Genomic DNA, 57,671 nt, shown 5'->3' with positions numbered 1-57,671 from the left:
AATTTTTTTCATAATGAATTTTTAACCCTGCTTGACCTAAGCAAAATTTATTTGTCTGGTAATAGATTTGATGATGCAAAAAAGATGCTGAATCAGGCCCGTACGATCAGCGATAAGTATCTGGATGTTAGGGAAAGCCAAATGGCTGGTTTAGAGGCTGCCTTCGCTTCTTACTTTCAAAAGACTGGTAACTGGGAAAAGGCCTTCGAACATCAACGTAGAAGTGTCGAATACAGAGAAAATGAATTTAGAAATTATCGAAATGGAGCAGAAGAAGGAATCATATCCCTACTGGAAAATGAAAGAAAAGAAGTAGAACTCAAAGCAAAGAATACTGAACTAGCCTTGCGCGGAGAAAATTTAAAAATGCAGCAGAGACTAAACTTGGTAACAGGTTTGGTCCTCTTTTTAACCGTTATTGCCGTGGTGTTTTTCTTTAAGCAATTCAAAAGGTTTAAACGAACCAGCGAGGTCAATGCAGAACTTGTCCTGGAGCAAAGTCACCGAATAAAGAATAACTTACAGTCAGTATCCAGCCTCCTAAGCCTACAGCGATATCGACTTTCTGATCCCGCTGCTATTAAGGCGATGGAGGAGAGCCTTTTAAGGGTTGAAGCGATGTCGTTGGTTCACAAACAACTCTATCAGGGAAATAGCCTGGTGAGGGTGGAATTAAAAGCGTATATTCCGGATGTGGTGGAAAGTGTTCTGAGAAGTTACGATCAGGGAGCAGTACAGGTGTTCTATGATTTGCAGGATTTGTGGTTACCTGCAAGCAAAGCAATTTCATTGGGGCTCATTGTAAACGAGCTAACTACAAATGCCTGTAAATATGCATTTTTCAACAACCTGGAGCCTTCGCTCAAAGTAGCTTGTCATGAGTTATCCGGACACATTATTTTTACATTTTCTGATAATGGCCCTGGATTCACCAAGAATAAAGAATGCAATTCCTTTGGATTAAAGTTGGTAGACTTGATGGTCACAAACCTTAGTGGAGAAGAGCTTTTTGATACCAGTAATGGAACCGTCTTTAGGTTGTCGTTTTGTGATGTTGGAAAGCTGGGTTCCAATGGGGAGAAAAATCACTTTACAAAATATTATGTTTAATTTCTGGATATGAACCCTGCGACAAAAATATTGATCGTCGAAGATGATGCCCTAATGGCTGAAAATGTGATGCAAAGCCTGACCAGGGAGGGATACATCATTAGTGGAGTTGCCCGCAACCTATTGAGTGCCGTTGAGGTTATGAAGAAAAATCCTGCTGATATAGCATTGATAGATATTACCCTTGATGGGCCGGAAGATGGTGTTCTTACTGCCCGTGAACTTACCAAGATCAAGTGGATACCAATTATTTATGTTACGGGAGACGAGCACATGGCCGCTGTTGAGCGAAGTATGGATACGAATCCCGCTGCATTTCTGAAAAAGCCATTAAGAATGAAAGAACTGATTGTTCAGATTGATCTGGCGCTGCATAATTTTAATAAGGGGAACTTTTCTAACCCATCCAAATTACGATCAGGTCATGTTCTCTTACGTACTTTTTCAGGGCAAATTAATGTAAAGCAGGACGAAATCGTGTACATACAGGCGGAGAGGAGTAATTCGAGGCTTTTTTTAACAAAGGGAGGTTTTAGCAGAATATATCAGCTCAAGCCCTATCAGTATGTTTCTCTGACAGAAAATATGGGGTTTGTTTACGGCCAATTATCATTTAACTTTCACAGATTGTCGCGTTCGCTGGTGATTAATCTTGATCTTATTGATAGAATTGATACCAGTGAGCTTGTAATTGCTGGTCATGTTATTACAATTCCGGATGGGGCCAAGCGAGCGCTGCTTAATCGTTTGGGCGGAAATTAATTATTGTTGGATCATAATGAAGCAGAATACTTATTTTTTAGCAAAGAAGCTTTGATAATGACACTATTTGGTCGGTTTGAGCTTTCGAGCCGCTACGGTCAGAGGTCTTTCATTTTAGGTTATTTATAATCAATTGGTTGAAAGATGTTTTAACGGGAGATAAAATGTTGGCCTTTTTGATTTAATCAGAGTTTTTGATCCGAATAAATAGTATGCAATAGATAGTTGACACTCTCCTGATAGTTCGGAAAATTAAATTGATCCAAGTCAATCAGTATTATAGAGTTATTGATTGCTTTTTTAAGAAATTTAGTTTTTTTATGTCGGTTGTTCGTATGAGAAACATTCTTTTGCTTTTTGTAAGTATTTTCATTGCATTGGGCAGCTTTGCTCAAAAAGCAGAGCTATGCCAGGGAGCCTATTTTACTGAGGCGGAAGGCAAAGCATTTCTGGATAGTCATGTGCCCGCTTCCAAACTGGCGTGGGAAGCAAGAGCTCAAAAAATTAAAGCACAAATTCGAGCGGGAATGGAATTGGAAACGATTCCTGCCAAGCCAAATTCCATACCGATTATTCATAGCAAACGCACCTTGGATGGTTACACCATCGAAAATGTTGCGTTTGAAAGTCTGCCTGGTGTGTACGTGACGGGGAATTTATATCGCCCGACTAAAAAACAAAAATCGTACGCCGGAATTCTTTGTCCGCACGGGCATGGGGAAAATCCGCACGGACGTTTCCGTGAGCAGACTCAGAAACGTTGTGCGACTTTGGCTCGTATGGGTGCTGTGGTTTTTGTGCTGGATATGGTTGGTCAGGGTGATGCGAAACAAACGGAACATAAGTTTTCCAAAGCTTTAAAGCTTAACACAATTGACAATATTCGTGCGCTGGACTTTCTGATTTCACAGCCAGGTGTTGATCCTCAACGTATTGGGGTAACCGGTGAATCGGGTGGGGGAACACAGACTTTTTTGTTGGCCGCCCTGGATTCGCGTGTAAAAGTTTCCGCTCCCACGGTCATGGTTTCTGCACATTTCTTTGGAGGCTGTGTTTGTGAAAGTGGTATGCCGATTCACAAAAAAGGAGATTTTCAAACAAATAATGTTGAAATAGCTGCTCTTACCGCTCCAAGACCTATGCTGTTGACTTCGGACGGTGGTGATTGGACAAAAAATACACCGGAAGTAGAATTTCCGTTTATTCAGAAAATTTATTCCCTTTACGGGAAAAAGAGCGAAGTTGAAAATGTTCATTTGGCAGATGAAAAACATGATTACGGCCCAAGCAAGCGTAAGGCTATGTATATCTTTATGGCGAAACATTTAAGTCTGGATATTAAATCAGTTTCTGACGCACAGGGAAATATTGATGAAAACCCGTCAAAAGTACTTGATCAAAAAGATTTGGAAGTTTTTAATGCGGCGCATCCAAGACCTGCCAATGCCGTAATGGGTGATGAAGCTGTTTTAAAACTTTTATAATAATCAGATTCGGAAGTTATCGAAATCTGCCAAACTGAGCGTATGATCATTGTTATCGTTTTACTTGCCATTGTTTTTATAGTTTTAAGTTCGACGGTTTTAAAGATGCACCCGCTGGCAGGATTACTTCTCGCTGCGTTGGGGGTTGGGATTTTTGCAGGATTACCCATTGATAAACTTGCCGAAACAATTGGTAAAGGTTTTGGCGAACTGATGTCAAAAATCGGTTTAATGGTCATTCTCGGTTGTGTAATCGGTGCAATTCTGGATCAGTCAGGTGCGGCTATTAAAGTAGCCGATGTGATTTTGAAGTTGTTTGGAGAAAAACGGCCAGCTTTTGCTATGTCAGTAATCGGTGCTATCGTTGGAATTCCTGTTTTTTGTGATTCAGGTTATATTATTTTACATAAGCTGAACCAGATTGTTGCCAAAAGAACAAACAAGCCGTTAGCTGTTATTTCACTTTCGCTATCCGGCGGTCTTTTTGCAACACATACCTTAGTCCCGCCAACACCAGGACCTCTTTCGGCAGCAGGAAATCTGGGCATTGCTGATTCGGTAGGCTTGGTAATTTTGATTGGCTTGATCGTCTCGGTTCCAAGTCTTTTCCTTTCAACCTGGTTTGCTGCAAAATATGCAAAGAATGTCAAAATCATTGAAGAAATAAACCCAATAGCTGCTGTAATTGAAGATAGAAAATTACCGGTTGCATGGAAAGCTTTCATGCCGATCTTACTTCCAATTCTTTTGATCACGCTCGCCTCCTTTGCTAAAATCTTACACTTTCCGGAAAATGTGATGCGCTGGACAAGCTTTTTTGGCAGTCCTTTGGTTTCGTTTTTATTGGCAATATTTTTCAGCTATTCGCTATTCCCGGATAAAGCAACAGAGAAAATGATTTCCTGTTTCAAAAGCGGAATCGAACATTGCGGAACGACGCTTGTTTTGGTAGGAGCGGGAGGTGCTTTTGGTGCCGTTTTAAAAGAAACGCCTTTGAAAGAAATGGTGAGCGAATGGCTGACAAGGAATGAAATGTCGGGTGTTTTTCTGTTGATAATAACTTTTTTCATTGCTGCATTTTTCAAAACTGCGCAAGGTTCTACAACGTCTGCAATGGTTTTGACGACGAGTATTATTGCTCCTTTGCTGGCAACGCTTGGATTTGTTACACCATTACAAATTACCTTTCTGGTCATGGCCACAGGAAGTGGAGCCATGATTGTGTCGCACACCAATGATGCCTGGTTTTGGGTAGTTTCTCAGTTTACAGGCATTTCAGCGAAAGATACCTACCGAACGCATACGATTTTGACAGGATTGCAGGGTATTGTCAGTTTTCTGACTACGTTGGTTTTGTATTTGATATTGGTTTGATAAGTAGATTCGGGGAAGAACTATTGCAGTGCTCTGCGCCTTTGACCTTTGGGATTTTTCAGCTTCGTTTCTACAAATATTTCAGTGCTCTGCACCTTTTTTTGGGGGATGTTCTAGCTTCATTTTCTACAAATATTTGCGGTGCTCTGCATCTTTTAAACATATACTTCATTCGGAAAAGGTGCGGAGCACCAAAATATTTGTAGAAGCCAAAAGTGACCGGCTATCTGAAAGGTGCGGCGCACCGAAATAATTACATGACAATTAATTAATGAGACCAACAACAAAAAAGGACGACCTCGCGATCGCCCTTTTTCAATATTATTCAAAAAGAATTAAGCATTCAACTGAGCCAAAACTTCTGAAACTTTCGCAGCAGCTTCTTTAAATTCAATCGCAGACTGAACTTTCAAACCTGATTCGTTAATAATACGTGCTCCTTCTTCAGCATTTGTTCCTTGCAGACGGACGATGATTGGAACAGGAATTTCGCCGATCGCTTTGTATGCTTCAACAACACCTGCCGCAACACGGTCGCAACGAACGATACCACCAAAGATATTGATAAGGATAGCCTTAACATTAGGATCTTTAAGGATGATACGGAAACCTGCTTCTACGGTACGCGCGTTCGCTCCACCCCCAACATCCAGGAAGTTAGCCGGCTCGCCGCCTGAAAGCTTGATAAGGTCCATAGTAGCCATCGCAAGACCGGCACCATTTACCATACAACCTACGTTTCCATCCAGTTTTACATAGTTCAGGTTGTTTGCACCTGCTTCTACTTCCAAAGGATCTTCTTCGTTGGTATCACGCATCTCTGCAAGTTCAGGGTGACGGAACAACGCGTTGTCATCCAGATCCACTTTTGCATCAACTGCAAGAATTTTATTATCTGATGTTTTTAAAACCGGGTTGATTTCAAACATCGCGGCATCGCTCTCAATGTACGCTTTGTAAAGAGAACCGATAAATTTCACCATTTCTTTGAAAGCATCGCCTTCCAAACCAAGAGCAAAAGCAACTTTACGCGCCTGGAAAGGTTGTAATCCAACTTTTGGATCAATCCATTCTTTCATGATTTTTTCAGGAGAATGCTCGGCAACCTCCTCGATATCCATACCACCTTCTGTACTTGCCATGATGACATTACAGTTTCTGCCTCTGTCAAGCAGAATAGACAGATAGTACTCTTTCGGTTCACTGATACCCGGATAGTAAACATCCTCGGCAATCAAAACCTTGTTCACTCGCTTACCTTCAGGGCCGGTCTGGTGCGTAACAAGTACTTTTCCCAGAATGTTATTTGCTATTGTACGCACATCTTCAACAGATTTTGCCAAAGCAACGCCGCGTTGTTCGCTGCCAACAATTCTGCCTTTACCACGCCCACCCGCGTGAATCTGTGACTTAACCACATACCATTTGGTACCTGTCTGCTGGCTAATCTCACGGGCGACTTCCACCGCCTTGTCGGGGGTGTCGGCAACAAGTCCTTCCTGAATACGTACGCCGTATTTTTTAAGGACACTTTTGCCTTGATATTCGTGAATATTCATGAGTATAAAAGTAAATTGGTATTTTCACGGCAAATTAAGGAATTAATCAAAACGGGGGTAGCTTTTTCCCTAATTATCTTTTCATAATATGAATTTACTTCGGGCAAATGGAATAAAGCGCACATATGGCGCCTTGCAGGTTCTAAAAGGAATAGATATTGAGGTCAACAGCGGAGAGGTTGTAGCGATTGTCGGAGCATCGGGAGCAGGGAAGAGTACACTGCTGCATATACTGGGAACGCTGGATCGGCCTGATGAAGGACAGGTATTTATCGGAGATACAAATGTTTCTTCTTTAGGAGATAAAGATCTTGCCCGGTTCAGAAATGAAAAGATCGGTTTTATCTTTCAATTCCATAATCTTCTTGCTGAATTTACGGCTTTGGAAAATGTGTGCATGCCCGGTTATATCAATGCCGGACTTACTGAAAAAGAAATAAAAAGAAGAGGAGAGGAGTTATTGGGACTATTAGGATTATCGGATCGGATCAATCATTTACCTTCCCAGCTTTCCGGTGGTGAGCAGCAAAGAGTGGCCGTTGCACGTGCTTTACTGAACAAACCTGCCATCGTTTTGGCTGACGAACCAAGCGGAAACCTTGACTCGCAAAACGCATTAGACTTGCATAAATTATTTTTTAAATTGAGAGATGAACTTGGTCACACATTCATCATAGTCACTCATAATGAGGATTTAGCAGAGATGGCAGACAGGCGGGTTGTCATGCAGGATGGAAAAATGTTACTATAAAATACAGATAAGTAAACAAATTGTTATTTTTTTTTGTTTCAACAGTGACTTGCCTGATATGACCACGTCATAATGGGGAAGTTTTTCATAACGTTGAGTAAAGTAAATAGCCGTTCGGATTTTCCGGACGGCCATTTTTTTTGTTTAAAATGATCATGAAAAAATAATTTGAAATATTTTCAATTGTATTGTGACTTAGTTTAAACCAGACCGTCTAATATTTAAATTTCCTTAGGGTTGGAGATTTTCATAACGTTGAGTAAAGCAAATAGCCGTCCGGAATTTCCGGACGGCTATTTTTTGCCTAATCTATATGACTAAGGGATGATTACATCATTCCACCCATTCCACCGCCGTGTCCGCCACCCATTGGTGCAGCACTTTCTTCCGGATCGTCAGCAATTACACATTCTGTTGTTAACAACAAACCTGCGATAGACGCTGCGTTTTCCAAAGCAAGACGGGAAACTTTCTTAGGATCGATGATACCAGCTTCTAACAAGTCTGTGTAAACATTGTCTTTAGCATTGTAACCATAAGCACCAGTTCCTTCTTTCACTTTTGCCACAACAACAGATGGTTCCTGACCAGAGTTAGAAACGATTGTTCTCAATGGAGCTTCAAGCGCTACACGGATGATGTTGATACCTGTATTTTCGTCGTCGTTGTTTCCAACAAGTCCGTCAAGAGCAGCAGTTGCGCGGATATAAGCAACACCACCACCAGCTACGATACCTTCTTCAACAGCAGCACGGGTTGCATGCAATGCATCGTCAACACGGTCTTTTTTCTCTTTCATTTCAACTTCTGTCACTGCACCAATGTACAAGATGGCAACACCACCTGACAATTTAGCAAGACGTTCCTGAAGTTTTTCACGATCGTAATCAGAAGTTGTATTTTCGATCTGAGCTTTGATCTGGTTAACACGGCTCTGGATATCTTCAGAGTTACCTGCACCATTAACCAAAGTTGTGTTGTCTTTGTCGATAATTGCTTTTTCGCAAGTACCAAGGTAATCCAAAGTAACGCTTTCCAATTTGAAACCGCGTTCTTCTGAAATTACAGTACCACCCGTGATGATCGCGATGTCTTCAAGCATAGCTTTACGACGGTCACCAAAACCAGGAGCTTTAACAGCAGCAACTTTCAAAGCGCCACGGATTTTGTTAACTACCAATGTAGCCAACGCTTCTCCGTCAACATCTTCTGCCAAAATAAGCAAAGGACGGCCAGTTTGAGCAACTGCTTCCAAAACCGGAAGAAGTTCTTTCATTGAAGAAACTTTCTTCTCAGAAATAAGAATGAATGGACGCTCAAGATCAGCTTCCATTTTCTCAGTGTTTGTAACAAAATATGGAGAAAGGTATCCACGGTCAAACTGCATACCTTCAACAGTTTTAACTTCTGTTTCAGTACCACGAGCTTCTTCAACAGTGATAACACCTTCTTTACCTACTTTTTCCATCGCTTCGGCAATCATATTACCGATTTCTTCGTCATGGTTAGCTGAAATAGTAGCAACCTGAGCGATTTCTTTTGAAGTAGAGATATCTTTTTTCTGAGCTTCAAGATTTTTAACAACAGCAGCAACCGCTTTTTCGATACCGCGTTTCAAATCCATCGGATTAGCACCAGCAGCTACGTTTTTCACTCCGATAGAGTAGATAGCCTGAGCCAAAACCGTTGCAGTTGTAGTACCATCACCCGCTGAATCAGCAGTTTTAGAAGCTACTTCTTTAACCAATTGAGCACCCATGTTTTCGAAAGGATCTTTCAAATCGATTTCTTTCGCAACAGTTACACCATCTTTTGTAATGCTAGGTGAACCGAATTTTTTATCAATAACTACGTTACGACCACGAGGTCCCAAAGTTACCTTTACGGCGTCAGCCAAAGTGTCAACACCCTTTTTTATTTTATCGCGGGCTTCAATGTCAAAAAATATTTTCTTAGCCATTCTAATTTTTGATTTTAATTTTTTAAGATTTTAAATACCGATGGTGTCAGATGACTAGCCAATGATAGCGTAGATATCTGATTCACGCATGATAAGGCAATCTTTGCCTTCATATGCCAATTCAGTACCTGAATATTTTCCGTATAATACGGTGTCTCCTACTTTAACAGTCATAGGCTCATCTTTTTTGCCTGGTCCAACTGCTACTACTGTACCGCGTTGTGGTTTTTCTTTTGCAGTATCAGGAATAATGATACCAAATGCTGTTTTTTCTTCGGCTGGGGCTGGTTCTACAAGAACACGATCAGCCAGAGGTTGTACGTTCACTTGTATTTCTGCTAAAGTTGACATAGATATTAAACGTTTATTTTTAAGTTGTCAGTATTGATATGACTTGCAACCATAAAGCACAATCTATGCCAGCCCGTTTCCTCTGACATTTTTTCAGGGGCGGTATGACAATTTTGTATGTAAACCTGCTTCGATATGAATTTTATAATAATTTATATGTCATGGAAATACATTAATTTGGTATATCGTCAGAATTGACTAAATTTTAGCAGGCATCAAAACAGGCGAATACAATGACGAAGCTTCATAATGATTGGTTGACGGAAGGTATTTTTGATTTTGAATACAAAAAATATGTGCTGATGGCATATCTTCAGCATATCGACGGTGAATTTAATTCTAACCGCCTTTATCCTTATTTACAGGAACTGAAATTACACCTGGATTCCTGCCAGAATTTGCAGGCAAATAAAAATGCGATCCAGGATTCTTTTCCAAAAAAGCTGAAAGGAGTGGACTTGTCCGCTGCGAAGCTGGTATATGAAGATACGCTTCATGATGACGCCTATCTGTCTCAATTAAACTATATCCTGGATTTTGCTATTCCAAGATTTTCAAAATCTGTGGAAGAAGGTTCTGACCGGTTTTCAGAAGTTGGAGAAAATATAAAAATTTCACCGGTTGGTATTGTTCCGCTTCGTACTGAGGAAGGGTATCTTTTTTTTCTAAATAATTACGAAAGGATGATCACCATTTTTCGCTATGAGCTTGCACTATATAATCAAATGCGGGAAAGGAGTTTGAAAACAGTTTATGTAGATTCTGTGCGTACAAGTATTGGAACTACGCTGGAACAGATAAAAATTGATCTGACAAGAAAATTTCAGGCCTGGCCGAATCCTGCTACGTATATGATCGAATCGAAATACGATTATCCTTTGGAAGAAACTTTGTTGCCGGTTGTTCAGCGACTTATTGTGAAGCAAATGAATGTGGCCTGATACGGTTGCCGTCGGCTTTCGGCTGTCGGCAATCAAACTTTGTCTTCGAAAATATTTATTATTAGGCAGTTGTCTTACTAATCCATTTACCAACTTCGGGTGCTACATATTCACTCATCCTGGTTAACAGTTCCTCAATATTATCACTTACCAGCAGCATTTTCTGGTTTACGGGTTTTAGAAAACCTTTGTCTGTCATGACCTGGATTAAAACACTTAATGAATCATAAAAACCGTCAATATTTAAAATTGCAATGGGTTTTTTATGAAGACCAAGTTGTGCCCAGGTCAGCATTTCAAAAAACTCTTCCAATGTTCCAAAACCGCCGGGAAGTGCAATGACACCATCGCACAAGTCGTTCATCCTGGTTTTCCTTTCGTGCATGGTTTCAACCAGAATCAATTCGGTTAATCCTGTATGAGCAATTTCCTTGGATTGAAGAAAATGCGGCAGAACGCCTATTACTTTTCCTCCTTCACTTAAAACACCATCCGCGACTGCGCCCATTAATCCGACATTAGCGCCTCCATAAACCAGTTCAATTTCGTTTTTCGCCAAAGCGTTACCAAGTGCGGTTGCCCGTTCTTTGTAAATGGAATCAGTCCCAAAACTTGATCCGCAAAATACCGTGATCCTTTTCATCTTATTTTATGACAGATTGTATTGTAAAAAAATGCAGCTAATAAAGACAAATCAATCTGTCGATATTAGCTGCACGTAAAAACGTAATGTTTTTTTATTTTGTTGTATCAGCAGGTGCTGCGGGCGTAGTTGCTGCCGGAGCGGTGGCTCCCGGTGCAGGAGCTGTTGGCAATTTTGCGCCAGGAACTACTGTGTTTTGTGCTTTTTCAATGTTTACGCTGTTGATCACACCTGCATCAGAAGCGCCTCCGCTGGCGATAATGTAAGATGCCAGTGAAATAACAATTATTCCCGCTGCCAATCCCCAAGTGATTTGTTCAAGCAAATCAGTGGTCTTTTTAACACCGAACATTTGTGCAGTACCTGCGCCACTAAATTCACTCGAAAGACCTCCTCCTTTTGAATTTTGAACCAATACCACCAGAATCAATAATACTGCGACGATCGCAACCAGAATAATCAAACCCAAATACATGCCTTGTATATAATATAGAATGAATGAATACGCAATTAAAAAGTAAGTAGTAATTAAGATCCGCTGTGAATCAGTTCACTTAATTTTTTCGCAAAGTAATCCTTTTTTTCTGGTTTTTTCAAAATCAATTTTTGATATATGTCAATTGCCTTATCTGTTTTGCCTTGACGGACCAAAATTTTGGCAAATGCTTCTGTCTCAATTCCTCCCCCGAAAGATTCGGAAGAATTGGATTGTGCCACTCTTCCTGTAAGATCCAAAGCCAACGGTTCAGCATTCATATCTTGCTTTATCGCACCCATTCGGGGATTATTTTTGATAAAACCTTCAATAATCTGCTGCTGTTTTTTTTGTAATTCTGATATACTGGATACCGGATTTACCTTTATTTCTTTGGCTTCCAGTACTTCCAGAATATCTTCACTTACTGTTGCCGGCAATTCTTCCGTTAACACATCAACATTGGCGGATGAAATTCCGGAATCATTTGATTTATATTTTCCTTCAACAAGCTGTTGAAGCGCAATCCTGCTCAAAGCATAGGCCGCAGCACGTGGCGTATTATCATTCAATTGATCGGTATCTGCCTGAACCGATGCCTTGGCTAACAAGGAATAAGATATTTGACAATACGGAAAAGCCTTGATTGTAGCTTCAAGCTGTGGAATTACCGATACGTCAAGGTCGTTGGGATATTTTACCAGACGACTAAACGTTTCCTTATCAACGATTGCCATTAAACCGTAATGTTTTGATTTTGAAAAATAATAACTGAATTTAAAACAAAGAGTAACTTCTTACCAGTCCGCAGCAGATTTATTGAATATCTGCTGAACGAGGTTTTCCTGGATCGTAGGTAATAATCTCGATTCGTTCTGGTTAAGCGTTTGATCCTGAGGAAAATCGGCGTAATAAGTAAACGACTGGTCAAAGTTTTTGGTTTCGTCTTTTGCATTTGTAAACCTTACCTGCACCGTTACATTCAGACGGTTAAGCCCGGCCTGGTCATTCGCTGTTGGAGCTGCGGCCAAAACATCATAACCGGTAATGGTTCCTTCCAGAAGAAGGTCGCCTCCATTTTGCTGTAAAGTCAAGCTCGTATTTTTCTGGAAATACTCTTTAACCTGCTCCGTTAATTTTTGTGGAAGATCCGACGGTCCTCCGGCAGTTGCCATGTTGAAATTGATGATCGTAAATGTCTTGATATCAGGAGATAAACTCGTTCCTGTAAAAGAATAAACGCCGCAGCTGGAAACCAGAAAGGAAACATTTAAAATGAAAAACAGCGACATTAATCTCCTGGCGGCCAGAGAGGACGTGGTTATTTTTTTTAATATTTTTCCTGAAAAATTCATTTTTGACATTTCAATTTTCATAACACACTTCTATTCCTCGATATCGTATTGTTTGATTTTCCGATATAACGTACGTTCGGAAATTCCCAATGCACTGGCCGCGTATTTTCGTTTGTTATTATTTTTTCGCAGGGCCTTAATGATCATTTCTTTTTCCTTGTCTTCCAGAGAAAGCGATTCTTCTTCCGCTGCAACGTGCAAAACATCCTCAATTTCTCCGCGTTCGTCAGAATACCGGTCAAGATCAACGGTTCGGGATTGCTGAGGTGGCGTGAGTAATCTTGTAGGTTCAGTCGTTGGCGTGGAAACAACGGGCTCCGGATTGTTTATCGAACTGAACAACTCCTGATGATCTTTCAGAATATCACCACCATATTTTTCATTTTCCAATACGTTACGCACCAGCTTTTTGAGCTCAGTCATATCGCGGCGCATGTCAAACAAAACCTTATACAGCAATTCTCTTTCCGAAAATGAAGTTGAAGAATCATCTCCTTGTCTGAGCGGAATCAGCGCTTTACGGCTCGAGGGCTGTAATGGATTCAGATAATTATTTAATGTCGCTCCATTGATCGGCAAATCCTTATCTGTTTCAAGAATAGTAATCTGCTCGGCAATGTTTTTAAGCTGACGAATATTTCCCGGAAATTCATAACGCATCAACAATTCTCGTGCGTCAACATCCAGTCTGACTGCTTTTGTACGATATCTTTCAGAAAAATCATTGGTAAATTTTCTGAAAAGTAAAAGCACATCCTCGCCACGTTCGCGCAAAGGCGGTACGTAAATTGGGACGGTATTTAAACGGTAATATAAATCTTCACGGAATCTTCCATTATTCACAGCTTCCAGAAGATTCACATTCGTAGCAGCTACTACGCGGACATTGGTTTTCAAAACTTTGGAAGATCCGACACGGATATATTCACCATTTTCCAAAACCCGGAGTAACCTCGATTGTGTACCCAAGGGCATTTCTCCTACTTCATCCAGGAAAATTGTTCCTCCGTTTGTTGTTTCAAAATAACCTTTTCTTGAATCCAGAGCACCGGTAAAAGCACCTTTTTCATGACCGAAAAGTTCTGAGTCAATGGTTCCTTCCGGAATCGCTCCACAGTTAATCGCTATAAAAGGACCGTGTTTTCTGGAACTAATGCTATGTATGATTTTCGAAAATGATTCCTTTCCACTTCCGCTTTCTCCTGTTATCAAAACTGTAAGATCGGTTGCCGCTACCTGAACCGCCACATTAATAGCATGATTCAACGCAGGCGACGTCCCTATAATCCCGAACCGGTTTTTTATTGCTTGTATCTCTGTTGGATTCATTAAGAGCGATTGGCTGCCAGCATGTAGCGGTTAGCCTTTTGTGGTTAATGCAACGGACTATCTTATTTAAGCTAACTGTATTATTTCTTCCTCAACCACAGCTTTTCCACGCAGGGTGGCCGAGGTAGTATCCGTAATTAACACATTAACATAATCACCTTTTTTGAAATTTTCTCTCGGGAAAATAACAACTTTATTCTGGTCACTTCTGCCTGAAAAATCCTGATCTGAGCGTTTTGAAGTGCCTTCAACCAAAACTTTTTGTATTGTCCCGATCAATTTTTTATTTCTTTCGGTAGAAATTCTTTGCTGCACTTCGATAATTTCAGCCAGACGTCTTTGTTTGATATCCGCAGGAATATCATCTGTGAATTTCTTCGCAGCAGGTGTTCCCGGACGTTCGGAATAGGAGAACATATAGCCAAAATCAAACCTCACATATTCCAGTAAAGAAAGTGAATCCTGGTGTTCTTCTTCTGTTTCAGTACAGAACCCGGCGATCATATCGTGGGAAATTCCGCATTCGTCACCCAGAATCCTCCGGATGCTGTCAATTCTTTCCAGATACCATTCGCGGGTATAAGTACGGTTCATGATTTCCAGCACACGGGTATTTCCGCTTTGTGCCGGTAAGTGAATATACTTGCAAATGTTATCGTATTTTTTGATCGTATATAGCACTTCATCCGTAATATCTTTTGGATGTGAGGTACTGAAACGAACGCGAAGTTCAGGACTGATCAGCGCAACTCTTTCCAAAAGTTTTGCAAAAGAAACGATCTCATTTTTATTCTCAGGATTCGCATATTTATAACTATCCACATTTTGTCCGAGCAAGGTCACTTCTTTGTAGCCATTGTCAAACAAATCCTGCGCTTCTTTCAGGATGGATTCCGGATCACGGCTGCGTTCACGTCCTCTTGTATAAGGCACCACGCAAAAGCTGCACATATTATCACAGCCACGCATGATTGAAATAAGCGCTGTAATGCCATTTGAATTCAAACGGACCGGAGAAATATCGGCGTAAGTTTCTTCTCTTGAAAGAAAAACATTAACACCTTTTTGCCCTGTTTCTGCTTCTTCAACCAATCTTGGAAGATCCCGGTAGGCATCAGGGCCGGTTACGATATCAACCATTTTTTCTTCTTCAAGAAGTTTGGCTTTTAGTCGTTCTGCCATGCAGCCCAATACACCGATCAGCATACCCGGTCTTTTTTTCTTATATACATTAAGCTGTTTTAGTCGTGTTCTTACACGTTGCTCGGCGTTATCTCTGATCGCACAGGTGTTCAGGAATACAAGATCTGCGTTTTCTGCATCGGATGTTGTTGCAAAACCTGCTTCCCGCATTACAGAAGCCACAATTTCGCTGTCTGCGAAATTCATCTGGCAGCCGTAACTTTCTATGAATAAACGTTTTTTATTGGTTATAGGCTCATTTTCCAAAAGACGCACGGTTTCACATGCTTCTTTATCTGTTTCAGTCAATATTTTTAAGCTCTGCGCAATTCTGTTCTCCATTTGTCCGTGAAATTGAACGATGTGTATTTCTAAGTTCGGAAGTCTTCTTATAATGATTTGTAATCACGATTTGTTCCGGGGACGAACTACAAAGCTACAAATAAAACGGCATAAACTGACAAACTGGCAGAGAAGTTGGGTGTTAAGATTCGTTAAATTAGTTGAAAGGTGAAAGTGGAGAGCGGCGGCCGCGCGGTTGAAAGTTTGAGGTTAGAAAATGGAGACTTGAATAAAGTTGAGGGTTTAAAAAGGATAACCTACGCCAAGGTTGACGTTTAGGAAGTTTTCTTGTCTTCTGTTAAATAGTTTGCTGAATTCGAGTTTGTCGAGGACGAATTTACTGGTATACGGGTCGTAAATTTTTGTTCCGAAATCGAATCTTAATATAAAAAAAGAAAGGTCATAACGGATACCGAAGCCCGTTCCGACAGCAATTTCTTTTACAAATGTATTCAATTTCAGTTTTTGATCTTCTGGTGCGGCACTGTTTAAACTCCAGACATTTCCAACATCCAAAAACAAAGCGTAGTTAATATCCCCGAAAAATTTTGCCAGATGTCCACGCCATTCAAGATTCCCTTCCAGCAGGAAGTCGCCGGGTGCTTCGATGGATAAGTTATTGGAAGTAATACGCGGAGCCGCGGAACCCGGACCAAGCCGGCGTGGTAGCCATGCTCTTAAACTATTGGAACCTCCTGCAAAAAAATATTTTTCGTAAGGCGGAACTTTGTTGTTTCCATAGCTATATATCGCACCGCTGTTTATTCTGGCAATAAAGGAAGAGCGCCTTCCGGTTGGCCAATAGCGGCGATAATCTACTGTTGCTCTTAAATATTTGTAAAATTGCAGTGTATCTCCAAAAACATTTCTAATCCATTTTTCCTGACCTGGTAAAATATTCAGACTTGTTCCACCGGATTCAACCGACGCCCGAAAATAGTGGGCGTTTTTTTGGGGGCCGATGATTGAGTTTGTATTATGAACGAATGTCAGGTTTAAGTCTGAAACGAAAGATTTGTTGAAACTGTATTTCAGGTTATTTCCCTGCTCGAACAATTCATTAAGCAAATTCTGGAAAGTTGTCTGTAATTTCGTTGTGTTCAAAATGTTAAGGTCAATAAACGATAGTGTCCACATTGTTTTGACCGTCGGCTGCCAGGAATAACTCATGGCAACTTTTACATTTGTACGGGTATATTCCGGCCTTTCAACGTAGTTATATCCCAAACCGATTTGGGTACGTGGATTATATTTAGCTGATGTGTTCCGAAAAGAACGGACGGGAATTAGCAGACGGGGAAAAGTAAGAGAGGTGTTCAAGCCGATTTCCTGACTCTTATAAATTCCACCATTTTCTACAAAACCTGGCACCAGTTCAATACCGGCACGCAAATTCGCCTCAAAGTTTTCAAGACCATGAAATACATTTCGGATTTTATAGGACAGGTTAGCAAATGGCCCCGGGGCGCCCTGAATCTGAATAACATTTAAACCAACATCCGCTGAAACCTGATATTTTTCCAGAGGAATTGCCTGATAATGTACCTTCAGGTTATGTCCTGTTGAGTCAAAACTATAATTTACAAAGCGAAACTGATCAGTTAAAGAAAGTTGCCGCTGTGTGTCTCTTTCGTTTTTCTGGCTATAAAGCTGTCCTGGACGAACAACAATTTTTGTGTCCAGAATTCGTGGTGCAAACTTTTTGTCAGCAAAAATATATTCAATTCCCTGCGAATAAACTGTGTCTTTTTTGAAAAGAGAATCCGGTAATCCCGCAGGTGGTAAAACCTCAAAACGAACGGATTGTATAGTATAAGGGACAGGATTTTTTTCTTTCGCTGGCAAACTTACTTTCACATTTACATCAACTGTTCTGAAAAGGCTGTCGGTTTTGGGTTTGGTAATCGTATCATTAATCAGGAAAGAAACGTTTTGACGTGAGAAACCAAAATATCCCTGGTTACGCAGCAGCGTTTCAATCCTTACTCTTTCTTCTTCAAAAGCATCGCCGTCATATCTTTTTTTACTGATCAGCATAGCATCTTTGGACGAGGATTTTACGAGACTGTCAATCATCTGGTTTCTCACCTGATAATTGATTTTGTCAAGAATCGTAGGACGGTTTTCATTGATAAAATATTTTACCTGAATACGTTTGAAGGTCGTATCATTTTTGAAAGTGACGGTATTTTGAAAAAAACCATTGTTATAAAGATACTTTTGCATCTTTTCCGCATTTTTCACTACTTCACTCTGGATATAATATACCGGCGCTTCCCCCAAAACCCGCATCCAGAAATTGCCTTCATCAACCCGTTTTTGAGCCCGGGCCAGTTTTTTGGCATATCTTCTTTGAATCTTTTCTAATTGTCTGACATTATTTTCGTGTAAACGCGATTCTTTCTGATAATTTTGCGTCACTTCGATAACCTTGCGCTGCTTTTCTTCTTTTTTATAAAAGAGCTGTCCAAATTGGTAAATTCCAACTTTTGGGAAAATAGGCAAACTAAGGAAACGGCTGTTGGGCCTCTGCGGAATAAGTGCATCAAGATCAGAATCACTGATGACTTTATTACCTTTAAAAGTGGAAGTACCCAGAAAGTACTGGCCCGTCGAAGTGCTTGTTTTCCGGGCGCAACCTGTCACTCCCAGGAAGAAAAGGAAGAAATATCCGAAATATGTAACCCTACAACTAATATTCAATGTTGTCTAAAAATTGTGTAAAATATATTAATGCTCTGAAAATCAAGAAGTACCGTCAGCTTCACGAGGCTTTTATCGTTGAAGGTGCTAAAAGTGTACTTGAATTGTTGGCTTCAGAGTTTGAAGTTGAATTCATATTAGCTACTCCGGATTTTCAACAAAAATACTCAAGTATTTTATCTGACCATAAAACTCTTGTCGAAACTGTTACACCAAAAGAACTTGAAGGTCTGGGATTATTTCAAACCAACGATTCTTGTCTGGCTGTGGCAAAGACGAAAGATAACGTTTTTTTAAGCGCAGATATGCAGGAATATGCATTGATTTTAGATGATATTCGTGATCCCGGGAATTTGGGAACCATCATCCGCATTGCAGACTGGTATGGCGTTAAAAAAATAATCTGCTCGCCGGACACGACTGATTTTTACAATCCCAAGGTAATTGCGGCGAGTAAAGGATCTTTTACAAGAGTACAAACATACTATACAAATCTTCCTGAATTTCTTTCCAAACATGCAAAAGGAAGAAATATCCTCGGTGCTTTTTTAAATGGTGATTCCATTTACGAGCACAAATTTTCGGCTGATGGAGGTTATGTAGTGATGGGAAATGAATCCAATGGCGTAGGGCCGGAAGTTGAATCTTTTATCACGCATAGAATTACAATTCCAAGAGTAGGAGAGGCGGAATCATTGAATGTTGGGATCGCAACCGCGGTGATGCTGGATAATATGAGGCGGATTGTTGGGTAAGGATTTTACTATATAAGTAAGAAATTTATTTCTAATTCGGAGTTTTAATACCCGTCGGACGGCTTTTTCTGCCGTCCGACGGGTCGCCCGGTCCTAAGGGTTTTTCGCTGTCAGAACGCTAACAAAGAGAAGTATTTGGAAATAAATGTGATGAAAATGTTACAATCAAAGGCATATGATCACTATAAGTCTTCCAGAAATCAAAGTCGCCAACTACAAAAGTTTCAATTTTTGACATAATATCTTCGGAGGCAAAGCAATAGTCGATGTGATATGGTTTATTCTCATGGCGATACATGTAAAGCGTCGGATGTGCTTCTAATCCTTGTAGCTGTTTATGGTGAACGTGGTAAGTGCTGAGAATCCCTTTTTGTTCTAAAAGATTTACGATGTTTTCATGATTAGTTAACCGGCCTCTTCTGTCCCAAATTTTATTGCTGTTAAAATCGCCTATCAATATTGTCTTTGTATTGATCAATAGTCTGTCATAGTAAGCAATCGCTTTCCAAACTTGCTCAATATAGGCTCCGTCTTTATCCGGCGGATTATTTGCCCAGATTGCAAACATATTAAAATCTATTTCAGGGCTCGTTACCGAAATTGGAATTACATGCCGGAAATTCTCATTCTGGTCTTTTAATGCAGTAAGGTGAAAATCATTGTATGAAAAGATTGCAAGTCCCTTATTGAAATTTTGTCCAAACCATAAAACGTCGGTCGGTTTAGTAACGTCATCCGGGAAAAATAATTTATCCGGATGTTCGCATTCTTGAATGACCAGGATGTCAGGATTATGCTCTAAAATAAAACGAGCCTTTTTCCTGAAAGCCATATTGCAGTTCCAGGTAATAATCTTCATGATCTGTTACAATTTCACTGTGCAACTGAATATGATTTAATCACTTTTAAGACACAACTAACTCCTCACAAAACTTCCCCATCATGCGCAGCATGATGCGCCAGCTCCTCCGCATACTCCTTACCCAAATAGCCGTCAATTAAATAATGTGCGATGTAAAGAATCGGCGTCAGTAAAATTGCTACGGAACCTTTGTATAGATAATTGATACTTCCCACAGACAAAATCTGTTTCATATCCCAATTCCCAAAAACGTAAAAGGCAATTGTCAAAACGACAAAGCTGTCTACAAGCTGGGAAAACATGGTTGAACCCGTTGCGCGTAGCCAGATATGTTTGCTGCCCGTTCTTTTTCTTAACCAGGAAAAAATAAAAATATCCAGAATTTGACCCAAAAGAAATGCCACGATCGAACCGATCATAATCCCTAATCCCTGATTGAAAATCTTGTTAAAGGCGTCGTTTATATTGAAATGATTTCCATGACTATCCGTGCTGTTTACATCCAGCCAGAACTGTGCAGGAGGTAATTTGGTAGCAAAAAAGATGGTCACGAAAGTGTAAACAATAAAGATCGCCGTCAGATAAGAAATTCTTTTAACACCTTTTGTTCCAAAATATTCATTGATAATATCAGAAGTAATAAAAACGACCGGCCAGTTTACTACGCCGGCTGTCATATTGAAATCCAGTTTGGTACCGCCGATTGGTATCTGGGCGGGATTTATACCTAAAAGTGTTTCAACAGAAAATATTTTTGTGCCGATAATTTCGGCGATAAGCGCATTGGTCAGGAAAATTCCACAAAGCAGGAGAAAAAGGCGTTGTCTTTTTTGCTCTGCTACTGATTGCTGGATCATGGAATGAAGAGTGGGTTAGGTAGTAGGTTATGAAAAAGCTAAGCGGAAAAATACAAAAGCTTTCGGCAGTTGGCTATCGGCATTCAGTTTTAAGCGACTTAATAATTTTCGCCCGAATCTGACGGTCGATAGCCGAGTGCCGAAAGCCTAATTTCCTATTACTTCTTCCACTGTCCGTGTTGATAATACACGTCTTGTTTCAAGGAAATATTCCAGTTTATCCATTGCCTGGTTTAATTCATCCAGCGTTGGGAGGAAAACGATCCTGAAATGGTCATCAGTAATATAATTGAAACCTGTACCGGCTACTACCAGAACTTTTTGTTCACTTAGGAGATCGTACACGAATTTTTCATCATTTTCCAGACCGAATTTTTTAAGATCGATTTTTGGAAAAACATATAAAGAACCTTTTGGTTTTACGCAGGTAATTCCTGGAATAGCCACCAGTCTGTCATAAATCAGATTCATCTGTTTGTGTAATCTTCCGGTTGGGACTACAAGTTCCTTTATACTTTGATAGCCGCCGAGTGCAGTTTGGATCGCATACTGCGTAGGAACATTGGCGCAAAGACGCATGCTTGCCAAAAGCAATAATCCTTCAACATAGGATTTCGCTTTTTGCTTGGCCCCGCTCAAAATCATCCAGCCGCCACGGAAACCTGCCGACCGGTAATTTTTGGAAAGTCCGCCGTAGGAAACACAAAGCGTGTCATTGACCATGGTTCCCATTGGATAATGAACGGCTCCGTCATATAATATTTTGTCATAAATCTCATCAGAAAAAATAATGAGCTTATGTTCTTCTGCCATTTTAGCGATGCGCATCAGCACATCTTTTTCATACACTGCGCCGGTAGGATTGTTTGGATTGATGAGTACAATTCCTTTGGTACGGGAAGTGATTTTACTTTCCATATCTTCCAGATCCGGATTCCAGTCGGCTTCTTCATCACATACATAATGCACAGGTTTGCCGCCGCTCAAAGCGATTGCAGCTGTCCATAACGGATAATCAGGAGAAGGAACGAGAATTTCGTCACCGGGATTCAGCAGCGCCTGCATCGAAAGCAGAATCAGTTCACTAACCCCGTTTCCAATAAAAATATCATTGATTTCAACATCCTGAATTCCGATGGTCTGGGTATAATGCATGACCGCTTTGCGTGCTGAAAATAACCCGCGTGAATCAGAATACCCTTGCGCATTACGGATATTCATAATGATATCGTGCACAATTTCATCAGGAGAATCGAAACCGAATGGCGCGGGATTCCCAATGTTCAGATTATGAATTTTGAAGCCAAGGCTTTCCAGCTCCAGTGCTTTTTCATAAGTAGCCCCACGAATTTCATATTTGAGATTGTTAAGGCGCTGACTTTTTAAGAATTCCATGCGATTTTATTAGAAAGTATAGGGTTCAAATATATAAAAAAACGGGCAAAATTTAATTTTGCCCGTTTCAATTATTGTAAGATATGCTTTCGATTATAATTTATCCCACCACAATTTGGTAGAAGGAAGGTCACCGCCGATCGCCGTTCCGGCGGCCGACCAGCTTCCTGGGTTAAGCGTTTGTTCGTTGATCGGATAGATAATTCTAAGAGGAATAGCTAAACCAGCAGGAGCATTTCCACCTGTTGGAGGAGACAATTTTGGGAAATCCAATCTTCTCCATTCAACCCATGCTTCGTATCCTCTGTTATAAAGAGCAATCCATTTCTGAGTACCGATTTTTTGTTTCCAGTCACCTGTTGCTGTTGTATAAGCAACTGCTGGCTGAGCAAGATATGCAGCGGCATCAGCAGGACCTGTTGTCAAGCTGCCTTGACTAGCCCAATATGTGATAGATGCAGTAATCGCTGCATTGTAGTGAGCTTCCGCACTTCCAGTGATAAATCCTCTTTCAACAGCTTCCGCTAAATCAAATTCAACTTCACTGTAGTCCATGAACAAACCTTCCAAAGTTGGATCAATGATTTTAGTCCCTGGGTGAGAGAAATCAGAATAACTGTTAAGAAATCCGTAAGCACCACCTACGTAAGTGTCAGGAGCTGTTGGAGTAAAGTAAACAGGTCTTCTTGGATCTTTCAACGTATTAAGCTTATCAGCGAAAACAGAAGAAATTACATAATCCTGACGGCTTGAGAACAAGATGTTCAGGTTTTGAGCTACCGGATTATAATTCGGAGGCGTACTTACATAAGCAAAAGCAGCTTTGTCAGCATTGGAAGTAAAAACGTTTGGCGCAGCAGCAGCAGCAAGTGCTTTTGCTTTTGTTGCGTCACTATCAGCGATAACAAGAGCTAATTTCAATTTAAGGGAGTTACCAAACTTTTTCCATTTAGTCATATCTCCTTTGTAGATCAGGTCACCAGCACCGAAACCAGTTCCAGTTGAATTGATCGTTACAAGAGAAGCATCTAGTCTGTCTAATAGACTATAATAAACAGTTTTTGCATCGTCATATACAGGTAGCGGATTGGTTGGATCCATTGCCTGAGTGTAAGGAATATTACCAAAAGTATTAACAAGGATTGACCATGCATAAACCTCAGTAATTTCCAATTGTGCCAACTGGTTTGCTTTTGATTCAGCTGAAACAAGGGTATTTAAGTTCAAAATACGTCTTGATTCTTTAATATCCGCAATTACGTCACGGTAAATTGCCTGCCAGAAAGACTGGGGAATTGTACGTGCAGTTAAATTATAACGAGGTTCGTCCAGATACTGAGTCGTTGACCATTGCTGAACATATAACCTGAAATTGTTTGTGTTCACACTAGGTGTCGTAACATCGTCGATCAGCCCTTTTAATGCATTGGAAAACAAAGTTACCTCAGGAACAGCCGTAGCTTTCTTTGTATCCACATTGTAGTCGTCCAGACTGTCAACACAAGCAGTTAACATAAAGATGGACGCAACAAGAATTGATAATTTTTTCATATTTATTTCTTAGAAACGGAATTTAACATTGAAACCATAACTTCTAACAGCTGAATAAGCACCACTTTGGTATCCACCTGCTCCATTATTTGTACCTGAGCTCAGCCCATCTTCAGGATCTGAATATTTCATGTTTTTGTGAATGATCCAAAGGTTACGGCCGATAAGGGCAACGTTGATTTCTTTGAACGCACGCAGTTTGGAAACGATACCACTAGGAAGTGAATAGTTAATAGAAGCTTCTCTCAATTTTACATAACTACCATCATAGATATAAGCGGCACGAGGACCGTTAGCAGCGTAACCATAAGCAGTTGCACCGTTACCATCGATGTTTTGAGCTCTTACTGTGTTTGGAGTTCCATCAGCTTGTACACCTGGGAACAATACACCACCACCTTGTGAAACAGGATCTCTTTTAGGATTTCCAAGTTCGTTCAAACCGGCCGTTACAGGATAAAGACCAGTTCCTTCTCCGTACCACTGATCGAGTGACCAGATGTCGCCACCTTTACGCACGTCAACAAGGAAGCTAAGCGCAAGAGATTTGTATCTCAATGTGTTAGAAACACCACCTAGCCAATCCGGATTTGGATTACCAATAATCTTGTTGGAAGCCGAAGTTGGTTTGTAAACACCGTTCGTGCCTACAATTTTTTGTCCGTCAGCAGTATAGCTAAAATCTGTACCTCTGATTACACCGTAAGGATATCCTCCGCCTGTTGGCTTATTATTTTCATCCACTTTAAGAGCAGCATTAATTGTAACACCACCTTGGAAAGAGTTAATCTGTACGTTTGTTACATCTCCATAAAGACTTAAAACTTCGTTACGGTTTCTTGTAAAGTTAACGTTCATTTTCCATGAGAAATTCGAAGTCTGGATCGGTGTTATGAAAGCAGAGATTTCAACACCTTTGTTCTGTATCTCTCCTGAGTTAACATATCTTGCAGTGTAACCTGTTGCAGATGAAATTGTTACCGGGATGATTTGATCAAGCGTGTTTGTTTTGTAAAGTGTCAAATCGAAACCGATACGATCCTGAAGGAAAGAAGCTTCTAAACCAACTTCATAACTTTTAGATCTTTCAGATTTAAGCGCAGCGTTGTTTTTTGTGTTTGGAAGAGAGAAATAAGGTACAGAACCAATACCAGTCGGCTTGTCATATACGTCGTAAATACTCAAAGGAGGAGCATCATTACCAACTTCCGCATAGTTAGCACGGATCTTACCAGCTGACAACCAAGTGCTTGTTTTAAGGAAGCTTAGGTTTGAGAAGTTAAAGTTAGCACCAACCGATGGATAGAAATACGTATTGTTCGATTTTGGAAGCGTAGTCGATTTATCTTGTCTTGCAGCAAGTTCAAGGTTGATCAAGCTTTTGTAGTCAAATGCAGCATTGGCAAAAATACCATCCACACCGATTTTCTGAACAATTTCTTCTGGTGCCTGAATAGCACTAATAGAGTTTGACAAAGAATAAAGTTTTGGAACTACAAGACCACCATTGGTAGCAGCACGGATAGAAGACATTTTTGATCTTCTCATGTTTGAACCCAAGGCTCCTGTGAAGCTAAGGTCTTTCGTAATTGATTTACGGAAATTAGCCAAAAAGTCAAGGTTTGTTTCGTAGAAAGAACGGTCATATCTTGAATAAGCAGAAGTTCCTGAGCTACCAATAGCTGTACGTTCTTCCTGCAAATCCTGCGTACCATCGTATGAATAACGGCCCATTACATCAACCCAGTCAGCAATTTTGTATGTCATTGCAACATTACCTTGGATGTGCGTACGATTATCATTATTATAGTTTTGATAACGGTTGAAATAAGCATTATCAGCGTAAATAGGACCTGTTGGTTTTGTAGGATTGTTCCAGTTCCAGGTTACGTTTTGTGAGTTGCGGAAATATGCTTCTTTCTGTTCAAGAAGGTCAACATTTGTTTGAGTCCACTGTCGGAAAGCCTGGTTAGGGTTTTTACCACTGTAACCAGTTCCGTAACGACCCATACCTGTAATCTGGCTAAAGTTAACTGCTGCACTGGCAACTAATTTTGAAGTCAAATCATAAGATCCACCAAAGTTGAAAAGGTTTTTCTTTAAAGTACTGTTTGGTAATACACCTTTTTCGTCATTTCTTGTAAAGCCAACTTTGAAAGTGCTTTTTTCTCCACCACCGCTGATGTTAATGCTTTGGTTTGAAGTAACAGCTGTTTCGAAAAACTTAGCAGGACCGTTAGAAGCCGCAACCCATGGTCTCATTTTCTGATAATTTGGAGAAAATGGATCGTGTGCATCCCACTGGTAAACCATAAGGCTTGGATCAAATTTAGCTCCAAAGGAAGCATCATCATCAAAACGTGCGATTGGGCCCGTTCCTGCACCTAAATTACCTGTGTAAAATCTTGCAGGGTTAACAGCGCCAGTAGAAAGTTTGTCTCCACCGTAACCTCCACCATATTCATTTTGATATTTAGCAAAAGTAGTTTTGTCGATTTTACCCCATGTAACACCACTGTTAACGGTTACATCAAAACTGTTTTTCTTTCCTTTTTTGGTAGTGATCATGATCACACCATTCGCAGCACGTGATCCGTAAAGTGCAGAAGCAGCAGCACCTTTTAATACGTTAATAGAAGCGATGTTGTCAGGGTTGATATCTTGTGCGGCGTTACCGTAGTCAGCACCTGCCTGACCGTTCTGTTGAGCAGTAGAGTTATTGTTTGCATTTGAAACAGGAACTCCGTCGATTACCCAAAGAGCCTGGTTGTTACCTGTCATCGATTTAAAACCACGAATTACAACGTTGGTAGAACCTCCCATTGCATTTGAAGATTTAATATCCATACCAGCAACCTTACCAGCAAGAGCATTCATAACGTTAGGGTTACGTGACTGCGTGATTTGCTCCGCTGTAACACCCTGAGCTGCATAAACAAGCTCGTTACGTTTTCTTTCAATACCCTGTGCTGTTACTACAACTTCCTGAAGTTGGCTCACATCATTCTTAAGGGTAATGTTTAATACGGATTGTGAACCAACATTTGCTTCCAAAGATTGAAATCCAATAAAACTGAAAACAAGTGTGGAACCTTGTGAAACTGCAATCGAATATTCTCCTTTAGCGTCTGTGGTTGATCCCCTGTTGGTACCCTTAACAGAAATATTTACACCAGGCAGGGTTGAGCCGTCTTCAGCAACGACCTTTCCAGTCAGAGAGCGATCTTGGGCGTACGCTTGCATGCCCAAGAGCAACAAGCATCCCAATAACGATAATAGAGTCTTCCTCATACTTAGAATAATTATGTTAGGTTTTATTAAGAAAATTTAATGTTGCAAAAGTAATTATTGTTTTAACCATTACAAGGTATTTTTGCAATTATTCAAAATTTACTTTGGTGCTATGCCCAATTTCATAAAATAATGTTATAAAAATTGGTAATTATCCAGTATTAAATGCGAAAATTGCAATTGTATTTTTAGTCACCCTACACTGTAACAGAATAGGATTATTACCATATTGTTAAATGAAAAAGCCCTATTTTTTAGAACGGTAAAGAAGATACGTAAATCAAGAAGAGGGGTGCAACATTGCGAATTGTCCAAAAAATGCTTGTAAACGTTGCCAATTTTTAATTTAATTTTAACAAAATCATTAAACTTCTATAATCTACGTTTAATGGTATAATTTGTTCTTCTTATAATCGGTTAAGCTTACAAAATCAATAAGAAGGACTGGGTTTTTCGAAATTATATTTGGAGAAATATTACTTTAATGTAATAAAAGTAATTTGAATTATAATTGTTTGCTTTAATGTACTTAAAATAAAATGAGGTTACTTATCAATAAAAAAAGGAAGAGCTGCCGGGTTAATTCCCGGCAGCTCTTCCTTTTTTTTATTCGTGCTAAATATTATTTATCCCACCAAACCGGCGTATAAATATCATCAACCACAGTAGCATTCGGATTGTTTACACGCTCATCCTGTGAGGTCGGCAGACGTACAGGAATTTGCTGTTTTGATGAATTCTGATTCGCTGTAAGTTTTGGGAAACCTGTTCTTCTGAAATCGTTATAGGGCTCGATCTGTGTGAAAAGCGCAACATATTTCTGGGTGATCAGTTTTTCCAAAGTTAGCGATGACGCTGTTTCAGACGCTGTTGTTTTTGCGAAATCTGCGGAAATAGCACTTCCCGTTACGCGTTTAACCGAAGCTGTAACGGCGATATTATAAGCCGCCGCAGCTTCTGCCGCCTTACCTAATCTTAACTGCGCTTCTGCTGCAATAAATTTAGCCTCAGTATAGGTAGCCAGCGCGATAGGAGAATCAGCAGACGCAATACCTGGTCCGGGGTCAGAAGTTGTGGTCTGGTCCTGATCGTCCACCGGCGTACCTGAATAATTGCCGTCTTCATCAAGCGTAGCAAAAAATGGCAGACGCGGATCTTTGGTAGTAGCCATAAAGTCAATAAAGAATTTACCCATTTTCAGATAATTCGTACGGTTGTTATAGTAGTCATACCACTGGTTATAGGTATTTCCGGTATTGAAAAACATCGCATTCATGTCGCTGGCAGAAGAATCCACTTTGGCAAGATATTCCAGCGCTTTGGCGGCACTTCCGGAAGGATCGCTCTGGCTCAGACGGTTTGCATAACGGGCTTTGATAATATAGGCGGCGTTAATCCAGTTTTTTGTATTACCTCCAAAAATCAGATCGTCTGAACCCGGAATGAATTTATTGGCCGTTTTTGCAGTACTAAGTGCCGTGATTGCCTCATCGAGCAATGTCTGGATACTCTTGATTACATCTTCCTGTTTATCATATTTTGGATTGAAATTTCCTGAAAGCGCCTTAATGGCTTCCGTGTAAGGAACATCACCCCAAAGATCCGTAGCGACACCAAGGTTCAGGGCTGTGATCACTTTGGCCATTCCTGCATAATAAGGATTCTCTGCGCCGTAGTCATTGATCAGTGTGAGGGTGTTATTTAATGAACCATTATACAAATTGGCCCATTCGTTAACTACATCAGCTTCTGTGATAGTGTAATTTGCAAAAGCCTGTGTCTGAGATCCTTCCGAAGTACCCGCAGTTTGCTGCACCAGCATACTCGTAACGCGGCCCAGTTGTCCGCCATAAGCTGCAAAAGTTGAAACTTCCGCGCCGGTAAGCAGCGAAGCCGCCGTTACGGTTTCCGGATCATTCGGATTCACTCCGTATTCGTCAAATTTATCCTTGCACGATGTTGCTGCAACGGTCAGGGCAAGAAAGGTAAATAATATCTTTTTCATAATGATTACGATGCTTTGTGGAAATTAAAATCCGATGTTTACGCCGAAAATGTATGATTTGCTACCAGGATTATTGAAGTAATCAAACCCTTGCAAGTTGGAGCCTGCACCCGTTAAACTGGTTTCCGGATCCACACCTTTGTAATTCGTATTCAGGTACAGATTGCGGCTTGTGAAAGAAACATCAACATAATTGACATATTTCTTAAACTTGAAACGATAGCTCAAACCAACTTCACGCAAACGGAACCAGTTAACATTTTCAACAAATTGTTCTGCTGCCGCGCCGCCGTCACCTACGTAGCTGCTGAAATAACTTAATGCAGTAATTTCCTTTGTATTGGCTTCACCGGAAGCTGTAACACCCGGAATTACATAAGTCCTTTCACGATCTGCGGATTCCTGCGTCCGCCCGATGCGGTTCAAACGTGCATAAGTACCGTTCCAGATTGCTCCGCCATGTCTTACATCAATAAGTGCGGTCAGGCTTACACCTTTATATGTAAATGTGTTACGTAAATTGCTAAGCCATTTTGGATAAGGATTTCCGATATTTCCTTGTGCGGCTTCCTGTAATGGAATTCCGTTTGAGCCAATGATCAAATCTCCTTTATCATTCCGCTGCCATTTTGTTCCATAAAGAACGCCCAATGGCTCACCAACGATTGCGTAGCCGCCAATTCCGGTAAATGCACTTTCAAGACTTAATTCCTGTACACCTTCCGCCAGTTTCAAAACTTTGCTCACATTTTTGGACCAGTTCAAACTGATATCCCAGCTGAAATTCTGAGTTTTAATCGCGTTGGCAGAAATCATAACTTCCACACCACGATTTCGCAACTGGCCTGAATTCGTATATTCTGCTGTAAAACCAGATGCCGGAGCCGTTGGTCTATCCAGTAAAATATCCTCTGTTTTCTGATTGTAAACGGTAAGGTCAACATCGAAACGTTGTTTCAGAAATTTCATGTTCAACCCAACTTCATTGCCAATAACACGTTCCGGTTTAAGATTGGTATTTCCAACAATCTGATTGTAATAGGAATAACCGTTTACACCGTTGTATGGGAAACTCAGTCCGTTGGTAAATCCGTCGGTGAAAGATGGTTTTCCAAAGAATGTTTTATTCCGGTAAGCAGTTGGCGAAATGCCTGCTTCGGAATAAGCATAGCGAAGTTTCCCAAAAGTGAAGATATCGGAATTGAACAATTCACTAAAAACCCAGGAAACGTTGGCCGAGGGGTAGAAGAAATTATTTTTACTTTTTCCAAAAGTTGAAGACCATTCATTTCTTCCGGTAAGGGAAACGTAGATCTGGCTTGCATAATCAAAATCCAGCTGACCGAATACTGCTGTAGTGTATTTGCGCTGTGTATTATTAGATGCGTACAGTTCAGAAGCATTTCCAAGATTGTAGAAGTTCTGAACGGTCAGGTTCCGGCCTCTCTGGAAGTTGTCAGTAAAATTGGCAGATGTAATGTTGTGGCCGACGGTATAATTAATTCCGAATTTGCCGGATGGTTTTACTTCTCCGCGAAATATCAAATCCCCGTAAATATCACGACTGGTAACGTTATCAAAATTAACCTGGCCATAACCTACCGAATTATCATCGCCATTTGAACTGATAGCATAAATTTGCTGGCGACGGTCAGAATAGGAATCAACACCCAGCTTGTAGGTTACATCGAAAAATTTGTTGAGGTGATAATTCAAATAAATATTTCCTAAAACACGGTTAATCTCGTCTTTGAACGGATTTTCATGTGCAGAAAAGAGCGGGTTATCATAAGCGGAGAAATAAGTCCGGTTGTAACCGTTTGCATATTTATATTCCCGCAAATCAAAAGAAGCCGGTGTCCGTAAAAGACTTAGCATAGTACCCGCTACATTACTTCCGTTTTGGGATTTAATACCTCCGGAATTGATATAACTGACCGTTCCACCTACTTTGAAATTGTCTGTCAGATAACTATCCGCTGTCAAACGAACTGAATTTCTCTTATAATCCGTATTTGGAATAATGCCGTTCTGAGTCAGATTTCCCAGAGAAAGGCGGAAAGAAGATTTATCATTTCCACCTGAAAGTGTTACGTTGGTATTATGAGAAACGGCTGTTTTAAAGAAGTTTCCCGGGTTGTCATAATATTTCAGAGACGGATCGGATGAGATTTTTGGTCCCCAGCTGCTTGCTGTTCCCAAAGAGACGTCGTCGTCAGTGCCGTGTCTTAAATCCGGTCCGGGATCTGCTGTTAAGTATTTTCCACCTGTTCCCTGTGCATATTCTTTTTGCAGATCAGGCAGTTTGTTAACCTCCGAAAGTTCGAGACGGTAATTAAGCGTAACGCCAATTCCTTTCTGTTTTTTTCCTCTTTTGGTTGTATAAAGAATAGCACCATTTCCTGCTCGGGCACCATACAATGCAGAGGCAGCTGGTCCTTTCAAAATCGTTACGGATTCAATATCATCAGGATTGATGTCAAGCGCACGGTTGGAATTATTTACACCCCCCAAATTGGCATTAAATGGATAATCTCCGGCAGAAGAAGTAACAGTTTCATTATTGATAGGAACGCCGTCAACGACAATAAGCGGCTGCTGTTCACCAGTAAAGGTAGCCGGGCCACGCAAAACAATTTTACTGGAAGCGCCCGGTAAACCTGATGAACCTGTTACAATAACACCGGCAGTTTTACCTGCAAGGCTTTGTACAATATTGGATTCTCCAGATTTGGCGAGCTGATCACCGTTCAGATCAGAAACTGCATATCCCAGCGACCGTTTTTCCCGCACTGCACCCAAAGCAGTTACAACTACTTCGCTAAGCTGGTTGGGGCCTGCGACAAGTGTTATGTTAACAACCGACTGGCTGCCGACAATTACTTCTTTTGAAGCAAAACCTATAAAACTGAATATTAACGTAGCGCCCTGGCTTACTTGTATCGAATAATTGCCCTGAACGTCGGTTGTTGTGCCATTTGTTGTTGATCTTACAGCAATATTTACTCCCGGCAATGTTGAGCCATCGTCTGCTGTAACCTTCCCGGTTACATTGACATCCTGGGCATAGAGCTGATGGCTGAGCAGCAGTGAAATACCCAATAGTGATAATAGAAACTTCCTCATACTGTAACGATTAAGATTTGTGATTGATGAATATAACAATAATTACAAAAATAATATTTAGTTTATTTATTTCAACGGATAAGAACGTTTTCTGCAAAATAAGATTTGGTTCTTAGCTCTTTAAAGTGGAATCTTCTTTGAAGTATCCGAATTCTATTCGGTTTGCGTGAATTTCGCTTTCGGAGGAAAAGGTGCTGTGTTCTTGCTGAAAATCTATAAAGTGTGACCGATGGTTATATAGAAGCTTTATCGGGCAACGTTTTCGGAATTTAACCAAAATGGAAAAATCATTATTTCTGATTACTTTGTATGAGTAAAGAATTATTTCTACCTAATTTATAAACGTCACTCTTATTATGCGCAGGCTTTTACTACTTACCAGCTTAACTTTTGCTGGATTTTCTTCTTTTTCCCAGTCCCCGCTCAGTACTAAAATTGATCAGAAATCGAAATCGATTGAACCGAAAATCATTGAATGGCGCCGGGACTTTCATCAGAATCCTGAACTTGGAAACCGGGAATTTAAAACGGCTGAAAAAATTGCTGCACATTTAAAAAGTCTGGGCATTGAAGTGCAGACGGGCGTCGGCCATACCGGCGTTGTAGGTTTGCTGAAAGGTGGAAAACCAGGTCCGGTTGTTGCTTTACGTGCGGATATGGATGGTTTGCCGGTTACTGAAAGAGTAGATGTTCCTTTTAAATCTACGGTTACAACAGATTATAACGGACAAAAAGTTGGTGTCATGCACGCTTGCGGACATGATACACACATATCAATTTTGATGGGTGTGGCCGAAGTTTTGTCTTCCATGAAAGGCGATTTGAAAGGTACTGTTAAGTTTATTTTCCAACCAGCGGAAGAGGGTGCTCCGGAAGGGGAAGAAGGTGGTGCTAAATTGATGATCAAGGAAGGTGTACTGGAAAATCCAAAAGTGGATGCAATTTTCGGTCTGCATATTAACTCGCAAACCGAAGTTGGTAAAATTGGATACAAACCAGGAGCGACCATGGCTGCGGTTGACTTTTTCAGTATTGATGTAAAAGGAAAACAAACGCACGGCGCTTATCCATGGTCAGGTGTGGATCCGATTGTTACGTCTGCTCAAATTGTAATGGGTTTGCAAACAATCGTGAGCCGAAATCTTGATCTCACAAAAGCACCTGCTGTTGTGACAATCGGCGCAATCAATGGTGGTATTCGTCAGAATATTATTCCTGAACAAGTTAAAATGATCGGTACGATCCGGACTTTTGATGAGGATATGCACGTAAAAGTTCATAAACGTATCACAGAAATTGCCACAAATATTGCCGAAAGTGCAGGGGCGAAAGCGGATGTGAACATCGGAATTCTGTATCCGGTTACTTACAATGATATTCCTTTGACGGAAGAAATGGTTGGTACTTTAAAGGATGTTGCTGGAAAGGATAATGTAAAACTGGTTCCGGCTGCGTCAGGAGCAGAAGATTTCTCCTTTTTTCAACAGAAAGTACCAGGATTCTTCTTCTTTTTAGGCGGAATGCCTGTTGGAAAAGATCCATTAACTGCATCAGCGCATCACACGCCTGACTTTTTTATTGATGATAGTGGGATGTTGCTAGGCGTGAGGTCTTTGAGCAGACTGACTGTGGACTATATGGAGAAAAAAACTAAGAAATAATTGTTAATGATGGCTGGTTCGGAATTTTGTGATACTTAATTCGGACCTCTTTCATAGGTGACGAATTCTGCTCATGTTGTGCCTTGCAATAAATAGTCGGGTTAACTAGCTAGGTTTAATATTATATTTCAAATGGTTGTATCTTTTCAAGGTACAACCATTTATTTTACTTCTATGGAAATAAAAACACTAGCATTTGCGGCACTTGTTCTTCTATTGTCTGGGTGTAGAAAAAACGAGCGTCTTGACCCGGAAGAGTCTACCAAGACTTATATAAGTTTTTCAGTAGACGGGAAAAAATATCGTATGGAACATGGTAGCGAAAAGCAACATGTTAGTTATTTTTTTGGTAAAGACGGAAACACTATTTATGGATATAAACTGGCAGTTCGTGGCACTGATTCAATTGCGAATACCCCTACTTTTTTGCTGGTTATAAGGAATTTCACGCCGGTTACAAAGGGATTGTGGGTCCTTAAACACGAATTTCCCCCAACTCCTGAAGTATGGTTTGCCTTGACTCATACGATTTCTGAAAATCCAAAGATATATCGAGAGGAGGTGTCATATTTAAATGCTTCAATCGAAGTGACAGAGCTGAGTGATTCTACCATTAAAGGTGTATTTTCTGGAAACATAGAATCAGATGCTGGCAGACCCGCAAAGGAAACTTTTGAAGTAACTGATGGAGAATTTTATGTTAATCGTAGTTCCGGAAACTCGGATCCATATCCATTTTAGTTAATATAGCATTTATTTAAAACTGAGAGACAATCCGAATTGCAAAAGCAACGCTTTTGTCCTTCACAATATTTTCCCTCGTTTTTAGAGTGTGTTTGGTCCGGCATTAACCCTTAATAATTAACCATTACTCGGGTATGTTTTTTCTTACTTGATCAAACAGCAAATTCGGTAAAAAACGCTTCACATAAATCGCCGCTACCTCTTTCAATCCTCCGATATAAATTTCCTTTTTATCCTTTTTTACAGCATTCAAAATCTGTCTCGCGCATTCTTCGGGTGCGATTCCTTTTTCCTGATTGGAATCCATTTTTCCGAACTTTCCACCTTTTTCATTGATTGCATTAACGGAAATATTCGTGCGGATGTAACCTGGACAAATCGTTGTCACCTTGATATTGTCGTTATATGATTCTGCACGTAAAGAATCGTAGAAACCTTGTAAAGCATGTTTTGAAGCATTATATCCCGATCTCATAATCGTTCCGATTTTTCCGGCAACGCTGCTGATCACGATAAAATGTCCGCTTTGCTGTTTGATCATGTAAGGTAAGATCGCTTTCGTAATGGCTACCGTACTGTAAAAATTGACATCCATCAATTTTCTGTAGACATCCAGATCCGTATCTTTAATATAGGAGCGCTGGCTGATTCCGGCATTGTGGACCATAATATCGATCCTCTGGAATTTGGCAATAATTTCAGCAGCAGCACCTTCTGCTTTGTCAAATTCGGTAACGTCAAAAGGGAGAATCAGTACTGACGAATCGGGCAAACCTGTGGCAGTTTTTACTCTTTCAAGTTCTTCTTTTCTTCTTGCAGTCAAAACCAGTTTGGCACCTTCTTTTGCGAAAGCCATGGCGATTGCTTCTCCGATTCCGGAAGACGCGCCGGTAATCCAGACAACTTTATTTTGAAATGTATCCATGCTAAAATACAGCTTTATATAATGGTAGGGGCGGACGATAAAAAGTGGAGTTCCACACCTTCTTTATTTACATCCAGATAAGCATTCATACCAACGCCAATCGCCCGGTTATCCGCTACATGCCCGACGGGAAAATTGAACGTAAGCGGGTAGTCGTACTCAGCAACATGTTCATGAATGATCTCGTAKGCCGTTTTTCCATAAGGTGGATTTGAGTTATCACGCATATCAGTAAATTGTCCAACGATCAGACCGGCCAGGTGACTGAGTTTTCCGGCTCGTTTCATCTGAATCATCATGCGGTCCAGATTGTATAAAAATTCGTTGAGATCTTCAATGAAAAGTATTTTTCCTTCAGTATCAATTTGCGTATTTGACCCAATCTGGTGTGCCAGTATACAAAGATTTCCACCTACAATTTCGGCTACCGCGCTACCGGTTCTATTTAAAGGATTCGGTTCAACGGAATAGCCCGGAAGCTCACCAAATAAAATCGATCTTAAAGATTCTGCCGCTTTTTCTGCACCTTCCAAAGTGATGGATTTCGCCATGGGTGCGTGAACGCTGGCGTATCCCAAATTATATAACTGGGAAAGAATAGCGGTCAGGTCACTAAATCCGACAATCCATTTTGGAGATTTTATAAAATCCGTAAAATCCAGCCGGTCAATGATTCTTGAACAGCCATAACCGCCGCGGGCAGCAATAATAGCTTTGATCGAGGGGTCATCCAACATTGCCTGTAAATCTGCAAGCCGGTCTTCATCTGTTGCTGAAAATTGATTATAGGAAGATTTTAAGGTTTTTCCTTCGACCACTTTTAATTTCCATTCATCGCGAAATAAGCTGATTCCCGGTAGCAGATCTTCATAGCGAACCGCGCTGGCAGGTGCAACAATCCCTATTTTATCACCTGGTTGTAAAAAAGGGGGGATTTGTATAGTGGGCATAGTACTAAGTGTGCAGTTCTGGTATGCAGTTGGTGGTTGATTTTTTCGGAATTAGGTATCGGTCAGATCAATTTTGATTAGATAAAAACAACATCTTCCACGAGGTTAGATTTCATTTCCCGATTGATCAATTCGATAATTTTAGATTTTGCACGAATAAGCTCGCTTCTTAACGGAGCAGATTCGATTTGAAGAAAGAGGATACGGTCTTTAATATAGATACTTTTTGTCCGGGAAGCAATGGCAGATCCCATGATTTTATCCCAATGCGCAACGACATAAGACTGATCAAACCGGCTTCTGAGCTTATAACGGTCAATCATCATATCAATCGCCTCTTTAAGCGGAGTAATCCCCGGTTTGCGGGAAGATTTTTCTTTGTCGAAACGATAGTGCATTGCCATAAAAAGATACTTTACACAAATATAGAACAAAGGGAGGAAGGCTGGAAGGAGAAAATAAAAGAATGGTGAAAAAGAGTAAAAATCAGAATGTTGAACAATTATCTAAGTAAGCATTTAACTAAAATTTGATAACGATATTTGCTTTTCCCGCCTTCCCGGCTTATTATTGCACCATCAAGTCAATTTGCTTCACTTTTAGCGGTTGATTTATAAAGAAGAGGCGAGAGAATAGGCTCTACGAACCTCTGGCAACCTACTCCTGCGTCGGAGAAAGGTGCTAATTCCTACCTAAGCTGTTTTAGGAGATATAAAATCAAACGCGCATGAACTTAATAACTTTTTCCGCAAGCCGGAGGGCTTTATCCTCGTATCTGGTTTTGATTAGCACAAGCTTTTCAACGCTATTTTCGTATGCTGTTTTACCACCGGAACGCTGTCGATTTATACTGAATTTTGTATTTTCTAAATATTTGCTGCACAAATAAACCGTACAAACAGTTATGTCAAACACAGCTTATCAATTTGAAACACTTCAGTTACACGCAGGTCAGGAACCGGATCCGGTGACAAATGCCCGTGCTGTGCCTATTTACCAGACAACCTCTTACACTTTCAACAACTCTGAACATGGTGCAAATCTGTTTGCATTGAAAGAATTTGGTAATATCTATACCCGGATCATGAATCCGACGACGGATGTTTTTGAAAAAAGACTGGCTGCTCTGGAAGGCGGAGTTGCTGCTTTGGGTGTTGCTTCGGGGCACGCTGCGCAGTTTTTGGCTATAAATAACATTACCACAGTAGGCGATAATTTCGTTTCCACTTCCTTTTTGTATGGTGGAAGTTTTAACCAGTTTAAAAATTCCTTCAAAAATATCGGTGTTGAAGCGCGTTTTGCAGACGGAGACGATATTTCAAGTTTTGAAAAACTGATTGACGATAAAACAAAAGCCATTTATCTGGAAACGATTGGTAACCCAAGTTACAGCATTCCGGATTTTGACGCTTTTTCTGCTTTGGCGACAAAATACGATCTGCCGATTATTGTGGACAATACTTTTGGCGCTGCCGGTGCTATTTGCCAGCCGATTAAATGGGGAGCACATATTATTGTTGAATCTGCTACGAAATGGATCGGCGGACATGGTACAACCATGGGTGGTGTGATCGTCGATGCGGGCACTTTTGACTGGGGCAATGGAAAATACCCACAATTTACCGAGCCTTCACCAAGTTATCACGGACTGGTTTTGAATGATGTTTTTGGTAAAAACGGACCTTTCGGAAATATCCAGTTTATCATCCGTGCACGTGTTGAAGGACTTCGTGACTGGGGCCCGTCTCAAAGTCCGTTTAATTCCTTTTTATTATTACAAGGACTGGAAACGCTTACACTTCGCGTGGAACGTGCGAGTGAAAATGCACTGGCTTTGGCAACATGGCTGGAAGCGCATCCGGATGTTGAATTTGTAAATTATCCTGGTCTTGCAAGTAACAAATATAAAGCCCTGGCAGAAAAATATTTGAGCAGAGGTGCGGGGTCTGTTCTTTCTTTCAAATTGAAAGCAGGAAAAGAAGCGGCGGATACTTTCGTGAATTCAGTAAAACTGACAAGTCATCTGGCTAACGTTGGTGATTCAAAAACGCTGATCATTCATCCGGCCAGTACGACCCATTCTCAGCTTTCAGAAACAGAACAGGAACATGCCGGTGTTGCTCCGGGATTGTTGAGGCTGTCCGTCGGGATTGAACATATTAACGACATAAAAGCAGACCTTCAGCAGGCTTTTGAAGCTGCGAAGTAATAACACGGTCAGGGAGTTTGATATAACTTCCTGATTTTAAATAGTTTTAGTATTTAAACTTAGTGCTTTGGCACGTATGCAAGCGGAACACAAGATTTTTAGATATCCCTATGCCTATCCTTTGGAATTGGGACGTGAACTACCAGGTTTTGAATTGTCGTACTCAACATACGGTACCAGAAATTTGGAAGATGATAACATTGTATGGATTTGTCATGCCTTAACCGGCAATTCTGATGCTGCCGAATGGTGGGACGGTTTGGTTGGTGACGGCAAATACATCAATTCAGAAAGGGATTTTATCATTTGCGTCAATGTGCTTGGGTCAGCTTATGGTTCTACCGGACCTTTGTCGATCAATCCAAAAACACAAAAACCATATTTTCGGGATTTTCCTACGATTACGGTGAAAGACGTGGTTGGGACGCTGGAAATTCTTCGTCAGGAGCTTAACATACAAAAAATTAAACTTTGCATTGGAGGTTCATTAGGTGGACAACAAGCACTGGAATGGTCTGTTGAGGTGCCTGATCTTTTTGAGGAACTGATTCTAATTGCATCCAATGCGCTGCATTCTCCATGGGGCGTAGCTTTCAATGAATCGCAAAGAATGGCGATTGAGGCAGATCAAACCTGGAACGAAGACCATGAAGATTCCGGAAAAATGGGTATGCGCGCCGCGCGTTCGATGGCGTTACTCTCTTACCGGAATTACGATACATATAATTTTACACAGGCTCGTGATAATCCGGACCAAATCGATGATTTTCGGGCATCATCTTACCAGCAATATCAGGGCGATAAATTTGTCAAAAGGTTTAATGCCTATTCTTACTGGACACTTTCCAAAATTATGGATTCGCATAACGTCGGAAGAAACCGTGGAGGTATTGTGCACGCGCTTGGTTTAGTTAAAGCTAAAACACTTGTTTTAGGTATAAAATCAGATTTGCTTTTTCCAATTTCCGAACAGCAATTTTTAGCCCGTCACATTCCTGACGCTGTATTTCAGGAAATTGATTCCTTGTATGGTCATGATGGATTTTTGATTGAATACAAACAATTAACCCAGGTAATTCGCGCCTGGCAGGAAACCAACGGACAATTGCAAACAGCAAAAATTGGTTAAAAACTCTAATACGAAATTAAGAAATCCTGTGTGGCAGCACAGGATTTCTTAATTTTCGATCACTTCAAATTGCCGTAGGCAAGGCCGACATTGTAGCCGTGGATTTTAATCCACGGAAAATGAATCGATTTTTATCCAATTAAACAAATTCGGTTTTACCAAATTTAAACAAATTTGTAACCGTACGTCGCATTAAAAAAGACGCCATATGATAATCAATCGGTTCCGAAAATATGCGATAGGTTTCACCTTGATTATCATTGTGTTTATCATTTCCTTTTTTCTCTTTTTTCGAAAAACACAAGTCAATCCTGTAACTGGTAAAAAGCAAAACATTAACCTGACGATTGAACAAGAAATTGCATTAGGACTCGAATGCGCCCCGGATATGGCAGCCAGATTTGGCGGACTTTATTCTGATACTGATACACAAAACAGAGTAAAAGTCATTGGTCAAAAGCTCGTCGCAGTAAGACAGGTTAGTAAATCGCCTTACCAATTCGACTTTCACGTGCTCGCTGATTCACAAATTGTTAATACATTTTCATTTCCAGGTGGTCAGGTTTTTATTACAAAAGGAATACTGAAATTATTGAAAACGGATAGCGAAATTGCTGCCATTTTCAGTCATGAAATTGGACACGTGATAGGGCGACATACTACCGAAAAATTATCCGGATTTAATATTTTGGAAGAATTTAGAGATTCAACAAATTCATTTAATGAATACAAGCCTGACCAAATCTCCAACTACATTGCAGATATCCTGAAATTAACTTTTGATAAAGGAGTAGAAAAGGAAGCTGATGAACTGGCTTTGAAATATCTGATTGGCGGAGGATTTAAACCAAAAGCGTTACCTGAAATTTTGAAAAAGCTAAACGAGAAATCGAAAGAACTCAATGCAACGGGCTTTCTTAACCGGCATCCGGTTTCAGAAAGCAGGATTGAAAATTTAGAAAATGCTATTGAAAAGTATAACAAACATTAATAAGCTCGCTGCCCGAATTTCTTTGAGAAAACGATTTCTATTTTGTTAGAGATTTGAATTTCGTAATTTTGGTTTATGCCAGAACTTACGAACTTACAGGATTTTTACAAAGAAGCCTCTCTCCTTATTCCGGAAAGGATACAGAAGGAAATCGGTCACTTCAATGTGTTTAAAACCGAAGAGATTTTCGGCGCGAAACAAACCAGAATGCCTTATAACCGAAGAGCTTATTACAAGATAAGTTTAATCATCGGTCGAAACCGGGCGGAGTATGCGGATAAAGTAATTGAGATTGAAAAGAATGCGCTGCTGTTCGCTACGCCACAAATTCCCTACAACTATCATTCGCTGGACGATAATCAGACAGGGATATTCTGTATTTTTTCCGAGGATTTTTTTGTCCAAAGCAACACTGGAATTGTAATTCCGGATATGCCGGTTTTTCAGCCAGGTGGAAATCCAATTTTTTTTCTTACCGATGAGCAGATGGATGAAGTGAAGTTGATTTTCAGTAAGATGCTTCGCGAGCTGGAATCTGACTATACTTATAAATACGATCTGATCAGGAATTATGTCATGGAATTGATTCATACCGGACAAAAATTACAACCTGTTTCTGCGCTGAATATGGAAACAAATGCATTTCGCCGGGTTTCTTCGCTTTTTATGGAATTGCTTGAAAGACAGTTTCCGGTTGAACCGCCTCACCAGAAATTGAAATTAAGATCTGCCAAAGATTATGCAGGTCAGTTATCAATCCATGTCAACTATCTTAATAAAGTCCTGAAAGAAATGACCGGAAAAACCACTACCGGACTTATTTTGGAAAGGATTATCCAGGAAGCCAAAATTTTGTTAAGACACACGGATTGGAATATTTCAGAGATCGCATACAGTCTGGGATTTGAAGAACCAGCCCATTTTAATAATTTGTTCAAGAAACATACGAGCCTTACGCCAAAGTCATTTAGGGCCTGGGTTTGAATTTTGTAATTCCTGATTTGAAATATGCAAGGTAGGGTTGGTTGAGGTACTTTACCTTTGTTCTATCAAAATGTAAAAAATAAAAAAGATGGAACCGACAAATAAAATTGCTCTTGTAACAGGCGGAAGCCGTGGTTTGGGAAAAAATATGGCGCTAACGCTGGCGCAAAAGGGAAACGACGTTATCATCGTTTACCGTACCAATGAAAATGAAGCGAATGAAGTAGTTTCTGAAATTGAGAAATTAGGAAGAGCAGCGGCAGCTGTTCAGTTGGATGTAGCGGATACGAAAGCGTTCAAAGGATTTTTTGAAACCATTTCATCTTTACTAAAAGAAAAATGGGGCCGTGATACTTTCGATTTTCTTATCAATAACGCGGGCATCGACCGCTCTTCTTCTTTCGCCGATACGACGGAAGAAGATTTTGATGAGTTAGTAAATGTTCATTTTAAAGGCGTTTATTTCCTTACGCAAAAAGCATTGCCATTCCTGGCAGATGGCGGACGAATTGTAAATTTATCAAGCGGACTGGCGCGATTTGCTACACCGGGTTATGCTGCTTACGGTTCTATAAAAGGTGCTATCGAGGTCTTCACCCGTTATCTGGCGAAGGAACTAGGCCATCGTGGAATTACAGCCAACGTAGTTGCACCGGGTATTATCCGTACCGATTTTACAAAACGAGCTTTTTCTCATGAAGGGCTGGAAGCTTATATGAATTCTTTAACCGCACTTGGAAGAGTTGGTGAGCCGGAAGATATCGGTGGTGTTGTTGCATTCCTTTGTTCGAAAGAAGCCGGTTGGATCAACGCGCAGCGTATTGAAGCATCAGGTGGAATGAATTTGTAATTTGTTGGAATATTGAATAACAAAAAATAGCTGCGATATCATCATGATTTTGCAGCTATTTTTTGGTTCTCTGAAAAAATATTATTTCAGCAATTCAAACAATTGCTCTGGTTCATTAGTGGTAATAAAATCAACTTTTTTGTCAATGAACCATTGCATCGTGGATTTGTCGTTAACAGTCCAGGCGTTGGTTGTTAACTTTTCCTTGTGCATTTCTTCGATATAATTCTCATTCTTTTTGTAAACGGAATAGTGATAATCAATTCCTGACAAACCCGCTGCAAGAATTTCTGCCGGTGTTTTATCCCCGTTCAAATACTCTACATGCGCTTTCGGAGCCAGTTGTTTTACTTTTAGGCACACATCAAAATCGAAAGCTATGTAATCTGTAATTTTTTCAACGTTCAACTTTTTTACCATTTCAACACATTTCGTTGTCAAAGCAAGTGAACGTTCCTTATTGATGGAAGATGTTTTAATTTCGAGAATTAATCGCGTGTTTTTCTGTTTTCCACCAGTTTTCAGGTATGATTCTAGTGTTGGAAGTGTTTCTCCGTTACCCAATTTAATTTGCGATAATTCCTGAGAAGTTGCTTTTTCGATATCAGTTCCCTGAATCGTGTGATCATGGTTGACAAAAAGAACAGAATCTGTTGACATATGTACATCAAATTCGCTTCCATAACAACCCAGCTTTATCGCATTTTCCAGTGCCGCAATTGAATTTTCTGTTGCGCCTGTATTTTTCCAGGCGCCACGATGCGCGATTACTCTTGTTTTATTTTGAGACATACCTTCAACCGAAATCAGGCAAAATAACGAAACGGCAAATGCCAGAATATTTTTTTTCATTTTAATATTTTTTAACTTTTAATACAAGACTTGATGCTGTATTTTCTACCAATCCAAGTTGTGGTTAGCATCAGCGAAAGTAATGTATTTTGAGAATGGGTATGTTAGGTGTGTGTTAAGAAATGTCATTTTGAAAGCCGATTTAAAGCAATGGCTAAAGCCTAAAAAGTTCTGAGCCTTCGAGGTGCCCAAGGTTGAAACCTTGGGTTCGGTGTTTGCGCCGAAAAGCAATGGCTAAAGCCCAAGGAGTTTTGGGCGAGTTTAAACACCCAAGGTTGAAACCTTGGGTTAGGTCTTTTTATTGCGAGCCTTTTTTCAAGATGTGAAGGTAAATTAAACCCGAGGCTTTAGCCTTGGGTGGACCAGGCGATAGTATTTCCGGCTTTAGCCACTATCCATTGCTTAGCTCAGATCGACTCGGCCATATGTTTCTTCACTTTCAAAATCACTTGTTTAGAAGTAGGCGTATTACTTTTGTCGGCCACACTGCTCACCGGTACCAGTACGTTAGTCTCAGGAAAATAAGTAGCAGAACAGCCTTCCGGAATTGGATATTTTATGATGATAAATTTATTGGCAACCCGTTCAATCCCATCATGATTATTGACAAGATCTACAACATCACCATCTTTCAACCCGCGATTACTTATATCTTTTTCATTCATCAAAATCACCCGGCGTTCATTATAAATTCCCCGATATCGATCATTCAATCCATATATCGTAGTATTGAACTGATCGTGGCTCCGGATTGTCATCATCATCAAATCGTCGGCTTCCATCGCTAAGGTAGTTACCGGTGCAATATTGAAATGTGCTTTTTTTGTTGTCGTGTCAAACGTTCCTTCTCGGTTACAATTTGGTAAATAAAAACCTCCCGGAATTCTCACACGCTCATTATACTTTTCAAATCCGGAAATTGTTTTTTCAATTGCATCCCTGATCGTGTCGTAATGTTTTTCGTAATCATCCCAATTTACCGTGCTTGTGTTACCAAACATAGCTATCGCAAGTCGACAAACAATCATAGGCTCACTCAGCAGATCATCTGAAATTGGTTTCAAAATTCCTTTCGAAGACTGAATTACGCCCATTGAATTCTCACAGGAAACAAATTGTTTTTCGCCGTTAACGGTATCAATATCACTTCGTCCCAGGCATGGCAAAATGATCGCTTCTTCGCCGTGAACCAAATGGCTGCGGTTCAACTTTGTGGAAACATGAACCGTGAGGCTGCATTTTCGTAAAGCTTCGGCAGTGTAGGTGGTATCAGGAGTGGCGGAAACAAAATTCCCACCCATACCGAAAAAGATTTTTGCCTTGCCGGTATACATGGCTTTGATGCTGTTCACTACATCGAGACCGTGTTCTTTTGGTGGAACGAACCCGAAATTTTCCTCTATTTTTTGTAATAAAGAATCGGATGGTTGCTCGAAAATTCCCATCGTCCGGTCGCCCTGGACATTACTATGGCCACGGACCGGACATGTTCCTGCGCCAGGTTTTCCAATACTTCCTTTTAGCAAAAGTAAATTGACAACTTCTTTAATCGTGTCCACAGCATTTTTATGCTGGGTCAAACCCATCGCCCAACAGACAATTATTTTCGTTTTATGCTTTAATATTTCGACAGTTTCCTTAATCTGAATCAGCGAAATCCCTGAAATTCTGACTAGTTCATCCAGATTCTGCTCTTTAATATGCAGTTTGAAATCTTCAATGCCAATTGTATTTTTCTCAATAAAATCCAGATCTAAAACGGAACCAGGATTTTTTTCATCTTCTTCGATTAACAGCATCTGAATTGCTTTCAACAACGCCATGTCGCCATTAATCCTGATATGCAGAAAAAGATCTGTTAAAGCCGTATCCATATCCAGAACTCCTTTTACGGTTTGCGGATTACTGAAACCCATTAATCCTGTTTCGGGCAATGGATTGGCAGAAATTATTTTAGCTCCGTTTTTCTTTCCTTTCTGTAAAGCGGAGAGCATTCTAGGATGATTTGTACCTGGATTCTGGCCTAAAATAAGGATTACTTCCGCCTCATACAAATCAGCCAGTTTTATAGATCCTTTACCAATTCCCAAAGATTCTCCCAAGGCAACACCACTGCTTTCATGGCACATATTGCTGCAATCCGGCAGATTATTTGTGCCAAATTCCCTGACAAAAAGCTGGTATAAAAAAGCGGCCTCATTGCTTGTACGACCAGAAGTATAGAAAATAGCTTCATCCGGAGAAGCCAGACTTTTTAAAGAAGCTGCAATTTTACCAAACGCATCATTCCAGGAAATCGGCTTATAATGCGTCGCGCCTTTTGGCAAAAACATCGGTTGAGCAACCCTTCCTTTACTACCAATTTCGTAATCAGATAGTTTTGCCAAATCTGAAACTGAATTTTCGGAAAAGAATGCTGGCATTAACTTTTTGGCTGTTGCTTCTTCTGCTACGGCCCTTGCGCCGTTTTCACAATATTCTGCGATAGGGGAGCGCTCATCATCGGGGTCCGGCCAGGCGCAGCTCGGACAATCGAAACCACCTTTTTTGTTAAGGCTCCAAAGCGCCTTCATTCCTCTGCTAAAACCAGCTTCTCCAATCACTTTCTCCATGCTGGAAATTACCGCCGGAATTCCCGCAGCAATTGTTTTGATTTTGCCACGCTTCAATCCGGTGAATTCTTCCGGGTTTTCAGCTTCGGGTATTGTCGAATTTTCTGAGTCCATGGTTAGCAGGTTTTATTAGGGTTTTCGAAATTATCGGATTGATCTTCCATCACATTATCCAGACATTTAAAATCCTTTTCCAACAAAAGATATAACGTCTCATTTCCGCCAATGAGCATGTTAGTATCAAAACCGACGATATTATTTTGCGGCCATTCCGTTAATAATGTCTCAGGCACATACATCGTGATTTTGTCGTCGTCATACGCGGCTGCCAGTTCTGTGATTCCGGTTTTCTTTTGCAAACAATAACCAAAAGCGCTTTTGCCGAAAGACGTTTTTTCTTCAACATAACCGTCCGTTGATAGTCTGTCTACTTCTGATTTTGATAATCTTATCCTTATAGAATTTCCCTGAATTCGTATTTTCATATTTTTAATTTCTCTGAATCAGAGTGTTATTCTCTGGCTTCCCGAATAAATATTAAATCTTTCTTTACCCAAAAAACCGATCAGCGTAATATCAAAATCTTCGGCCAGCTGTAATGCCAGACTTGACGGGGCGCCAATGGCGGCTACAATTTTTATTCCAGCCATGCTTGCTTTTTGAATAAGCTCAAAACTGGCTCTTCCACTCAATAGCAAAATGATATTGTTTAAAGGTAATTGTTCATTCAAAAAGGATGCGCCGATCACTTTATCCAGCGCATTATGCCGTCCAACATCTTCTCTGAGCAAAATGGAATTACCTTGCAGATCAAAAATTGCAGAAGCATGCAAACCGCCGGTATTTTGAAATACTTCCTGTTCTTTCCTTAATGTTTTCTGTAAAGTGTAAAACAAATTCGCCGGGACCGAAATATTATCTTCTTTTTGCTGAAAAGAAGAAACGGTTTTAATGGCATCAATACTGGATTTTCCACAAACCCCGCAGCTGGAAGTTGTGTAGAAATTCCGCTCCGATGTCTGAAATTTTGGGACTACATTTTCGGTCAATGTTACCAGCACTTTATTCTCATCGAATATGTCGGTGTTTATTTTTTCAACCTGACTTTTATCATTTATAATACCTTCGGTAAACAAAAAGCCAACAGCCAGTTCTTCGTCATTTCCGGGCGTCCGCATGGTGACGGAAATGCTTTTTTTAGTCTGATTTCCAGCCAGATCATATTTTACCTGAATTTCTAACGGTTCTTCAATAGCCAGCTGATCTTCGGTATCAAAGATATTGTTTTTACTTACTTTCTTGACAATGATATGTTTGACTGAATCTTTTAGCATGACAAGGATAATTCAAAAATGAATTTTACGGATAATACTTTCTTTGGCAAGCTGACAATCTTCCGGGGTATCGACACTCACTACATTTTTTGGTCGGGGCGCTTCATATTTTCCAGCTCCGTTTTCTTTCAAAAAATGCTGCAATGAAAATTCATTGTTATCATACATATGAAGAATCTCATTTTTAGATTTTTGAGAATACCATCCGAGTAAAGGTTCGTAAACAGCGGATTGGTGATTATAAAAGGTGGAAGCAATTTTTTCCTGATCAACGGACCGGTAAAACTCTTTCAGGTCCTTTGTCGTAATATACGGGTAGTCACAGCCCGCGATAAGAAAATCATGATGCGGGTAATAATTAAAGGCAGTGAGTAATGCAGCCATAGGCCCAATATTTTCGTACTGCGGCAAATCTGTCAGCGTTGCATAGGGGCCAGTGATTCCGGTAGCCTGAGAGCTGTTGCAGGAAATAAAAACCTTATCACAGATCCATTCAAGCATTTCATAAACATAATAACATTGCGGTTTTCCGTGGTAGTCGATCAAGCTTTTGTCAGTGCCCATGCGTGTGCTTTTTCCGCCGCAAATGACAAGTCCATACAATTCCTTTTTCATCTAAGATTTCGAATTATAACAGGAGTGATATCAAACAGTGTGAATGTGCTGCTTTTTTTACTCAATATAACGTTACAATTTACTTAATGTGATTGGAGGGAATCTATATCTTTCAATATAAAACTTAACTTTATCTTTTAAAAGTAATTTGAAAACGTAAAAATCTGACTTTTAATAAATCCGGTCGGAAATAGTTTATCAATTGAATCTATGGAAAATAGCGACGTCAAAATTTCCAGGAAAAAGCCGATTTATCCGGTTAGTGTTGAGCTGAGGAAATACCTTCGTTCCTACCAGCGCGAAGCAAGACTTCCGGTGGGTTATAGCGACTTGCTGAATTTCTATGAGTCATTTCCGGTCATTGATAAAAATGGAAAAGATACACTTTGGCAAAGTCCGCTTTATCCGCCACATGATATTGAAAGATTGCATAATGGTTTGAAACGAGCTTATGCGATGTTAAAAGCTTCAGGAAATTTACGGATCGTTGAGCATAAATATATTGATAAAATCGAATACTGCACTTTTGGGAATTCTAATCCGTTTCGTATCAAAATTGTAAACAGACTGAATGATATTTACGATTATTTTTATGTGAAAAAGGCAGATGCATCCCGGATTTACGGTCTGGAACTGGAAGAGATTTTTTCTCCAAACCAGGTTAATTATCTGGTCGACGGCAATTCTTTAATTGAAGAACATATTGCGGGAATTCCCGGAGATGTATTTTTAAAAACCCGTTTGGAACATACCGATTATAATCCGAAACGTATTGCCAAAGAATTTGTAAAGTTCAACGAAAGGTGCATGATCACGCTTCTGGGCGATATGCGGGCATATAATTTCGTCATGCAAATCACGCCGGATTTTGATGATTATCAATTTCGGTTACGTGCCATCGATTTTGACCAGCAGTTTTATGAAGGTAATATGAAAGTGTATATGCCGCAATATTTCAAGGAAAATCTGTCCTACGTGCAATTGGCGATGGAACATCTGACGGATAAAACGGTTCTGCAATATCAACAGGAAGAACAATCTTCGATTGTACATCAGGTAAGAAGTGAGCGTCACAGGCTCGCTGCACTGCGTGATGTTTCCAAAAAAGACAATATTTCAACCTCAGAAAAAATACTGGAATTACGCGCCGGATTAGCGCAGTTTCATAACAATCCGGATTATTACAGATGTTTGACAATGACGGATATAATTGAATTGAACGTAAAAAATGTGATCCGGCAAGTCAGACTTTAATTGTTAATTGTTAATGGTTAATGATGGATCGTTTCGAAATTTGTGTACTCATTCCATGTTTTCGGTTTTAGAATGTATTTAGAAAATTTATTCGATGCTGAAATTTCTAAATCTGAAATCACAGATCCCTGTTTAAATCTACTCCAAAGCAAACGCATTAACCATTAACAACTAACCCTTAACCATTAAAATTCTCTATCTTTGCGGAACCAATCAGATAATTTTCTCTGTTTAAATTTTTCAAACTAATCAAAATCGGAAGGCGTTCAACCTTCGCAGATTCCCGCAATGAGTAAACACGGACGAATTTTAGTCGCCATGAGCGGCGGCATTGACAGCTCTCTTGCAGCCGTCATGTTACATGAACAAGGCTACGAGGTCATTGGTATGACCATGAAAACCTGGGATTACGCCAGTAGCGGAGGTTCAAAAAAAGAAACAGGCTGCTGCTCTCTCGATTCCATCAACGATGCAAGAAGTATAGCCGTTGAACTTGGCTTTCCCCATTATATTTTAGATATCCGTGAAGAATTTGGTGATTATGTAATTGACCATTTCACCGGCGAATATCTGGAAGGCCGCACGCCAAATCCCTGCGTTTTATGCAATACACACATCAAATGGGACGCGCTTCTGAAACGTGCGGATCGTCTGGATTGTGAATCCATTGCGACAGGACATTATGCCAATATGCAGTTTAACGATGGCCGTCATTATGTTTCGAAAGGAATAGACAGCTGGAAAGATCAGAGTTATGTGCTTTGGGGTGTTTCTCAGGAAAGCCTGAGCCGTACCAAACTTCCGCTTGGTTATTTACACAAAAGTGAAATCCGTGAAATGGCGCGGGAGCGTGGTTTTATTGATCTGGTTAATAAAGCTGAAAGCTACGAAATCTGTTTTGTGCCGGATAATGACTACCGTGGATTTTTGAAACGCAGAATTCCAGGTTTGGAAGCGCAAGTAGCAGGAGGGAATTTTGTATATGAAGATGGAACTGTTGTTGGAAAACATGAAGGATATCCATTTTACACCGTTGGTCAGCGTAAAGGATTAGGCATTGCATTAGGCAGGCCGGTTTTTGTGACCGAAGTAAGAAAAGACACAAATGAAGTTGTTCTGGGCGATTTGCCAGATTTGTTCCGTGATGGAATGTATGTGAGTAAGTTGAACTGGCAAAAATATGACGGTATTACCAAACCATTGGAAACCGTTACGAAAGTACGTTACAAACATGATGGAACGCCTGCTTTGCTAATTCCTGATGAACCGGGGAAAATCAAAGTGCATTTTCACGATGGTGTAAACGGTATCGCGCCGGGACAAGCTGCTGTTTTCTATGAAGGTGACGACGTAGTAGGAGGTGGCTGGATCATGAAAAATTTCCGTCAGGATAAGGAATTGTTTTAGAAAGGATATTCCAGTTGGTTATAAAATGAAAGGAGTCAAGTTTTCAAAACTTGACTCCTTATTTTTGTCTCAATCCAAAAATCTTAAAATTAAGACTAGGAAACTTTTCCAACAACACGTTGTCTTACAGCTTCATAAAGGATCACTGAGCTGGCAACAGAAACATTCAGCGATTCAACTTGTCCATTCAAAGGGATTTTCGCGCCACTGTCAGCCAAAAGAAGAAATTCTTTCGAAATTCCATCTTCCTCAGAACCCATGATAATTACCGTAGGAATAGAAAAATCAATATCGTAAAGTGATTTATCCGTTTTCTCAGTACTTGCTATGATCTGTAATCCGCTGTTACGCAGATATAATAATGTTTCATATAAATTTGGCTCACGGCAAACCGGCAGGAAATTTAATGCCCCGGAAGATGTTTTCATTGCATCTGCATTGATCTGCGCACCACCTTTTGTTGGTACAATCAAAGCCTGAACACCTGCACATTCTGCTGTACGTGCAATAGCTCCGAAATTACGGACATCCGTTACACGATCCAATAATAACAGCAGAGGTGTTTTTCCTTCTTCATATACCTGTGTCAGTACGTTATGCAAAGGCATATACTGAATCGGCGATACAAAAGCGATGACACCCTGGTGATTTTTTCTGGTAACTCTGTTTAGTTTTTCTACCGGAACACGCTGATAAGGAATTCCAAGCTCCTTGGCTGTCTTTTCAATTTCATTAAGACCTAACTCTCTCTGAATAAATAAACGTTCGATCTCTTTGCCGGAACGTAAAGTTTCAAGTACAGATTGTGTACCAAAAACCATGTCGGCTTGTGACGGACGAGGGGCGGGCTTTCTTAGCGTATAGTTCCGTTTCTCCATGCTTCTACTATAGGGTACCAGATCGGCTGATATTCGGCGTAGCGAACGAGCTCGTAATGGTCATCTACAAATTGATTTGTTCTGCGATTAAAAGTAAAATTAACATTCTGTGCGTTGGCACGCTGATCGTAAGTCCATACTTCCCGGTCTTTGCTTCTTTGCACTTTATCCGGTGGGCCAAGGACAATAAAGATCATTCCTTTATCTGTTTTCCAGCCTTCTTTGTAGCTGGTAAACAATTGGTTAGCTTCTTCAACACGACTGTAAAAAGACCGGATAGATTGTTGTGCCAATGGCGCATTTCCGTTCATTAATGTCAGCCAGTATTTATCAAGTGCTTTTTTGAATTCCTGTGCTTTTTTGATTTCTCCGATCTCTGTGTTGGTGCTCATGTAAACCAGCGGTTCCAGCAACAATTCAGGTTTGGTAATTTTCGGGAATCTTTCATTGACAACCAATAAACCCAGGCCTTCCGACTGTGTAGTATCAGCGAAAATATTATACAATCCTTCTTTTTCGAAATGGATCGTTTCGTTGGTATTGATGGTAAAAGTGCTGTCTATCGTCAAAGATTTTGAAACACTTTTAGCCGTTGTATTCATAGGAGAACCAGCTGGGTCAAAGCTATGTCCATAATAGAAGACGTGTAATGTTCCCGGTTCCTGTGTAAGTCTTTTTATTGTAAAAGGATTGCCTGCATTAATATAATGACGCTGCAAAGGTTCAACACTTGCAGATGTATAAATGCCATACAATTCACTTGCTGATTGTTTTTTGAAATGAAGAGTCAGATCATTCAAAACCTTTTTCAAAGTTCCGGTCTGGCTGATTTCACTTAACAAAACACCATTTTCTTTGTTTGGACTTTTAATATTAAAAGCAATAACAATCTTATCACCAACCTTTGTGACATTGCTTGAATCCAGTTTCACATTTCCATAACCTAATCTGTCGCGCGTTCCGTAATCTGAATAAATGACATAGTTCAGGTTATAAAGACGAACAAAGTCGGCCGTTCCCATCGGCAGTTTTCCTTTCAATGCATCAACATAAAGAAATACACGTAGTTGCGTGGTATCCTTTAAAAGATATTTGCTTTGAATCGCGATCAATGCCAATTCCTCAGGCGCAGAAATTGTTTCAGGATTTGACAAGCGTACCTGAGCCTCAGGTATCTTTTTCATTGTTTTTTCGGAGGATGCACATCCTGCAAAAAACAGTGCTGACAACAGAAAAAGATAAATTCTAAAAGTTGTTTTCATATACCAGATATCTTCATTTGTCAAATAACGAACGAAGCAGCAAATTTACCCAATAAAAATGGAAGAAAATTATTATTCTGATTTCTTGCTGCTCCGATTGGCATTTTTTATTTGATCTTCAATGGCATCCCATTGGTCTTCACTTACTTCTTTGAGGAAATTAAACTGTCCGGCCGACAGTACTTCACCACCGTCCAAGGTTATTACCTCACCAGTAATATAGGCAGAAAAATCGGAAACAAGATAAGCTGCAAGGTTCGCCAGTTCCTGATGATCGCCAACGCGTTGTAACGGAATCCTGTTTTCGAAGGAGAATTTTTTAGCCAATTCTTCGGGGAACAGACGATCCCAGGCACCTTTTGTTGGAAACGGACCCGGTGCAATCGCGTTCAATCGAATTCCATGATTTGCCCATTCAAAGGCCAGTGATTTTGTCATGGCCAGTACTCCTGCCTTTGCCATCGCCGAGGGAACTACAAATCCAGAGCCTGTCCAGGCATACGTAGTGGAAATATTCAGGACAGTTCCTTTGATTTTATTTTCAATCCAGTACTTGCCAAGTGCTAATGTGAAATAGTAAGTTCCTCTCAAAACAATATCAACAACGGTGTCTACTGCCTTGTAAGATAATCTTTCAGTAGGACTAATAAAATTCCCGGCTGAATTATTAACCAGTGCATCAACCTGCCCGAATCTTTCAATGGCTTTGGCGATAACATTTTCAATTTCATCTGTTTTTCTTACATCGCAGGCAATGGCTAATACCTTTCCACCCGTTTTTTCTTCCAGTTCTTTTACAGTATTTTCAAGCACTTCGAGTCTGCGGCTGCAAATCACAACGTTGGCTCCTAACTTTAAAAAGTAAGTCGCCATCGATTTTCCCAATCCGGTTCCTCCGCCGGTGATGATTACCGTTTTATTGTCCAGTGCTCCATCGCGAAGCATTCCTTCTTTGTAGCTCATTTTTTTAGTTGAAAGTTGAGAATTGAAAATGGCACCGGGCGGTTGAGCGGGGTTTTATTTTTTGTTAATTTCTTTAATTTCGGAAATCGGACAGACGTTTTTCTGATTTTGATTTAAAAGATTCGTTTAAATCTTCTGAGAGTAACATTGCTGCATTCCAGGTTGCCATATATTGCAGGCCATCTGCAACGGAATGATCTCTGCTGTGATTAAGGATATGTTTTGTTCCTCTGATTGAAACAGGAGATTTGGATGCGATACTTGCTGCGATTTCCGTTACGCTGTTGAATAAATTGTCAACCGTTTCATAACATTTATTGATCAGTCCGATTCTTTCGGCCTCCGCGCCGAAAACTTCTCGTCCGGTAAAAGCCATTTCTCTTGCAAAACCATCAGGAATTAATTTGGGTAATCTTTGTAATGTTCCCAAATCAGCAACCATGCCCATATCAATTTCTTTCACAGTGAAAAATGCATCCTGAGTAGCATAACGCATATCACAAGCGCAGATAATATCCACACCTGCACCGATACAGCCACCTTTTATTGCCGCAATAACGGGTTTGCTGCATTGCTCGATAGCGGTTACGGAAGCCTGTAATTCCAGGATTTTTTTACGTAGCTTTTCTCGTTTTCTGGTGTCACAGGTTTCTTCAGACCGTGTTACTTCTGCCAACATTGAAATATCAATTCCTGAACAAAAATGTTTTCCCGCACCGCTGAGTACGATTACTCTTACTTCTGCATTTTCATCCAGTTCTTCAAAAATAGATTTAAGTTCTTTCCAGGCAACAGCATTAAGCGCGTTTGCTTTTTCCGGCCGGTTTAGTTTGACAAGCGCAATGTTGTTTTCAATCGTAAAAGATATCGTTTCGTAAGCCATTTTTTAGTTATTGAAGAAGAATAAAGCCGCTGGAAATTTTTTATAAAAATAAATTTGTTATGCATGCATACTATAACAAAGGTATTGTTTCATGCCAATAATTTAAGTTATTTAAAGAAATAATTTTGTTAAAAAGAGAAAGCTGGAGAGTTACTTTATCACACCGGCAATTGTGTAAAATAGAAGTTTCTGATCGAATTTATTTAGGAATCCGAAGGAAGAATTTTTTATGAAAAATAAAGTCAGGCGACTTATTGCTGAGCCAAAAGATATAACGCGGCCATTCTTACGGCAACACCATTTTCAACCTGATTCAGGATAATAGAATGCTCCGAATCTGCTGCATCAGATGAAAGCTCAACGCCGCGGTTAATAGGGCCTGGGTGCATCAAAACAATCTTTTTGTCAAGCTCATCGAGCATTGCTTTGTTGATTCCAAAGTAAAGGGAATATTCTCTTAAAGACGGGAAATACTTAATTTGTTGCCTTTCAAGCTGAATTCGAAGCACATTGGCAACATCACACCATTGTAATGCTTCTTTTACATTATGACCGATTTTTACACCCAAATCAGCCAGGAATTTTGGGATTAGCGTTGACGGTCCGCAAACCATTACTTCTGCACCTAACTTTTGAAGACAGAAAATATTCGATAGCGCAACTCTGGAATGCAAAATATCACCAATAATCGCGATTTTCTTTCCTGCAAGATCTCCCAATTGCTCGCGCATCGAAAAAGCGTCCAGTAGAGCTTGCGTTGGATGTTCATGTGTTCCGTCTCCGGCGTTGATCACATTAGCAGGAATCCGGCTCGCTAAATAATGCGGGGCGCCCGGGCTGCTGTGGCGCATTACAATCATATCCACTTTCATTGCCAGGATATTATTAACGGTATCCAGCAAAGTTTCTCCTTTTTTAACAGAACTTCCGGAAGCCGAAAAATTGACAACATCTGCTGAAAGTCTTTTCTCTGCAAGTTCAAAAGAAAGTCTTGTCCGCGTCGAATTTTCAAAGAAAACGTTGGCAATTGTGATATCCCGAAGTGAGGGTACTTTCTTGATCGGACGGTTAATTACTTCCTTAAATTGAGTAGCAGTATCCAGGATTGTTTGAATGTCATTCTCGTTCAGGTTTTTAATGCCAAGTAAGTGCCGAACTGAAAGTTTTGTCATTGCGTCTGTTTGGGAAAGTTTTGCAAAGATAATAAGGAAGTGCGCAATGAGAAATTCAGGAACAGGAAAACTTCAAATTCTATGGATAGCGGCTTACGTTTACATCTGGTTATCAGAAAGGATCAGAAGAATTGGAGCATTAATTTTTTTTGATTATTTTGAAAATGACTTGTTTGCCGGATCGGATTTATTCTTGTTATAGCCGAAATTTTACCTGGATATTTGGATAGTCAGATAGTAAAATCTTAATCTTCTGGCTAAATTGTCTAATTATGCAAACAAATTGAAATACCCCGCACAACACCAATATGAATAAAAAGGAATTGATTGAATATATGAAAGGGCTTTTGGATGAACGTATGCAGGTTGCCTGGGCAGCGATGGAAGCAGCTCAGGATTCTGCAAATGATCAAAGCAAAAGCTCGGCAGGAGATAAATATGAAACGGCACGTTCCATGGGCCAGCTAGACCGGAATATGCACGCCAGACAATATGAACAAGTTCGTCAGGAACGTGTTATTTTGGAAAGAATTGGTGAAACTGAATCTTTGTCACGCGGTGCAGTAGGAGCACTTATGGAAACCACGGCAGGATGGTTTTTTATATCCGTTAGTCTGGGTGCAGTAAAATTTGATAATCAAACGGTGCTTGCGGTTTCCTCTTCCTCACCGGTTGGACTTTCGTTTTTAGGAAAAGAAGCAGGCGGACAATTTCAGTTTTTGAATAAGCCGCATAAGATTATTGCGATAAATTGATAAGGCTTTCGGCCGTCGGCTGTCAGTTTATGGACATAAATTAGTTATAGTCTATTACTGAAAGCCGATCGCCGAAAGCCATCGCTTTATGCCATATTGTGATAGACGCGTTGAACGTCGTCGTCGTCTTCGATTTTTTCGATCAGTTTTTCAACTTCTGCGATTTCTTCTTCGCTTAATGATTTTGTGTCACTTGGAATACGTTCAAAATCTGCTTCTACAATTTCAAAACCGTTTTCTTCCAAATAATGCTGAAGCATACCAAAAGAAGAAAATTCTCCGTAAATATTGATCTGGTTTGTTTCTTCGTCAAGGAAAACCTCTTCTCCGCCCACATCAATTAATTCGAATTCCAATTCTTCCATATCACGCTTGCCGTCATTTTTAACCTTGAAAATACATTTCCGGTCAAAAATAAAATCAAGCATACCCATGGTACCAAGGCTTCCGCCAAGTTTGTTGAAATAGCTGCGAACGTTTGCTACCGTGCGAACAGGATTGTCGGTCGTACTTTCCACCAGAATCGCAACACCATGAGGCCCGTAACCTTCATAAACCATTTCTTTGTAATCTTCCTGATCTTTGGATGTTGCCCGTTTAATCGCACGTTCAACCGTTTCTTTGGGCATGTTGGCAGCTCTTGCATTTTGAAGCAAAACTCTGAGACGTGCGTTGGTGGCTGGATCAGCTGTTCCGCCTTTTACAGCAAGAACAATGTCTTTTCCAATTCGGGTAAATGTTTTTGCCATTTTATCCCAACGCTTAAACATCCGCGCTTTTCTATATTCATAGGCTCTTCCCATGCGTATTGTACTTAAGTTTTAATAGATTTAAACTGATATGAAATTTTACTACTTCAAAATGCTAAGTTCGGATCAGATTATTACTATTCAAAAGTGCAGATAATTTCCGCTTTTTTATTGTAATAATCTGACAGATAGGTATTTGAAGTAATATTTAAGTTTTATTCAGAATCTGACAGATCCCGAATAATTTGCAAAAATACAAAAGACTGTGAAACTCAGGCAAAAATAAGAACCTTTCAATCTCTTTTTACTTAAAAATGAATCTAAAATTA

49 protein-coding genes and 1 riboswitch (2 of these 50 running past the window's edge) are annotated in these 57,671 nt (G+C 40.2%); of the genes, 18 read left to right on the top strand and 31 right to left on the bottom strand.

The window, feature by feature from the left end; genetic code table 11:
- The 4 genes from FDK13_RS04745 to FDK13_RS04730 form a co-directional block, all read left to right on the top strand.
- Positions 1-1,110, top strand: partial view of a tetratricopeptide repeat-containing sensor histidine kinase gene (locus tag FDK13_RS04745; RefSeq protein WP_137338842.1) — the 3' portion only. It extends 678 nt beyond the left edge of the window; the window shows 1,110 of its 1,788 coding nt (coding positions 679-1,788); the start codon falls outside the window, past its left edge; it ends in the stop codon at positions 1,108-1,110.
- 9 nt (positions 1,111-1,119) lie between these two features.
- On the top strand, positions 1,120-1,872 hold the full coding sequence (locus FDK13_RS04740) for a response regulator transcription factor (RefSeq protein WP_137338841.1): 753 nt from the start codon (positions 1,120-1,122) through the stop codon (positions 1,870-1,872).
- A 335-nt stretch (positions 1,873-2,207) separates the two neighbouring features.
- Entirely contained in the window at positions 2,208-3,356 is a 1,149-nt protein-coding gene (locus FDK13_RS04735; RefSeq protein ID WP_229215906.1) for an alpha/beta hydrolase family protein, read from the top strand.
- 42 nt (positions 3,357-3,398) lie between these two features.
- A complete protein-coding gene (locus tag FDK13_RS04730) occupies positions 3,399-4,730 on the top strand; it encodes a GntP family permease (RefSeq protein ID WP_137338839.1) in 1,332 nt (443 codons plus the stop codon).
- A 335-nt stretch (positions 4,731-5,065) separates the two neighbouring features.
- On the opposite strand, the gene sucC is transcribed toward FDK13_RS04730, so the two are convergent.
- Positions 5,066-6,289 (bottom strand): ADP-forming succinate--CoA ligase subunit beta, encoded by a 1,224-nt coding sequence (sucC, locus tag FDK13_RS04725; RefSeq protein WP_137338838.1) that lies wholly within the window; start codon positions 6,287-6,289, stop codon positions 5,066-5,068.
- 88 nt (positions 6,290-6,377) lie between these two features.
- On the opposite strand from sucC, the gene FDK13_RS04720 reads away from it, so the two are divergent.
- A complete protein-coding gene (locus tag FDK13_RS04720; protein WP_137338837.1) occupies positions 6,378-7,040 on the top strand; it encodes an ABC transporter ATP-binding protein in 663 nt (220 codons plus the stop codon).
- A 328-nt stretch (positions 7,041-7,368) separates the two neighbouring features.
- On the opposite strand, the gene groL is transcribed toward FDK13_RS04720, so the two are convergent.
- Both groL and FDK13_RS04710 read right to left on the bottom strand, forming a co-directional pair.
- Positions 7,369-9,000 (bottom strand): chaperonin GroEL, encoded by a 1,632-nt coding sequence (gene groL / locus FDK13_RS04715; protein WP_137338836.1) that lies wholly within the window; start codon positions 8,998-9,000, stop codon positions 7,369-7,371.
- 54 nt (positions 9,001-9,054) lie between these two features.
- Positions 9,055-9,351, bottom strand: a complete 297-nt coding sequence (locus tag FDK13_RS04710) for a co-chaperone GroES (protein ID WP_137338835.1) — start codon at positions 9,349-9,351, stop codon at positions 9,055-9,057.
- Between the two features lie 233 nt (positions 9,352-9,584).
- On the opposite strand from FDK13_RS04710, the gene FDK13_RS04705 reads away from it, so the two are divergent.
- On the top strand, positions 9,585-10,292 hold the full coding sequence (locus FDK13_RS04705) for a hypothetical protein (RefSeq protein ID WP_137338834.1): 708 nt from the start codon (positions 9,585-9,587) through the stop codon (positions 10,290-10,292).
- Between the two features lie 61 nt (positions 10,293-10,353).
- Here the strand turns inward: FDK13_RS04705 and FDK13_RS04700 are convergent, their stop codons facing one another.
- From FDK13_RS04700 to tamL, 7 genes are all read right to left on the bottom strand, one after another.
- A complete protein-coding gene (locus tag FDK13_RS04700) occupies positions 10,354-10,935 on the bottom strand; it encodes an LOG family protein (RefSeq protein ID WP_137338833.1) in 582 nt (193 codons plus the stop codon).
- A gap of 94 nt (positions 10,936-11,029) precedes the next feature.
- Positions 11,030-11,410, bottom strand: coding sequence for a preprotein translocase subunit SecG (secG, locus tag FDK13_RS04695; RefSeq protein ID WP_137338832.1), 381 nt, complete (start codon positions 11,408-11,410; stop codon positions 11,030-11,032).
- Positions 11,411-11,463: 53 nt separating this feature from the next.
- The gene (locus FDK13_RS04690; protein WP_137338831.1) at positions 11,464-12,147 is read right to left on the bottom strand and encodes a DUF8458 domain-containing protein; all 684 of its coding nucleotides are present in this window, start codon (positions 12,145-12,147) and stop codon (positions 11,464-11,466) included.
- Between the two features lie 60 nt (positions 12,148-12,207).
- Entirely contained in the window at positions 12,208-12,786 is a 579-nt protein-coding gene (locus FDK13_RS04685) for an LptE family protein (RefSeq protein WP_229215905.1), read from the bottom strand.
- Between the two features lie 9 nt (positions 12,787-12,795).
- Entirely contained in the window at positions 12,796-14,094 is a 1,299-nt protein-coding gene (locus FDK13_RS04680; protein WP_137338830.1) for a sigma-54 interaction domain-containing protein, read from the bottom strand.
- 66 nt (positions 14,095-14,160) lie between these two features.
- Complete coding sequence (gene miaB, locus FDK13_RS04675; RefSeq protein ID WP_137338829.1) at positions 14,161-15,618, bottom strand: tRNA (N6-isopentenyl adenosine(37)-C2)-methylthiotransferase MiaB; 1,458 nt, start codon at positions 15,616-15,618, stop codon at positions 14,161-14,163.
- 243 nt (positions 15,619-15,861) lie between these two features.
- Positions 15,862-18,321, bottom strand: a complete 2,460-nt coding sequence (gene tamL / locus FDK13_RS04670; protein ID WP_229215904.1) for a translocation and assembly module lipoprotein TamL — start codon at positions 18,319-18,321, stop codon at positions 15,862-15,864.
- Between tamL and FDK13_RS04665 the strand changes: the two genes are divergently transcribed.
- Positions 18,321-19,076, top strand: coding sequence for a TrmH family RNA methyltransferase (locus FDK13_RS04665; protein ID WP_137338828.1), 756 nt, complete (start codon positions 18,321-18,323; stop codon positions 19,074-19,076). The two genes, tamL and FDK13_RS04665, sit on opposite strands and share 1 nt — an antisense overlap.
- A 118-nt stretch (positions 19,077-19,194) precedes the next feature.
- Here the strand turns inward: FDK13_RS04665 and FDK13_RS04660 are convergent, their stop codons facing one another.
- From FDK13_RS04660 to FDK13_RS04630, 7 genes are all read right to left on the bottom strand, one after another.
- Positions 19,195-19,935, bottom strand: coding sequence for an endonuclease/exonuclease/phosphatase family protein (locus FDK13_RS04660; protein ID WP_137338827.1), 741 nt, complete (start codon positions 19,933-19,935; stop codon positions 19,195-19,197).
- A 65-nt stretch (positions 19,936-20,000) separates the two neighbouring features.
- Positions 20,001-20,795, bottom strand: coding sequence for a queuosine precursor transporter (locus tag FDK13_RS04655; RefSeq protein WP_137338826.1), 795 nt, complete (start codon positions 20,793-20,795; stop codon positions 20,001-20,003).
- Positions 20,796-20,942: 147 nt separating this feature from the next.
- Positions 20,943-22,190: a pyridoxal phosphate-dependent aminotransferase gene (locus tag FDK13_RS04650; protein ID WP_137338825.1), complete on the bottom strand. Its 1,248-nt coding sequence runs from the start codon at positions 22,188-22,190 to the stop codon at positions 20,943-20,945.
- A 93-nt stretch (positions 22,191-22,283) separates the two neighbouring features.
- Positions 22,284-23,741, bottom strand: coding sequence for a SusD/RagB family nutrient-binding outer membrane lipoprotein (locus FDK13_RS04645; protein WP_137338824.1), 1,458 nt, complete (start codon positions 23,739-23,741; stop codon positions 22,284-22,286).
- 9 nt (positions 23,742-23,750) lie between these two features.
- A complete protein-coding gene (locus FDK13_RS04640; RefSeq protein ID WP_229215903.1) occupies positions 23,751-26,984 on the bottom strand; it encodes a SusC/RagA family TonB-linked outer membrane protein in 3,234 nt (1,077 codons plus the stop codon).
- Positions 26,985-27,654: 670 nt separating this feature from the next.
- Complete coding sequence (locus tag FDK13_RS04635; protein WP_137338822.1) at positions 27,655-29,037, bottom strand: SusD/RagB family nutrient-binding outer membrane lipoprotein; 1,383 nt, start codon at positions 29,035-29,037, stop codon at positions 27,655-27,657.
- 24 nt (positions 29,038-29,061) lie between these two features.
- A complete protein-coding gene (locus FDK13_RS04630) occupies positions 29,062-32,163 on the bottom strand; it encodes a SusC/RagA family TonB-linked outer membrane protein (protein WP_137338821.1) in 3,102 nt (1,033 codons plus the stop codon).
- Positions 32,164-32,519: 356 nt separating this feature from the next.
- Here FDK13_RS04630 and FDK13_RS04625 point away from each other — a divergent pair, with 356 nt between their 5' ends.
- Both FDK13_RS04625 and FDK13_RS04620 read left to right on the top strand, forming a co-directional pair.
- Positions 32,520-33,824, top strand: a complete 1,305-nt coding sequence (locus FDK13_RS04625) for an amidohydrolase (RefSeq protein WP_137338820.1) — start codon at positions 32,520-32,522, stop codon at positions 33,822-33,824.
- A 174-nt stretch (positions 33,825-33,998) separates the two neighbouring features.
- Positions 33,999-34,565: a hypothetical protein gene (locus tag FDK13_RS04620; protein ID WP_137338819.1), complete on the top strand. Its 567-nt coding sequence runs from the start codon at positions 33,999-34,001 to the stop codon at positions 34,563-34,565.
- Between the two features lie 127 nt (positions 34,566-34,692).
- Here the strand turns inward: FDK13_RS04620 and FDK13_RS04615 are convergent, their stop codons facing one another.
- The 3 genes from FDK13_RS04615 to FDK13_RS04605 all read right to left on the bottom strand — a co-directional run bounded on the left by FDK13_RS04615 (position 34,693) and on the right by FDK13_RS04605 (position 36,847).
- Positions 34,693-35,493, bottom strand: a complete 801-nt coding sequence (locus FDK13_RS04615) for an SDR family oxidoreductase (protein ID WP_137338818.1) — start codon at positions 35,491-35,493, stop codon at positions 34,693-34,695.
- Positions 35,494-35,507: 14 nt separating this feature from the next.
- Positions 35,508-36,443 (bottom strand): S66 peptidase family protein, encoded by a 936-nt coding sequence (locus FDK13_RS04610; RefSeq protein WP_137338817.1) that lies wholly within the window; start codon positions 36,441-36,443, stop codon positions 35,508-35,510.
- A gap of 77 nt (positions 36,444-36,520) precedes the next feature.
- Positions 36,521-36,847: a DciA family protein gene (locus FDK13_RS04605; protein ID WP_229215902.1), complete on the bottom strand. Its 327-nt coding sequence runs from the start codon at positions 36,845-36,847 to the stop codon at positions 36,521-36,523.
- Positions 36,848-37,051: 204 nt separating this feature from the next.
- Positions 37,052-37,161: riboswitch (SAM riboswitch) on the top strand.
- A 186-nt stretch (positions 37,162-37,347) separates the two neighbouring features.
- Here FDK13_RS04605 and FDK13_RS04600 point away from each other — a divergent pair.
- The 5 genes from FDK13_RS04600 to FDK13_RS04580 all read left to right on the top strand — a co-directional run bounded on the left by FDK13_RS04600 (position 37,348) and on the right by FDK13_RS04580 (position 42,606).
- Positions 37,348-38,652: an O-acetylhomoserine aminocarboxypropyltransferase/cysteine synthase family protein gene (locus FDK13_RS04600; protein ID WP_137338816.1), complete on the top strand. Its 1,305-nt coding sequence runs from the start codon at positions 37,348-37,350 to the stop codon at positions 38,650-38,652.
- A gap of 76 nt (positions 38,653-38,728) precedes the next feature.
- Positions 38,729-39,781, top strand: coding sequence for a homoserine O-acetyltransferase family protein (locus FDK13_RS04595; protein ID WP_137339277.1), 1,053 nt, complete (start codon positions 38,729-38,731; stop codon positions 39,779-39,781).
- Between the two features lie 208 nt (positions 39,782-39,989).
- Positions 39,990-40,772 carry a M48 family metalloprotease gene (locus FDK13_RS04590; RefSeq protein WP_137338815.1) on the top strand — a complete coding sequence of 261 codons (783 nt, stop codon included), beginning with the start codon at positions 39,990-39,992 and terminating at the stop codon, positions 40,770-40,772.
- 75 nt (positions 40,773-40,847) lie between these two features.
- Complete coding sequence (locus FDK13_RS04585; RefSeq protein WP_137338814.1) at positions 40,848-41,756, top strand: helix-turn-helix domain-containing protein; 909 nt, start codon at positions 40,848-40,850, stop codon at positions 41,754-41,756.
- A gap of 88 nt (positions 41,757-41,844) precedes the next feature.
- Positions 41,845-42,606 carry an SDR family NAD(P)-dependent oxidoreductase gene (locus tag FDK13_RS04580; protein WP_137338813.1) on the top strand — a complete coding sequence of 254 codons (762 nt, stop codon included), beginning with the start codon at positions 41,845-41,847 and terminating at the stop codon, positions 42,604-42,606.
- A gap of 81 nt (positions 42,607-42,687) precedes the next feature.
- Here FDK13_RS04580 and FDK13_RS04575 read toward each other — a convergent pair whose 3' ends face one another.
- The 5 genes from FDK13_RS04575 to mobA all read right to left on the bottom strand — a co-directional run bounded on the left by FDK13_RS04575 (position 42,688) and on the right by mobA (position 48,019).
- A complete protein-coding gene (locus tag FDK13_RS04575) occupies positions 42,688-43,458 on the bottom strand; it encodes a glycerophosphodiester phosphodiesterase (RefSeq protein ID WP_137338812.1) in 771 nt (256 codons plus the stop codon).
- Positions 43,459-43,865: 407 nt separating this feature from the next.
- On the bottom strand, positions 43,866-46,184 hold the full coding sequence (locus FDK13_RS04570) for an FdhF/YdeP family oxidoreductase (RefSeq protein WP_137338811.1): 2,319 nt from the start codon (positions 46,182-46,184) through the stop codon (positions 43,866-43,868).
- Positions 46,185-46,186: 2 nt separating this feature from the next.
- Complete coding sequence (locus tag FDK13_RS04565) at positions 46,187-46,555, bottom strand: DUF7009 family protein (protein ID WP_137338810.1); 369 nt, start codon at positions 46,553-46,555, stop codon at positions 46,187-46,189.
- A gap of 18 nt (positions 46,556-46,573) precedes the next feature.
- Positions 46,574-47,404: a formate dehydrogenase accessory sulfurtransferase FdhD gene (gene fdhD, locus FDK13_RS04560; RefSeq protein ID WP_137338809.1), complete on the bottom strand. Its 831-nt coding sequence runs from the start codon at positions 47,402-47,404 to the stop codon at positions 46,574-46,576.
- Between the two features lie 12 nt (positions 47,405-47,416).
- Complete coding sequence (gene mobA / locus FDK13_RS04555; RefSeq protein ID WP_137338808.1) at positions 47,417-48,019, bottom strand: molybdenum cofactor guanylyltransferase; 603 nt, start codon at positions 48,017-48,019, stop codon at positions 47,417-47,419.
- 210 nt (positions 48,020-48,229) lie between these two features.
- Here mobA and FDK13_RS04550 point away from each other — a divergent pair, with 210 nt between their 5' ends.
- Positions 48,230-49,273: a hypothetical protein gene (locus FDK13_RS04550; protein WP_137338807.1), complete on the top strand. Its 1,044-nt coding sequence runs from the start codon at positions 48,230-48,232 to the stop codon at positions 49,271-49,273.
- A gap of 288 nt (positions 49,274-49,561) precedes the next feature.
- On the top strand, positions 49,562-50,680 hold the full coding sequence (gene mnmA, locus FDK13_RS04545) for a tRNA 2-thiouridine(34) synthase MnmA (protein ID WP_137338806.1): 1,119 nt from the start codon (positions 49,562-49,564) through the stop codon (positions 50,678-50,680).
- 95 nt (positions 50,681-50,775) lie between these two features.
- Here mnmA and rlmB read toward each other — a convergent pair whose 3' ends face one another.
- The 5 genes from rlmB to FDK13_RS04520 all read right to left on the bottom strand — a co-directional run bounded on the left by rlmB (position 50,776) and on the right by FDK13_RS04520 (position 55,838).
- The gene (rlmB, locus tag FDK13_RS04540) at positions 50,776-51,558 is read right to left on the bottom strand and encodes a 23S rRNA (guanosine(2251)-2'-O)-methyltransferase RlmB (RefSeq protein WP_137338805.1); all 783 of its coding nucleotides are present in this window, start codon (positions 51,556-51,558) and stop codon (positions 50,776-50,778) included.
- Positions 51,534-52,820 carry a GWxTD domain-containing protein gene (locus FDK13_RS04535; RefSeq protein WP_229215901.1) on the bottom strand — a complete coding sequence of 429 codons (1,287 nt, stop codon included), beginning with the start codon at positions 52,818-52,820 and terminating at the stop codon, positions 51,534-51,536. Before FDK13_RS04535 ends, rlmB begins: the two co-directional genes overlap by 25 nt.
- A gap of 72 nt (positions 52,821-52,892) precedes the next feature.
- Positions 52,893-53,783, bottom strand: a complete 891-nt coding sequence (locus FDK13_RS04530; protein ID WP_137338803.1) for an SDR family oxidoreductase — start codon at positions 53,781-53,783, stop codon at positions 52,893-52,895.
- 73 nt (positions 53,784-53,856) lie between these two features.
- On the bottom strand, positions 53,857-54,666 hold the full coding sequence (locus FDK13_RS04525) for a crotonase/enoyl-CoA hydratase family protein (protein ID WP_137338802.1): 810 nt from the start codon (positions 54,664-54,666) through the stop codon (positions 53,857-53,859).
- Between the two features lie 251 nt (positions 54,667-54,917).
- A complete protein-coding gene (locus FDK13_RS04520) occupies positions 54,918-55,838 on the bottom strand; it encodes an aspartate carbamoyltransferase catalytic subunit (protein ID WP_137338801.1) in 921 nt (306 codons plus the stop codon).
- A 308-nt stretch (positions 55,839-56,146) separates the two neighbouring features.
- Between FDK13_RS04520 and FDK13_RS04515 the strand changes: the two genes are divergently transcribed.
- Positions 56,147-56,593 (top strand): transcription elongation factor, encoded by a 447-nt coding sequence (locus FDK13_RS04515; RefSeq protein WP_137338800.1) that lies wholly within the window; start codon positions 56,147-56,149, stop codon positions 56,591-56,593.
- 86 nt (positions 56,594-56,679) lie between these two features.
- On the opposite strand, the gene FDK13_RS04510 is transcribed toward FDK13_RS04515, so the two are convergent.
- A complete protein-coding gene (locus FDK13_RS04510; RefSeq protein WP_137338799.1) occupies positions 56,680-57,396 on the bottom strand; it encodes a YebC/PmpR family DNA-binding transcriptional regulator in 717 nt (238 codons plus the stop codon).
- A 260-nt stretch (positions 57,397-57,656) separates the two neighbouring features.
- Here FDK13_RS04510 and FDK13_RS04505 point away from each other — a divergent pair, with 260 nt between their 5' ends.
- Positions 57,657-57,671 carry the start of a GNAT family N-acetyltransferase gene (locus tag FDK13_RS04505; RefSeq protein ID WP_137338798.1) on the top strand. It continues 453 nt past the right edge of the window, so only the first 15 of its 468 coding nucleotides appear in the window; its start codon is at positions 57,657-57,659; the stop codon falls past the right edge of the window.

Origin of the sequence: Dyadobacter frigoris (genome assembly GCF_005280585.1) — a bacterium.
In the GTDB taxonomy this organism is placed as follows: domain Bacteria; phylum Bacteroidota; class Bacteroidia; order Cytophagales; family Spirosomataceae; genus Dyadobacter; species Dyadobacter frigoris.
This window is presented reverse-complemented; position numbering and strand designations above follow the sequence as displayed.

What these genes read in the sequence shown, in the direction of transcription:
- FDK13_RS04600 (WP_137338816.1), top strand. Translation starts at nt 37,348, where the DNA reads ATGTCAAACACAGCTTATCAATTTGAAACACTTCAGTTACACGCAGGT.
- FDK13_RS04520 (WP_137338801.1), bottom strand. Translation starts at nt 55,838, where the DNA reads ATGACAAAACTTTCAGTTCGGCACTTACTTGGCATTAAAAACCTGAAC.
- FDK13_RS04535 (WP_229215901.1), bottom strand. Translation starts at nt 52,820, where the DNA reads ATGAAAACAACTTTTAGAATTTATCTTTTTCTGTTGTCAGCACTGTTT.
- fdhD (WP_137338809.1), bottom strand. Translation starts at nt 47,404, where the DNA reads ATGCTAAAAGATTCAGTCAAACATATCATTGTCAAGAAAGTAAGTAAA.
- FDK13_RS04515 (WP_137338800.1), top strand. Translation starts at nt 56,147, where the DNA reads ATGAATAAAAAGGAATTGATTGAATATATGAAAGGGCTTTTGGATGAA.
- FDK13_RS04660 (WP_137338827.1), bottom strand. Translation starts at nt 19,935, where the DNA reads ATGAAGATTATTACCTGGAACTGCAATATGGCTTTCAGGAAAAAGGCT.
- FDK13_RS04680 (WP_137338830.1), bottom strand. Translation starts at nt 14,094, where the DNA reads ATGAATCCAACAGAGATACAAGCAATAAAAAACCGGTTCGGGATTATA.
- sucC (WP_137338838.1), bottom strand. Translation starts at nt 6,289, where the DNA reads ATGAATATTCACGAATATCAAGGCAAAAGTGTCCTTAAAAAATACGGC.
- FDK13_RS04625 (WP_137338820.1), top strand. Translation starts at nt 32,520, where the DNA reads ATGCGCAGGCTTTTACTACTTACCAGCTTAACTTTTGCTGGATTTTCT.
- FDK13_RS04665 (WP_137338828.1), top strand. Translation starts at nt 18,321, where the DNA reads ATGTTGTCTAAAAATTGTGTAAAATATATTAATGCTCTGAAAATCAAG.
- FDK13_RS04585 (WP_137338814.1), top strand. Translation starts at nt 40,848, where the DNA reads ATGCCAGAACTTACGAACTTACAGGATTTTTACAAAGAAGCCTCTCTC.
- miaB (WP_137338829.1), bottom strand. Translation starts at nt 15,618, where the DNA reads ATGGAGAACAGAATTGCGCAGAGCTTAAAAATATTGACTGAAACAGAT.
- FDK13_RS04650 (WP_137338825.1), bottom strand. Translation starts at nt 22,190, where the DNA reads ATGGAATTCTTAAAAAGTCAGCGCCTTAACAATCTCAAATATGAAATT.
- FDK13_RS04640 (WP_229215903.1), bottom strand. Translation starts at nt 26,984, where the DNA reads ATGCAAGCGTACGCCCAAGATCGCTCTCTGACTGGAAAGGTCGTTGCT.
- FDK13_RS04530 (WP_137338803.1), bottom strand. Translation starts at nt 53,783, where the DNA reads ATGAGCTACAAAGAAGGAATGCTTCGCGATGGAGCACTGGACAATAAA.
- FDK13_RS04605 (WP_229215902.1), bottom strand. Translation starts at nt 36,847, where the DNA reads ATGGCAATGCACTATCGTTTCGACAAAGAAAAATCTTCCCGCAAACCG.
- FDK13_RS04565 (WP_137338810.1), bottom strand. Translation starts at nt 46,555, where the DNA reads ATGAAAATACGAATTCAGGGAAATTCTATAAGGATAAGATTATCAAAA.
- FDK13_RS04710 (WP_137338835.1), bottom strand. Translation starts at nt 9,351, where the DNA reads ATGTCAACTTTAGCAGAAATACAAGTGAACGTACAACCTCTGGCTGAT.
- secG (WP_137338832.1), bottom strand. Translation starts at nt 11,410, where the DNA reads ATGTATTTGGGTTTGATTATTCTGGTTGCGATCGTCGCAGTATTATTG.
- FDK13_RS04655 (WP_137338826.1), bottom strand. Translation starts at nt 20,795, where the DNA reads ATGATCCAGCAATCAGTAGCAGAGCAAAAAAGACAACGCCTTTTTCTC.
- rlmB (WP_137338805.1), bottom strand. Translation starts at nt 51,558, where the DNA reads ATGGAGAAACGGAACTATACGCTAAGAAAGCCCGCCCCTCGTCCGTCA.
- FDK13_RS04705 (WP_137338834.1), top strand. Translation starts at nt 9,585, where the DNA reads ATGACGAAGCTTCATAATGATTGGTTGACGGAAGGTATTTTTGATTTT.
- mnmA (WP_137338806.1), top strand. Translation starts at nt 49,562, where the DNA reads ATGAGTAAACACGGACGAATTTTAGTCGCCATGAGCGGCGGCATTGAC.
- FDK13_RS04740 (WP_137338841.1), top strand. Translation starts at nt 1,120, where the DNA reads ATGAACCCTGCGACAAAAATATTGATCGTCGAAGATGATGCCCTAATG.
- FDK13_RS04590 (WP_137338815.1), top strand. Translation starts at nt 39,990, where the DNA reads ATGATAATCAATCGGTTCCGAAAATATGCGATAGGTTTCACCTTGATT.
- mobA (WP_137338808.1), bottom strand. Translation starts at nt 48,019, where the DNA reads ATGAAAAAGGAATTGTATGGACTTGTCATTTGCGGCGGAAAAAGCACA.
- FDK13_RS04645 (WP_137338824.1), bottom strand. Translation starts at nt 23,741, where the DNA reads ATGAAAAAATTATCAATTCTTGTTGCGTCCATCTTTATGTTAACTGCT.
- FDK13_RS04635 (WP_137338822.1), bottom strand. Translation starts at nt 29,037, where the DNA reads ATGAAAAAGATATTATTTACCTTTCTTGCCCTGACCGTTGCAGCAACA.
- FDK13_RS04620 (WP_137338819.1), top strand. Translation starts at nt 33,999, where the DNA reads ATGGAAATAAAAACACTAGCATTTGCGGCACTTGTTCTTCTATTGTCT.
- FDK13_RS04525 (WP_137338802.1), bottom strand. Translation starts at nt 54,666, where the DNA reads ATGGCTTACGAAACGATATCTTTTACGATTGAAAACAACATTGCGCTT.
- FDK13_RS04510 (WP_137338799.1), bottom strand. Translation starts at nt 57,396, where the DNA reads ATGGGAAGAGCCTATGAATATAGAAAAGCGCGGATGTTTAAGCGTTGG.
- FDK13_RS04730 (WP_137338839.1), top strand. Translation starts at nt 3,399, where the DNA reads ATGATCATTGTTATCGTTTTACTTGCCATTGTTTTTATAGTTTTAAGT.
- FDK13_RS04720 (WP_137338837.1), top strand. Translation starts at nt 6,378, where the DNA reads ATGAATTTACTTCGGGCAAATGGAATAAAGCGCACATATGGCGCCTTG.
- FDK13_RS04700 (WP_137338833.1), bottom strand. Translation starts at nt 10,935, where the DNA reads ATGAAAAGGATCACGGTATTTTGCGGATCAAGTTTTGGGACTGATTCC.
- FDK13_RS04575 (WP_137338812.1), bottom strand. Translation starts at nt 43,458, where the DNA reads ATGAAAAAAAATATTCTGGCATTTGCCGTTTCGTTATTTTGCCTGATT.
- FDK13_RS04570 (WP_137338811.1), bottom strand. Translation starts at nt 46,184, where the DNA reads ATGGACTCAGAAAATTCGACAATACCCGAAGCTGAAAACCCGGAAGAA.
- groL (WP_137338836.1), bottom strand. Translation starts at nt 9,000, where the DNA reads ATGGCTAAGAAAATATTTTTTGACATTGAAGCCCGCGATAAAATAAAA.
- FDK13_RS04690 (WP_137338831.1), bottom strand. Translation starts at nt 12,147, where the DNA reads ATGGCAATCGTTGATAAGGAAACGTTTAGTCGTCTGGTAAAATATCCC.
- FDK13_RS04630 (WP_137338821.1), bottom strand. Translation starts at nt 32,163, where the DNA reads ATGAGGAAGTTTCTATTATCACTATTGGGTATTTCACTGCTGCTCAGC.
- FDK13_RS04550 (WP_137338807.1), top strand. Translation starts at nt 48,230, where the DNA reads ATGGAAAATAGCGACGTCAAAATTTCCAGGAAAAAGCCGATTTATCCG.
- FDK13_RS04595 (WP_137339277.1), top strand. Translation starts at nt 38,729, where the DNA reads ATGCAAGCGGAACACAAGATTTTTAGATATCCCTATGCCTATCCTTTG.
- FDK13_RS04735 (WP_229215906.1), top strand. Translation starts at nt 2,208, where the DNA reads ATGAGAAACATTCTTTTGCTTTTTGTAAGTATTTTCATTGCATTGGGC.
- FDK13_RS04615 (WP_137338818.1), bottom strand. Translation starts at nt 35,493, where the DNA reads ATGGATACATTTCAAAATAAAGTTGTCTGGATTACCGGCGCGTCTTCC.
- FDK13_RS04685 (WP_229215905.1), bottom strand. Translation starts at nt 12,786, where the DNA reads ATGAAAATTGAAATGTCAAAAATGAATTTTTCAGGAAAAATATTAAAA.
- FDK13_RS04580 (WP_137338813.1), top strand. Translation starts at nt 41,845, where the DNA reads ATGGAACCGACAAATAAAATTGCTCTTGTAACAGGCGGAAGCCGTGGT.